At 68.5% G+C, this 53,274-nt stretch carries 61 protein-coding genes (2 of these 61 running past the window's edge); 28 read left to right on the top strand and 33 right to left on the bottom strand.

The genetic code is table 11. The features are described 5' to 3' along the window. Positions 1 to 179, bottom strand: the beginning of a protein-coding gene (locus tag I8E28_RS14570; RefSeq protein WP_200788764.1) for a DUF2938 domain-containing protein. Its footprint begins 316 nt before the window's first position; only the first 179 of its 495 coding nucleotides appear in the window; the start codon lies at positions 177 to 179; its stop codon lies off the left edge, out of view. An 81-nt stretch (positions 180 to 260) separates the two neighbouring features. On the opposite strand from I8E28_RS14570, the gene I8E28_RS14565 reads away from it, so the two are divergent. Then, complete coding sequence (locus tag I8E28_RS14565; RefSeq protein WP_200788763.1) at positions 261 to 695, top strand: helix-turn-helix domain-containing protein; 435 nt, start codon at positions 261 to 263, stop codon at positions 693 to 695. A 101-nt stretch (positions 696 to 796) separates the two neighbouring features. Here I8E28_RS14565 and I8E28_RS14560 read toward each other — a convergent pair whose 3' ends face one another. From I8E28_RS14560 to I8E28_RS14540, 5 genes are all read right to left on the bottom strand, one after another. Then, positions 797 to 1,975 carry an MFS transporter gene (locus I8E28_RS14560; protein ID WP_200790413.1) on the bottom strand — a complete coding sequence of 393 codons (1,179 nt, stop codon included), beginning with the start codon at positions 1,973 to 1,975 and terminating at the stop codon, positions 797 to 799. Between the two features lie 39 nt (positions 1,976 to 2,014). Further along, positions 2,015 to 2,467, bottom strand: coding sequence for a PleD family two-component system response regulator (locus I8E28_RS14555; RefSeq protein WP_200788762.1), 453 nt, complete (start codon positions 2,465 to 2,467; stop codon positions 2,015 to 2,017). A 222-nt stretch (positions 2,468 to 2,689) separates the two neighbouring features. Then, a complete protein-coding gene (locus tag I8E28_RS14550; protein WP_200788761.1) occupies positions 2,690 to 2,830 on the bottom strand; it encodes a GIY-YIG nuclease family protein in 141 nt (46 codons plus the stop codon). Positions 2,831 to 2,887: 57 nt separating this feature from the next. Next, positions 2,888 to 3,868 (bottom strand): YihY/virulence factor BrkB family protein, encoded by a 981-nt coding sequence (locus tag I8E28_RS14545; protein WP_200788760.1) that lies wholly within the window; start codon positions 3,866 to 3,868, stop codon positions 2,888 to 2,890. Positions 3,869 to 4,079: 211 nt separating this feature from the next. Then, positions 4,080 to 4,817 (bottom strand): dienelactone hydrolase family protein, encoded by a 738-nt coding sequence (locus tag I8E28_RS14540; RefSeq protein WP_200788759.1) that lies wholly within the window; start codon positions 4,815 to 4,817, stop codon positions 4,080 to 4,082. A gap of 126 nt (positions 4,818 to 4,943) precedes the next feature. On the opposite strand from I8E28_RS14540, the gene I8E28_RS14535 reads away from it, so the two are divergent. The 3 genes from I8E28_RS14535 to I8E28_RS14525 all read left to right on the top strand — a co-directional run bounded on the left by I8E28_RS14535 (position 4,944) and on the right by I8E28_RS14525 (position 7,156). Continuing rightward, on the top strand, positions 4,944 to 5,399 hold the full coding sequence (locus I8E28_RS14535; RefSeq protein WP_200788758.1) for a YsnF/AvaK domain-containing protein: 456 nt from the start codon (positions 4,944 to 4,946) through the stop codon (positions 5,397 to 5,399). A gap of 2 nt (positions 5,400 to 5,401) precedes the next feature. After that, the gene (locus I8E28_RS14530) at positions 5,402 to 6,352 is read left to right on the top strand and encodes a YsnF/AvaK domain-containing protein (RefSeq protein ID WP_200788757.1); all 951 of its coding nucleotides are present in this window, start codon (positions 5,402 to 5,404) and stop codon (positions 6,350 to 6,352) included. A 114-nt stretch (positions 6,353 to 6,466) separates the two neighbouring features. Next, entirely contained in the window at positions 6,467 to 7,156 is a 690-nt protein-coding gene (locus I8E28_RS14525; protein ID WP_200788756.1) for a hypothetical protein, read from the top strand. Between the two features lie 193 nt (positions 7,157 to 7,349). Here the strand turns inward: I8E28_RS14525 and I8E28_RS14520 are convergent, their stop codons facing one another. Continuing rightward, complete coding sequence (locus I8E28_RS14520; protein ID WP_200788755.1) at positions 7,350 to 8,450, bottom strand: extracellular catalytic domain type 1 short-chain-length polyhydroxyalkanoate depolymerase; 1,101 nt, start codon at positions 8,448 to 8,450, stop codon at positions 7,350 to 7,352. Between the two features lie 139 nt (positions 8,451 to 8,589). Between I8E28_RS14520 and I8E28_RS14515 the strand changes: the two genes are divergently transcribed. Both I8E28_RS14515 and I8E28_RS14510 read left to right on the top strand, forming a co-directional pair. Then, positions 8,590 to 9,783: an aminotransferase-like domain-containing protein gene (locus I8E28_RS14515; protein WP_200790412.1), complete on the top strand. Its 1,194-nt coding sequence runs from the start codon at positions 8,590 to 8,592 to the stop codon at positions 9,781 to 9,783. 24 nt (positions 9,784 to 9,807) lie between these two features. Continuing rightward, positions 9,808 to 12,153 carry a P-loop ATPase, Sll1717 family gene (locus I8E28_RS14510; RefSeq protein ID WP_200788754.1) on the top strand — a complete coding sequence of 782 codons (2,346 nt, stop codon included), beginning with the start codon at positions 9,808 to 9,810 and terminating at the stop codon, positions 12,151 to 12,153. Positions 12,154 to 12,172: 19 nt separating this feature from the next. On the opposite strand, the gene I8E28_RS14505 is transcribed toward I8E28_RS14510, so the two are convergent. Further along, entirely contained in the window at positions 12,173 to 12,901 is a 729-nt protein-coding gene (locus I8E28_RS14505) for a hypothetical protein (RefSeq protein WP_200788753.1), read from the bottom strand. A 198-nt stretch (positions 12,902 to 13,099) separates the two neighbouring features. Here I8E28_RS14505 and I8E28_RS14500 point away from each other — a divergent pair, with 198 nt between their 5' ends. The 7 genes from I8E28_RS14500 to I8E28_RS14470 all read left to right on the top strand — a co-directional run bounded on the left by I8E28_RS14500 (position 13,100) and on the right by I8E28_RS14470 (position 20,006). Then, positions 13,100 to 14,362: an ABC transporter substrate-binding protein gene (locus I8E28_RS14500; protein ID WP_200788752.1), complete on the top strand. Its 1,263-nt coding sequence runs from the start codon at positions 13,100 to 13,102 to the stop codon at positions 14,360 to 14,362. Positions 14,363 to 14,369: 7 nt separating this feature from the next. Continuing rightward, positions 14,370 to 15,224, top strand: a complete 855-nt coding sequence (locus I8E28_RS14495; RefSeq protein WP_200788751.1) for a branched-chain amino acid ABC transporter permease — start codon at positions 14,370 to 14,372, stop codon at positions 15,222 to 15,224. 7 nt (positions 15,225 to 15,231) lie between these two features. Continuing rightward, the gene (locus tag I8E28_RS14490) at positions 15,232 to 16,233 is read left to right on the top strand and encodes a branched-chain amino acid ABC transporter permease (protein ID WP_200788750.1); all 1,002 of its coding nucleotides are present in this window, start codon (positions 15,232 to 15,234) and stop codon (positions 16,231 to 16,233) included. Next, the gene (locus I8E28_RS14485; RefSeq protein WP_200788749.1) at positions 16,230 to 16,985 is read left to right on the top strand and encodes an ABC transporter ATP-binding protein; all 756 of its coding nucleotides are present in this window, start codon (positions 16,230 to 16,232) and stop codon (positions 16,983 to 16,985) included. Before I8E28_RS14490 ends, I8E28_RS14485 begins: the two co-directional genes overlap by 4 nt. Continuing rightward, a complete protein-coding gene (locus I8E28_RS14480; protein ID WP_200788748.1) occupies positions 16,975 to 17,682 on the top strand; it encodes an ABC transporter ATP-binding protein in 708 nt (235 codons plus the stop codon). Before I8E28_RS14485 ends, I8E28_RS14480 begins: the two co-directional genes overlap by 11 nt. 415 nt (positions 17,683 to 18,097) lie before the next feature. After that, entirely contained in the window at positions 18,098 to 19,213 is a 1,116-nt protein-coding gene (locus I8E28_RS14475) for an NADH:flavin oxidoreductase/NADH oxidase (RefSeq protein ID WP_200788747.1), read from the top strand. A gap of 400 nt (positions 19,214 to 19,613) precedes the next feature. Next, entirely contained in the window at positions 19,614 to 20,006 is a 393-nt protein-coding gene (locus I8E28_RS14470; RefSeq protein WP_200788746.1) for a VOC family protein, read from the top strand. A gap of 54 nt (positions 20,007 to 20,060) precedes the next feature. On the opposite strand, the gene I8E28_RS14465 is transcribed toward I8E28_RS14470, so the two are convergent. After that, positions 20,061 to 20,759: an SDR family oxidoreductase gene (locus I8E28_RS14465; protein WP_200788745.1), complete on the bottom strand. Its 699-nt coding sequence runs from the start codon at positions 20,757 to 20,759 to the stop codon at positions 20,061 to 20,063. Continuing rightward, the gene (locus I8E28_RS14460; RefSeq protein ID WP_200788744.1) at positions 20,749 to 22,170 is read right to left on the bottom strand and encodes an MATE family efflux transporter; all 1,422 of its coding nucleotides are present in this window, start codon (positions 22,168 to 22,170) and stop codon (positions 20,749 to 20,751) included. The genes I8E28_RS14465 and I8E28_RS14460 overlap by 11 nt, the downstream gene beginning before the upstream one ends. Before the next feature lie 109 nt (positions 22,171 to 22,279). Here I8E28_RS14460 and I8E28_RS14455 point away from each other — a divergent pair, with 109 nt between their 5' ends. The 6 genes from I8E28_RS14455 to I8E28_RS14430 all read left to right on the top strand — a co-directional run bounded on the left by I8E28_RS14455 (position 22,280) and on the right by I8E28_RS14430 (position 26,151). Then, on the top strand, positions 22,280 to 22,753 hold the full coding sequence (locus tag I8E28_RS14455; protein ID WP_200788743.1) for a MarR family winged helix-turn-helix transcriptional regulator: 474 nt from the start codon (positions 22,280 to 22,282) through the stop codon (positions 22,751 to 22,753). Between the two features lie 201 nt (positions 22,754 to 22,954). Continuing rightward, a complete protein-coding gene (locus I8E28_RS14450; RefSeq protein ID WP_200788742.1) occupies positions 22,955 to 23,461 on the top strand; it encodes a hemerythrin domain-containing protein in 507 nt (168 codons plus the stop codon). Continuing rightward, entirely contained in the window at positions 23,458 to 24,597 is a 1,140-nt protein-coding gene (locus I8E28_RS14445) for a glutathione-independent formaldehyde dehydrogenase (RefSeq protein WP_200788741.1), read from the top strand. Before I8E28_RS14450 ends, I8E28_RS14445 begins: the two co-directional genes overlap by 4 nt. A 333-nt stretch (positions 24,598 to 24,930) precedes the next feature. Continuing rightward, positions 24,931 to 25,146 carry a cold-shock protein gene (locus I8E28_RS14440; protein WP_200788740.1) on the top strand — a complete coding sequence of 72 codons (216 nt, stop codon included), beginning with the start codon at positions 24,931 to 24,933 and terminating at the stop codon, positions 25,144 to 25,146. Then, positions 25,143 to 25,403, top strand: coding sequence for a hypothetical protein (locus I8E28_RS14435; protein WP_200788739.1), 261 nt, complete (start codon positions 25,143 to 25,145; stop codon positions 25,401 to 25,403). The genes I8E28_RS14440 and I8E28_RS14435 overlap by 4 nt, the downstream gene beginning before the upstream one ends. A 25-nt stretch (positions 25,404 to 25,428) precedes the next feature. Further along, complete coding sequence (locus I8E28_RS14430; protein WP_338050788.1) at positions 25,429 to 26,151, top strand: S1 family peptidase; 723 nt, start codon at positions 25,429 to 25,431, stop codon at positions 26,149 to 26,151. Between the two features lie 34 nt (positions 26,152 to 26,185). Here the strand turns inward: I8E28_RS14430 and I8E28_RS14425 are convergent, their stop codons facing one another. The 7 genes from I8E28_RS14425 to I8E28_RS14395 all read right to left on the bottom strand — a co-directional run bounded on the left by I8E28_RS14425 (position 26,186) and on the right by I8E28_RS14395 (position 32,017). Further along, on the bottom strand, positions 26,186 to 26,623 hold the full coding sequence (locus I8E28_RS14425) for a VOC family protein (RefSeq protein WP_200788737.1): 438 nt from the start codon (positions 26,621 to 26,623) through the stop codon (positions 26,186 to 26,188). A 26-nt stretch (positions 26,624 to 26,649) separates the two neighbouring features. Further along, entirely contained in the window at positions 26,650 to 27,447 is a 798-nt protein-coding gene (locus tag I8E28_RS14420; protein WP_338050787.1) for an ABC transporter ATP-binding protein, read from the bottom strand. Continuing rightward, the gene (locus I8E28_RS14415) at positions 27,444 to 28,511 is read right to left on the bottom strand and encodes a dihydrodipicolinate synthase family protein (RefSeq protein ID WP_200788736.1); all 1,068 of its coding nucleotides are present in this window, start codon (positions 28,509 to 28,511) and stop codon (positions 27,444 to 27,446) included. Before I8E28_RS14415 ends, I8E28_RS14420 begins: the two co-directional genes overlap by 4 nt. An 8-nt stretch (positions 28,512 to 28,519) precedes the next feature. Beyond that, positions 28,520 to 29,386, bottom strand: a complete 867-nt coding sequence (locus I8E28_RS14410) for a GNAT family N-acetyltransferase (protein WP_200788735.1) — start codon at positions 29,384 to 29,386, stop codon at positions 28,520 to 28,522. Continuing rightward, positions 29,373 to 30,437, bottom strand: coding sequence for an NAD-dependent epimerase/dehydratase family protein (locus tag I8E28_RS14405; RefSeq protein WP_200788734.1), 1,065 nt, complete (start codon positions 30,435 to 30,437; stop codon positions 29,373 to 29,375). The genes I8E28_RS14410 and I8E28_RS14405 overlap by 14 nt, the downstream gene beginning before the upstream one ends. Further along, positions 30,434 to 31,243: an ABC transporter permease gene (locus tag I8E28_RS14400; protein WP_200788733.1), complete on the bottom strand. Its 810-nt coding sequence runs from the start codon at positions 31,241 to 31,243 to the stop codon at positions 30,434 to 30,436. Before I8E28_RS14400 ends, I8E28_RS14405 begins: the two co-directional genes overlap by 4 nt. Before the next feature lie 72 nt (positions 31,244 to 31,315). Continuing rightward, positions 31,316 to 32,017: a TetR family transcriptional regulator gene (locus I8E28_RS14395; RefSeq protein WP_200788732.1), complete on the bottom strand. Its 702-nt coding sequence runs from the start codon at positions 32,015 to 32,017 to the stop codon at positions 31,316 to 31,318. A gap of 119 nt (positions 32,018 to 32,136) precedes the next feature. Here I8E28_RS14395 and I8E28_RS14390 point away from each other — a divergent pair, with 119 nt between their 5' ends. Next, positions 32,137 to 33,096 (top strand): ABC transporter substrate-binding protein, encoded by a 960-nt coding sequence (locus I8E28_RS14390; RefSeq protein WP_200788731.1) that lies wholly within the window; start codon positions 32,137 to 32,139, stop codon positions 33,094 to 33,096. A gap of 582 nt (positions 33,097 to 33,678) precedes the next feature. Then, a complete protein-coding gene (locus tag I8E28_RS14385; RefSeq protein WP_200788730.1) occupies positions 33,679 to 34,509 on the top strand; it encodes a class I SAM-dependent methyltransferase in 831 nt (276 codons plus the stop codon). A gap of 31 nt (positions 34,510 to 34,540) precedes the next feature. On the opposite strand, the gene I8E28_RS14380 is transcribed toward I8E28_RS14385, so the two are convergent. The 3 genes from I8E28_RS14380 to I8E28_RS14370 form a co-directional block, all read right to left on the bottom strand. Further along, positions 34,541 to 35,632, bottom strand: coding sequence for an extracellular catalytic domain type 2 short-chain-length polyhydroxyalkanoate depolymerase (locus tag I8E28_RS14380; protein ID WP_200788729.1), 1,092 nt, complete (start codon positions 35,630 to 35,632; stop codon positions 34,541 to 34,543). A gap of 133 nt (positions 35,633 to 35,765) precedes the next feature. Beyond that, complete coding sequence (locus I8E28_RS14375) at positions 35,766 to 35,984, bottom strand: hypothetical protein (RefSeq protein ID WP_200788728.1); 219 nt, start codon at positions 35,982 to 35,984, stop codon at positions 35,766 to 35,768. A gap of 58 nt (positions 35,985 to 36,042) precedes the next feature. Continuing rightward, on the bottom strand, positions 36,043 to 36,210 hold the full coding sequence (locus I8E28_RS14370) for a hypothetical protein (protein ID WP_200788727.1): 168 nt from the start codon (positions 36,208 to 36,210) through the stop codon (positions 36,043 to 36,045). Positions 36,211 to 36,419: 209 nt separating this feature from the next. Between I8E28_RS14370 and I8E28_RS14365 the strand changes: the two genes are divergently transcribed. Next, complete coding sequence (locus I8E28_RS14365) at positions 36,420 to 36,686, top strand: hypothetical protein (protein WP_200788726.1); 267 nt, start codon at positions 36,420 to 36,422, stop codon at positions 36,684 to 36,686. Between the two features lie 50 nt (positions 36,687 to 36,736). On the opposite strand, the gene I8E28_RS14360 is transcribed toward I8E28_RS14365, so the two are convergent. The 4 genes from I8E28_RS14360 to I8E28_RS14345 are packed head-to-tail and all read right to left on the bottom strand — an operon-like array spanning position 36,737 to position 37,603. Continuing rightward, on the bottom strand, positions 36,737 to 36,952 hold the full coding sequence (locus I8E28_RS14360) for a BON domain-containing protein (protein WP_200788725.1): 216 nt from the start codon (positions 36,950 to 36,952) through the stop codon (positions 36,737 to 36,739). Next, the gene (locus I8E28_RS14355) at positions 36,949 to 37,179 is read right to left on the bottom strand and encodes a hypothetical protein (protein WP_200788724.1); all 231 of its coding nucleotides are present in this window, start codon (positions 37,177 to 37,179) and stop codon (positions 36,949 to 36,951) included. The genes I8E28_RS14360 and I8E28_RS14355 overlap by 4 nt, the downstream gene beginning before the upstream one ends. Beyond that, positions 37,176 to 37,376 carry a hypothetical protein gene (locus I8E28_RS14350; RefSeq protein WP_200788723.1) on the bottom strand — a complete coding sequence of 67 codons (201 nt, stop codon included), beginning with the start codon at positions 37,374 to 37,376 and terminating at the stop codon, positions 37,176 to 37,178. Before I8E28_RS14350 ends, I8E28_RS14355 begins: the two co-directional genes overlap by 4 nt. Then, positions 37,373 to 37,603: a hypothetical protein gene (locus I8E28_RS14345; RefSeq protein ID WP_200788722.1), complete on the bottom strand. Its 231-nt coding sequence runs from the start codon at positions 37,601 to 37,603 to the stop codon at positions 37,373 to 37,375. Before I8E28_RS14345 ends, I8E28_RS14350 begins: the two co-directional genes overlap by 4 nt. A 150-nt stretch (positions 37,604 to 37,753) precedes the next feature. On the opposite strand from I8E28_RS14345, the gene I8E28_RS14340 reads away from it, so the two are divergent. Further along, the gene (locus tag I8E28_RS14340) at positions 37,754 to 38,926 is read left to right on the top strand and encodes a sensor histidine kinase (protein ID WP_200788721.1); all 1,173 of its coding nucleotides are present in this window, start codon (positions 37,754 to 37,756) and stop codon (positions 38,924 to 38,926) included. Positions 38,927 to 38,956: 30 nt separating this feature from the next. On the opposite strand, the gene I8E28_RS14335 is transcribed toward I8E28_RS14340, so the two are convergent. After that, positions 38,957 to 40,780: a S8 family serine peptidase gene (locus I8E28_RS14335; protein WP_200788720.1), complete on the bottom strand. Its 1,824-nt coding sequence runs from the start codon at positions 40,778 to 40,780 to the stop codon at positions 38,957 to 38,959. Between the two features lie 110 nt (positions 40,781 to 40,890). Between I8E28_RS14335 and I8E28_RS14330 the strand changes: the two genes are divergently transcribed. Further along, a complete protein-coding gene (locus tag I8E28_RS14330; RefSeq protein ID WP_200788719.1) occupies positions 40,891 to 41,376 on the top strand; it encodes an RDD family protein in 486 nt (161 codons plus the stop codon). A 47-nt stretch (positions 41,377 to 41,423) separates the two neighbouring features. Here I8E28_RS14330 and otsB read toward each other — a convergent pair whose 3' ends face one another. From otsB to I8E28_RS14315, 3 genes are all read right to left on the bottom strand, one after another. Further along, a complete protein-coding gene (gene otsB / locus I8E28_RS14325) occupies positions 41,424 to 42,176 on the bottom strand; it encodes a trehalose-phosphatase (RefSeq protein WP_200788718.1) in 753 nt (250 codons plus the stop codon). Positions 42,177 to 42,332: 156 nt separating this feature from the next. Then, complete coding sequence (locus tag I8E28_RS14320; protein ID WP_200788717.1) at positions 42,333 to 42,908, bottom strand: YdeI/OmpD-associated family protein; 576 nt, start codon at positions 42,906 to 42,908, stop codon at positions 42,333 to 42,335. Continuing rightward, a complete protein-coding gene (locus I8E28_RS14315; protein WP_200788716.1) occupies positions 42,905 to 43,873 on the bottom strand; it encodes a LysR family transcriptional regulator in 969 nt (322 codons plus the stop codon). Before I8E28_RS14315 ends, I8E28_RS14320 begins: the two co-directional genes overlap by 4 nt. Positions 43,874 to 43,966: 93 nt before the next feature. Here I8E28_RS14315 and I8E28_RS14310 point away from each other — a divergent pair, with 93 nt between their 5' ends. From I8E28_RS14310 to I8E28_RS14300, 3 genes are read left to right on the top strand one after another with little or no spacing between them, the layout of a single operon-like run. Beyond that, positions 43,967 to 45,175 carry a CoA transferase gene (locus I8E28_RS14310; RefSeq protein WP_200788715.1) on the top strand — a complete coding sequence of 403 codons (1,209 nt, stop codon included), beginning with the start codon at positions 43,967 to 43,969 and terminating at the stop codon, positions 45,173 to 45,175. A gap of 5 nt (positions 45,176 to 45,180) precedes the next feature. Then, entirely contained in the window at positions 45,181 to 46,455 is a 1,275-nt protein-coding gene (locus I8E28_RS14305; RefSeq protein WP_200788714.1) for a DUF1254 domain-containing protein, read from the top strand. A 31-nt stretch (positions 46,456 to 46,486) separates the two neighbouring features. Continuing rightward, positions 46,487 to 47,455, top strand: a complete 969-nt coding sequence (locus I8E28_RS14300; protein WP_200788713.1) for a Bug family tripartite tricarboxylate transporter substrate binding protein — start codon at positions 46,487 to 46,489, stop codon at positions 47,453 to 47,455. 125 nt (positions 47,456 to 47,580) lie between these two features. On the opposite strand, the gene I8E28_RS14295 is transcribed toward I8E28_RS14300, so the two are convergent. The 5 genes from I8E28_RS14295 to I8E28_RS14275 all read right to left on the bottom strand — a co-directional run bounded on the left by I8E28_RS14295 (position 47,581) and on the right by I8E28_RS14275 (position 52,945). Beyond that, the gene (locus I8E28_RS14295) at positions 47,581 to 48,345 is read right to left on the bottom strand and encodes an SDR family oxidoreductase (RefSeq protein WP_200788712.1); all 765 of its coding nucleotides are present in this window, start codon (positions 48,343 to 48,345) and stop codon (positions 47,581 to 47,583) included. Positions 48,346 to 48,352: 7 nt separating this feature from the next. Next, positions 48,353 to 49,258, bottom strand: a complete 906-nt coding sequence (locus tag I8E28_RS14290; protein WP_200788711.1) for a tripartite tricarboxylate transporter substrate binding protein — start codon at positions 49,256 to 49,258, stop codon at positions 48,353 to 48,355. A gap of 113 nt (positions 49,259 to 49,371) precedes the next feature. Beyond that, complete coding sequence (locus I8E28_RS14285; RefSeq protein ID WP_239027246.1) at positions 49,372 to 50,352, bottom strand: Bug family tripartite tricarboxylate transporter substrate binding protein; 981 nt, start codon at positions 50,350 to 50,352, stop codon at positions 49,372 to 49,374. A gap of 26 nt (positions 50,353 to 50,378) precedes the next feature. Further along, complete coding sequence (locus I8E28_RS14280) at positions 50,379 to 51,164, bottom strand: SDR family oxidoreductase (protein ID WP_200788710.1); 786 nt, start codon at positions 51,162 to 51,164, stop codon at positions 50,379 to 50,381. Next, complete coding sequence (locus I8E28_RS14275; RefSeq protein ID WP_200788709.1) at positions 51,161 to 52,945, bottom strand: acetolactate synthase catalytic subunit; 1,785 nt, start codon at positions 52,943 to 52,945, stop codon at positions 51,161 to 51,163. Before I8E28_RS14275 ends, I8E28_RS14280 begins: the two co-directional genes overlap by 4 nt. 104 nt (positions 52,946 to 53,049) lie before the next feature. Here I8E28_RS14275 and I8E28_RS14270 point away from each other — a divergent pair, with 104 nt between their 5' ends. Continuing rightward, a protein-coding gene (locus I8E28_RS14270) for a LysR family transcriptional regulator (protein ID WP_239027245.1) crosses the window boundary here: on the top strand, positions 53,050 to 53,274 show its 5' portion. The gene runs 678 nt beyond the window's last position; only the first 225 of its 903 coding nucleotides appear in the window; the start codon lies at positions 53,050 to 53,052; the stop codon falls past the right edge of the window.

Below are 53,274 nucleotides of genomic sequence, written 5' to 3'. Positions count from 1 at the left end.
CGCGCAATCTTGTCGTGGCGCACCTGGCCTTTCGCCAGGTGGCCGGCCCAGCGGCCGATGAGCGCGAAGTCCATCGTCGGCACGCCCAGGCGGCGCAGCAGCACCAGCCAGAGGTCCATGACCGCGGTCGCGCCGACACCGATGGCGGCGGCGCGCAAGAGGGTGAGTGAGAGGTCCATCCGAATGCCCTTTCCATTGACGCGAGAGGCGATGGAAGGCACTCTAGAAACTCAAGTCGACTTCAAGTCAAGGGGTGCCGCATGGACATCGTCGAGGTCTCCCGCCGCTCGGGGCTGCCGGCTTCGGCGCTGCGTTACTACGAGCAGAAGGGGCTGATCGCGTCAGTGGGTCGCGACGGGCTGCGGCGCCGCTTCGCGCCGACGGTGCTGGACCGGCTGGCGCTGGTCGCGTTGGGACAGGCGGCGGGGTTCTCGCTGGACGAGATCGCGGGCATGTTCGGCGGGGATGGCAGGCCGTCGATCGATCGCGCGTTGCTGGCCGCGAAGGCGGATGACATCGATCGCACGGTGAAGCGCCTGCGTGCCATGAGCCGCGGACTGCGGCATGCCGCCGTGTGTCCCGCGAAGAACCACATGGAGTGCCCGACGTTCCAGAAGCTGGTGCGGGCGGCGGGGGAGGGGGCGTTGAAGCGGGCGCCCGGTGGCGTGGCCAAGAGGAAGAAGGAGAGGGCCTGAACCCGTCATTCCCGCGAAGGCGGGAATCCATCGCTGTCGTCTCTGCAGCCTCCGTAGGGAAGCGATGGGTCCCCGCCTTTGCGGGGACGACGAATCGGTTGTCAGCTGCCAGCCGTCGCGCGCTGCTCGCGCGCCTGCGTCGGCTTCAACGCCAGCAACGCCACCAGCGCCGCGATGCTCATCCCCGCCGACACTACCAGCGCGCCGGCGCCCCAGCGGTCGATGCAGACGCCGAACAGCCAGGGTGCGAACGCCTGCGCAATGCGCGCGGGCACCGTGAGCAACCCCTGCCGGTGCCCATAGCCCGCCGGCCCGAACAGCGCCAGCGGCAACGTGCCCTTGGCGATGGTCAGGATGCCGTTGCCGGCGCCGTGCAGGATGCCGAACACCATGGCCGCAGGCGCGCCGAACAGCGCCAGAACCGCAACACCGAGCGGATGCAATCCCGCCGCGAGCCGCCCCGACAGCAGCGGATGGATGCGGCTCAGGAACCCGAATTCCAGCAGGCGGGCTGCCACCTGCGACGGACCGATCATGGCGCCGACCGCGACGGCGGTGGCCAGCGTCGCGCCGGCCGCCATCACCAGGCGCGGCAGGTGCGCGGCCATCGCGGTGCTGACGAACCAGGTGGCGGCGAACACGAACGACAGCAGCACCACCGACCGCATCGGCACTTCCGGCGCGTCGTCGACGACCGCGCCCGGCTCCGCCGGCTTCGGCGGCTCTGCCTGCGGCAATGACAGGTTCAGCGGCAGCCCCAGCACGAGATGCAGCGCCGCCCACGCGAAGCACGCCTCGCGCCAGCCGTACGTGGTGGACATCCACGCGCTCAGCGGCCATCCGACCGTGCTGGCGAAACCGGCGATCAGCGTGATGCCGGTGATGGCGCTGCGCGAATCCTTGCCGTACAGCCGCACCAGGGTCGCGAAGCCGCCTTCGTAGAGGCCGGCGCCCATGCCCACGCCGAGCAGCGTCCAGGCGATGAACATCACCGCCGTCGACTGTGCGAAGCCGAGCAACGCCAGCCCGGCCGCGAACACGATGCTGGTGACGCTCAGCACCGGTCGCCCGCCCCAGTGGTCGATCGCGCGGCCGGAGTGCGGACCGAGCAGTGCCGACACGATCAGCGCCAGCGAGAACGCGCCGAACACGGTCGGCACCGACGTCCCCAGGTCGCGCGCGATCGGCACGGCCAGGATGGCGGGAAGGTAGTAGGTGGACGCCCAGGCGAGGGTCTGGGCGGTGCCGAGGACGGCGACGGTGCGGGCGCGGGGCGGCAGCGGGCTCACGACCTCAAGTGTCGCCGCAAACCGCGGCGGTCAGACCGAGTCGCCTGCGTCCTCGCCATGGAGCAATGCGTCGACACGCCGGGCGAGCCGTCCGCCGGCGGCCTGCTCGCCGTAGCGAAGCTGCCAGCGGTACAAGTCGATGAAGCCGTCGCCGCCGACCGCGTCGATGGCGATCTTCACGCTCTCGTACATGGCGTCATCGAGCTGGCCCTCGAGCAGCCGCACCGCGAGGAAGGGGACGTGCTTGAGGGGCGGCGACGCGCGCATCCAGCGCAGCAGGTCGTACATGCGCCCGTCGTCGAAGTGGCAGCCGCACAGCACGAGGGGCGTCTCCGCCTTCACGAGCGCCCTGGCGGCGTCGAACGTGGGTGCATGGGCGAGCCCGAAGCCGGCCGGCAGGTGCTGCCGCAGCAGCGGCATCGCAGCATGGTCGTCCGCCACCACGATGGGTGGGAGGCCCTCCGGATGCTTGGGTGTGGACATGCGAAGAACAGTGTAATGTCCTTGCAACATTCGGCCAACAACATGCCAGTGCGGTGTTGTCATTCCGGCGAAAGGCCGTGCGGCGCTGCCGCGCCTTCCCGGTTGTCATTCCGGCGAAAGCCGGAATCCATGCGGGGCGTTGCCCCTTCGTGTGGATTGCGGGTCAGGCCCGCAATGACAAGGGGAGGGGGTCGTCATTCCGGCGAAAGCCGGAATCCATGCTCAAAGAAGCCCCGGATACAGGTCTTCCCAGCGAGGGTTGCGCTCCTCGATCAGCGCCACCTTCCGTGCCCGTTTCCAGTCCTTGAGCTGCTTCTCGCGCGTCATCGCCGCTTCGATCGACGTGGTCAGGTCGAACCACACCCCTCGTTGTCATTCCGGCGAATGCCGGAATCCATGCCGGATCGAGCATGGCTTCGTTCAGTGCCCGACGATCCACGGCTTCTCCACGGACTTGCCTGGCTCCTTCTTCGACTTCCCCGGCTTCTCCCCCGTCAGCTTCTCCGCCGACTTCTTCGGGTTCTCCTGCACGGGCACTTCGGGCTCCTTCTGCGCGGGCGGCCGGTCGGAGTCGGCGTACGCCTTCGTGAACTCCGCCCCCAGCAGGAAGATCTGCGCGGCGTAGTACACCCACGCGAGCAGGATGACGATCGAGCCGGCGGCCTGGAAGGACTCGGTCATGCCGCTCTTGCCGATGTACAGGCCGATCACCGTCTTGCCGACCTCGAACAGCACCGCGGTGACGAACGCGCCCACCCACACCTCGCGCCAGCGCACGGGCGTCGACGGCATGAAGCGGTAGATCAGCGCGAACAGCACGGTGAAGATGGCCAGCGACACGACGGTGTTCAGCACGTGCAGCAGCGTCTCCCAGCCCGGCATCAGCCCGCCGGCCCAGCCGCCGATCGCGGCCAGCCCCGCGCTCACGGCCAACGACACCATCAGCAGGAAGCCCACGCCCAGGATCAGCCCGAACGACAGCAGCCGCGCGCGCAGCAGGCCCCAGATGCCCGACGGCTTCTTCGATGCCGGCACCTTCCAGATGCGATCGAGCGCGCTCTGCAGTTCGGCGAATACGGTCGTCGCGCCGAAGATGAGCACGGCCACGCTGATCAAGCCGGCGATCAGGCCCTTGTCGGTGTCGCTCGCGCTGGCGATCAGGCCTTCGACCATCTCCGCGCCCGATGCGCCGACCAGGCCGGTGAGCTGCGCCGAGATCATCCCCTGCACCGCCTCCCGGCCGAACACCGCGCCGGCGATCGCGATCACGATGATCAGCAGCGGCGCCAGCGAGAACACGGTGTAGTACGAGATCGCCGCGCCCATGCTCGGCGCGTAGTCGTTGGACCAGGACTTGACCGCCGTGATGGCGAGCCGGAAGAGTTGCTTGGGGGACTTCATCTCGCCCGCAGATTGCGGCACGGCGAGGCAGCGCAACGTCGGACGGAGGCTGAGGTTGAGGGGCGCGGGGGCTGATGAGCTCCCGGTTGTCATTCCGGCGAAGGCCGGAATCCCATGCTCATGCGGCGCTGCCGCGCCTTCGTGTGGATTGCGGGTCAAGCCCGCAATGGCAACGCCCGGGGTCAAGCCCGCAATGACAACGCCGGCTGGCTCAACGCCTCTTCAAATTCCTCTCGAACATCGCAAACAAGCGCTCCCAATGCCGCTCCGCCGAGGATTTGTCGTAAACGCCCTGCCGCAGCGGGAACGTGAACCCGTGTTCCGCGCCCAAGTACCACTCGAGCCGGTAGTTCATCCCCGCGTTCTTCATCGCCAGTTCCAGCGCCGCGGCGTCGGCGGGCGGGCACCACTTGTCGATCTCGGCGCAGCCGACGTAGGTCTCGCACCGGATCTTCGGGCACAGGCGGTGCGGCGAATCGTCCGCGCTCGTCACCATGTTCGCCGGATGCAGTGCGGCGATGCAGGCGATGCGCTCGGGCAGGTCGGCGGCGGCGGCGAACACGAACGGGCCGCTCATGCAGTAGCCCACCGCGCCGACGCGGCTCGCGTCGGCCGCCGGATGCTCGTCGACGTAGCGCAGCATCGCATGCGTGTCGCGCACCACCATTCCGTTGCCCAGCGAGTGCATCAGCTCGAACATCGGCTTCATGCCCTCGGGCGTGCGCTCGCGCAGCTGGAAGTCGCGGCTGCGGCGGTAGTACAGGTTGGGCAGCACGACGAAGTAGCCGACCGACGCGATGCGCCGGGCCATGTCGTGCAGTTCCTCGCGCTTGCCAGGGGCGTCCATGTAGAACAGCACCACCGGGTGCGGCCCGCCTTCGTCCGGATGCACGACGAAGGAGTTCATGTCGCCATCCACGGTGGGCAGGTCGATGTGGTGTTCGATCATGCAAACAGCTTGCCAGACGGCCGTCGCGGCAGGCACGCGGGCAAACACGGAGGGTAGTCCCGGGCCTACCGGCCGCGACAGGGCCAGACGACAGACAAGGCGAATGGCGCGAACAGGATGGCCCCCTTGCGTCGCCCCACCTCCATGCCCTTGCAGAACCCCGCCACCGTCGTTCCCGTCACCGAGGAACGGCTGGAGGTCGGGCGCGAGGTCGTGCAGACGGGGGCCGTGCGCCTGCGCAAGGAAGTCGACGAGGTGACCGCCCAGCTGCGCGAACCCATGGCGGCCGACGTCGTGGACGTGCAGCGCGTGTCCGTGAACCGCGTGGTGGACCAGCCACCGGCGGTGCGGCACGAGGGTGACGTGATGGTGGTGCCTGTCATCGAGGAGCGCTTGGTGACACGCAAGGAGCTCGTGCTCGTCGAGGAAGTCCGGCTGACCCGCCGCCGCCAGACGGCGGTGGTGCAGCAGGACGTGCCCTTGCGGCGCGAGCGCGTGGTGGTCGAACGCCTCGACCCCGGCACCGGACGATGGCGCGCCGACGACGGCGCGGACCCGCAACCCAACCCCCAGGAGCAGTAACCATGCAGACAGTGATCGGCGCATTCGAAGACAGGCAGCAGGCGGAACAGGCCGTGCAGCGGCTGGTGCAGATGGGCATCGACCGCCAGGACGTGCACGTGGAGCAGAAGGACCAGCCCGCGGGCACGCAGCAAACCAAGACGTCGAAGACGGACATCAGCGCCGGCGGCGGCGGCGAGGAGCACCGCGGCTTCTTCGCCCGCCTGTTCGGCATGGACGACGACGATGCCGACGGTGGCTACCGCGAGCATGTCGACACCTTCGGCGAGGCCGTGCATCGCGGCACGTCCATCGTGGTGGTCGACGCCGTCGACGACGAGCAGGCCGAGAAGGCGGCGACTTGCCTGCAGGAGGCGGGCGCGATCGACATCGACGAGCGCGCCAACCAGTGGCGCCAGGAAGGCTGGACCGGCGGCGGGCAGGTGCGCGCGCCCCAGCAGCAGCAAGCCAGCCTCCAGGAGGGGGCCAGGCCGCCGCAGCAGCAGCAAGGCGACATGCGCGAGGGCCAGAAGCTCGACGTCGTGCAGGAGGAACTGCAGGTCGGCAAGCGGGCGATCGAAAAGGGCGGCGTGCGCGTGTTCCAGCGCATCACCGAAAAGCCGGTGCGTGAAGTCGTGCGGCTGCGCGAGGAGCGCGCGTTCGTGGACCGCCAGCCGGTGAACCGCGAGCTGCGAGGCGGCGAGATGGAGGCCTTCAAGGAAGGCTCCGTCGAGGTGCGCGAAATGGCCGAGGAGCCCGTCGTGGCCAAGACGGCGCGGGTCGTCGAGGAAGTGCGCGTGGGCAAGCAGGTGCAGGAGCGCGAGGCCACGGTCGAGGATAAGGTGCGGCGCAAGGACGTCGAGGTCGAGCGCCTGGGCGGCAGCCGCACCGAGCGCGCCGTGGCGTCCGACCGCGACGAGGCGATCCGCAGCGACCGCGACCCGGACACGGGGCTGCCGCGCAACAAGCCTTGACGTTGGTGCGAGGGTAGGCGACCGCCTACAGCCGCTGCCTCGGCGGGACGACTGTCCGCCGGGGCAGCGGCGCTTTCAATGGGGCAAAGCGACGATCGTTCGCAAGGAGCCCCCATGCAAACCGCCATCTGCACCTTCTCCGACCACGCCGCCGCCGAGCGCGCCCGCGACCGCCTGCTGGCCGCCGGCTTCGACCGCTCCGACGTGCACATCGAGCACACCGGCCGCCACATGGAGACCTCGCGCGATGACGACCTGCGCCGGCATGGCGGCGTCGAGCATGAGATCGCGCTGTCCGAGGACGTCGTCGAGCGCGTCACCGGTTTCTTCGGCCGCATGTTCGGTGCCGACCATCCGCACACCGGGACGTACTCGAGCCACGTCGAAGGCGGCCGCTGCGTGCTGCTCATCGACGCCCACCGGACCGGCGACGTCGAGCGCGCCCGCACCGTGCTCGAGGGCGAGCGGGCGGCGCATTACGACGTGATCGATCGCACCGGCGGCCAGCGCATGAGCGACATCCTCCGCGCGGACTCGACGGATATGGAGCCGGCGAGCATGCAGACCAGCAAGGGTATGCCCGGGCACGACGGGTCGTGGACGCATGCCGGCGAGGTGCGCCGCGAGCACGCGGTCGCGACCGGGGATGGAGATCTGGACAACGTCACGCTGAAATCCGACCGGCCTGCGGCGACGCAGGGCGAGGGGATGGATCCGGTCGGATTGCGCTACGCGGACAAGGGCGACGCCGACAAGCCCGCGGTGCCGCGCGATGGGATGGGGCGGACGCGGAAGGACGACTGAGCAACAAGTCCTTTCGTCATTCCCGCGAAGGCGGGAATCCACCGCTTCCGCTGCCTGCGCCTCGATGAACGCGGTGGGTCCCCGCCTCCGCGGGGACGACGGATCGGTTGTCATTCCGGCGAAAGTCGGAATCCATGCGGGGCGTCACCCCTTCGCGTGGATTGCGGGTCAAGCCCGCAATGACAAAGGGCTGTCACCCCCGCGCATGCTCCCGAAAGAAGCGCAGCATCTCCGCACTCGCATCCGGCCCGATCGCGTCGGCGTAGCTTCCTCTTGCACTCCCGCCCGACCAGGCATGCCCTGCGCCATGCACCACCCAGTGCTCGGCGCGCACGCGACCGCCATCCCGATCCGCATGCAGGCGACGCGTGAACCGCCGTCCTTTCGTCGTCCCCGTCTCCGTCGCCACCAGCGCGTCGCTGCCTGACGCGGCTTTGATCACCGCATCGCCATTCGCCGGATGCACGACGTTGTCGGCATCGCCATGGAACACGATCGCCGGCACGGCGAGCACGGTCCCTGCGTTCCTCGGCCCTTGCTTCATCGCAGCCAACCCCGACTGCAGATCCTGCGCCGCCCCGGCCGGCAAGCCGGAATGCACCCCCACTGCTGCGAACAACTCGGGGAACGCAGCGACGAGATTCGCCGCCATCGCACCGCCAGCCGACAGCCCCGCCACATAGACGCGTGACGCATCGATGGCATGCGAGGCGATCACGTCGCGCACCATGTCGGCCAGCAACTGCACCTCGCCGCGGCCGCGCGCCTGGTGGCTGTGCTTGAACCAGTTCCAGCAGCGCTGCGCATTCGCCCGCTGCGCCTGCGCGGGGTAGAGCACGAACGCACCTTCCTCGCGCGCGAGCTCGTTCATGCGGGTGCCGCGGGCGAAGTCGTCGGGGTCCTGCGTGCACCCGTGCAGCATCAGCACCAACGGGCGAGGCTGGTGCGCGGCATCGGGCGGGATGTAGAGCTTGTAGTCCCGGCCGAGCAGGTCGGGGCCGCCGAACCGGCCCGCGATGAAGGCCTCGGGGGTGGGCGGCCGCGCGGTCGCGTCATTCGCGCCTTCTCCGTCGTTCCCGCCCCTTTCGTCATTCCCGCGAAGGCGGGAATCCACCGCGTCCCTCCCCGGAAGCGCCAGGTCGCGCACCTCCCGGGCCTCGACGTCGATCACGTCGTTGGCCGGCGTGGCGCCGTTTCCGAGCGCTTGCTGAATGGCGCGTGTGGCGCCGGTGAGATCACCAACGCGGGTGAGGCGCGTGGCTTCGCGAATGAGGTGGTGGAGGTTCGGCGGCATCAGGTCCTTGCAAGCAATGATCGGGCCGCCCCATGTGCGAAGGCGGCGACAGGGAGGGCAGGTGGGGGTGCCCCGCTGGAAGGGCAACCCGGCGTGCGGCCACAATGGCACCCAAACGTATCCAGACCCTGTCATGCCCCTGACCTTCGCCCCCCGCCTCGACAACGTCGAAACCAGTGCCATCCGTGAGCTGTTCAAGCTGCTGGGCAAGCCCGGCATCATCAGCTTCGCCGGCGGCTTCCCCGACAGCGCGATGTTCGACGTCGAAGGGCTGCGCGAAGCGAGCCAGAAGGCGCTGGCCGAGGAGCCCGGCGGCGCGCTGCAGTACGGCGCCACCGAAGGCTACGAGCCGCTGCGCACGCAACTGGCCGCGTTCGAGCGCAGCAAGGGCGTCGACGGCCTGGAGCCGCAGCAGCTGATCGTCACCACCGGCAGCCAGCAGGCGCTGGACCTGCTGGGCAAGACACTGGTGGGCGAGGGCGACAAGGTGATCGTCGAAGGCCCGACCTTCCTGGCCACGATCCAGTGCTTCCGCCTGTACGGCGCCGACGTGCAGTCGTGCCCGATCGACGCGCACGGCGTGGACGTGGACCGGCTCGAGGCCATGATCCGCGAGCACAAGCCCAGGTTCGTCTACCTGATCCCCACCTTCGGCAACCCGAGCGGCGCGCTGCTGTCGCTGGAGCGGCGCAAGCGCGTGCTGGAACTGGCCGTGAAGTACCAGACCTTGATCGTCGAGGACGATCCCTATGGCGACCTGTACTTCACCCAGGAGCCGCCGCCGCCATCGCTGCTGGCGCTGTCGAAGGACGTGCCCGGCTCGCGCGAGTACCTGGCGCACTGCGGCAGCCTGAGCAAGGTGCTGTCGCCCGGCCTGCGCGTGGGCTGGCTGGTGGCGCCGCCCGAGTTGCTGGCCAAGGCGACGATGTGCAAGCAGTTCAGCGACGCGCACACCAGCACGTTCGCGCAGGCGACGGCGGCGCAGTATTTGAAGTCGGGGCGGATGCCTTCGACGTTGGCCAATGTCCGCAAGGTCTATGCGGAGCGGGCTGCGGCGATGGGCGAGGCGTTGTCTCGCGAACTGGGCGACGCGGTCACCTTCACGCAGCCGCAGGGCGGGTTGTTCTTCTGGGCGCGCCTGAGAGGGGTCGGCGGGAAGATCTCGGATGCGGGGGAGTTCGCCAAACGGGCGATCGAGAACGGGGTGGCGTTTGTGCCGGGGGCGCCGTTTTTTGCCAAGGATCCGGATCGATCAGCCTTTCGGCTGTCGTTTGCGACGGCGGATGTTGGGAAGATTGAGGAAGGAATCGTGCGACTAGCGCGTGCGATCTGAGCTCGCCAATCAGGGGAGGTAGCTATGCGGAAGTTTTTCTTCGCTTACACAGGGCGGCCCGTGCAAATAGGCGATGTGATCGTAGCTGCGAGCGCAAGACTACGCTCTGCCTCGCTCAAAGTCACACCGTGGCAAGAGCTAGAAGTCGCAGGGAACTTCATTCGCAATCAGGTACTAAACTCTATTGAGGACAGCGACCTGTTTATTGCGGACATTTCGATCGCAAACTTCAATGTGAGTTTCGAGATCGGATATGCGATTGGATGCGGCAAGCCAATCTTGCTAGTCAAGAACCGCGCTATCGACGAGGGGCCACTGAAGCTGCAGGAGATCGGACTCTTCGACACGATCGGTTTCACTGAGTACGAAAATGCTGAGACCCTGCAGAAGACGATCCAGGCGAATTCCGAGGTAGCCCGTCCGCTCCTCATCGCGCCCGCGCTGAACCTCAGTGCTCCGATCTATGCCATCGAGCCTAAGCACAAGACGGATTACATCATTGGGATTCGCTCGCGGCTCGAACGGGCAAGGATGTCCACACGTACCTTCGATCCGCAGGAGCGGCCGCGGCTGTCGTCCTGGGAGGCGATCGAGCAAGTCGCTCAGTCGTATGGGGTCCTTGTTCCGTTGCTGAGTAGGACGTTAGCGGATCACTCGCTCCACAACATGCGAGCGGCATTTGTGGCCGGCCTAGCTTCTGGCATGAAGAAGCCTCTTGCAATCCTGCAAGATGCCATCGAACAACCAGTCCCACTCGACTATCGAGACATCGTGCAACCGTGTCCGAACAGCGACGAGCTTCGGAAGGCCGTTGCAGCCTTTGTTTCCAATGTCATGGCTGCGATACAAGCCACAAGGCAGAAGGAGCCCTCGCACACTAAAAACTTCCTCGCATCCCTGTCCTTGGGAGCAAATGCTGCGGAAAACGAGGCATCTGCGTTAACGGAGTACTACCTCCCAATCGATGCCTTCAACCAGGCTCTTCGCGGCGAGGCGCATGTTGTCGTCGGTCGAAAGGGCTCGGGGAAGTCCGCACTATTTTTTCAGCTGATCGAGGTGCTGGCGAAGAGGAAGAACGACATCGTCATCGACCTTAAGCCTGAGACCTCCCAGCTGATCAAGCTCAAGCAAGCGGTGCTGTCATCTCTCACTGAGGGCGCGCGTGAGCACACCATTATGGCGTTCTGGGAGTACGTTCTTCTCGTAGAGATAGCGGCACACGTTCTGAGTACGGACAGAGATCGTCATCTCCGAGACCATCATCTCTTCGAACCGTATCGCGAGCTGGAAGCTCTGATATCGGAGGCCGGGATTTCGTTGGCTGGAAGCTTCGCGGATCGTGTGGCCTCCCTGGTGAATAGGCTCGTTGATGCGTACAACCCTCGTCTGGAGGGCAAGGTCGACGTCACACTAAGTGAAGAAGAAGTAACGGAGACGATCTATCGCAGCGCTGTGGGGAAGTTGGCCGCGAAGATTCTTGAGTACCTTCAGCACAAAGAAGAAGTTTGGGTCCTCTTCGATAATCTGGACAAAGGATGGAGTACAGACGGGCTGGACAAGACTGATCTGACGATCGTTCGATGTCTTGTTGATGCTTGCAGAAAGCTGCAGCAGCGCTTGTCCCGACAGCAGGTGCACGCGCACTCGATATTGTTCTTGAGGAACGATGTGTACGAACTCTTGGTCCGGTCGACGTCCGACAAGGGCAAAGAGGCGGCTGTTAAGGTGGACTGGACTGACGCTGACCTACTTCGCGAGTTGCTGCGGCTTCGTATCGTTGCTGCGGGCAAGCTTAATGAGAACAGTTCCTTTGACGAGGTTTGGTCAAGGATCGCGGTAAGTCACTATCGTGGCGAGGAAACCTCTCAATACCTGATCGAGCGCTGCCTAATGCGGCCTCGATTCCTGATTGACTTGGTTTCGTACTGCAAGAGTTCCGCGTGCAACTTGGGCCATGAGCGCATCCAAGAGAGCGACCTTGAAAAGGGCCTCAAGAACTACTCCAATGACCTGATCTCGGACTTGCAATATGAGATGCATGACATCGATCCACAGGCGGAGAATGTCATCTACTCTTTCATTGGATATCCGAGTCTCTTTGGGGAGTCAGATCTACTCGGCGCATTGAATGACGCGGGAATCGCTGAAGCTTCGCGCGAGCGAGTGATCGAAATGTTGCTCTGGTATGGATTTCTTGGAATTCTCCAAGACGCCGACAAGTCGACTTACATCTACGACGTGAACTATGAGATGAAAATCCTGGCTGGTGTGCGCAGGAGGAAGGGGGCGGACATTCAGTACTGCATTAATCCAGCGTTTGTGCCCGCCCTAGGAATCCAAACGAAGAATCCGTCGCGCTCTCTGTTCTGACTTCTACCGTTAGAGCTGGTCAGTGTGCGTGTTCTGCTGCGAAGCGCAGGCGTTCAGCTCGGAATCGCTCATGTAGCGTTCCGGACTGCGCGAGCAACTGTACCGGGGCCTCTCTGAGTAGTTCATAGAGCTGCCAAATCGCTTGCCTCTTTGCAGAGTCCAGCCGTTTGTCGAGCAGCAACGATCCTGCATTTCGGGCGATATTTCTGTAGCTTTCTACGTCCAGATCGATTCGCGCACAGCGTTGTACGAGATCCTGGAATTCAGCTTTCACTTGGTTTTGTCGATGCTTTTCGAGGGCAGAACGAGCGTCTATCAAGCTGAATGACTCACGAATGCTCCATCGCCTGTGCCCTTCAGCGACAGATTTCAAGATGTCTTCGAAGTCACGTCCGACGCCGCAGGTTTGGCCGTAGTGCTGGTAGATGGTGAGGATCGACTGTAGGTCTGATGATCTCTGCGTTGCTTCAAGCTGGGCGCGCTGGAAGTACAGGACCAGAGCAACTGACAACAGTCCGGAAAATGCTGCCGTGTGCCCGCCAAAGAAGTCTCCCATCTGGCCGAGAACCACGGGCTCCGCATATGCGCGCATATCGAGAGTAAGGCTGTTCCACGCAAGCACAGAAAAATTTAGAAGGGGGAGCAGAGCTATTGCGCCGAATGCTGCGATCAGCATTTTCATCCCGCCCGAGCTGATGCGCACGGCCGGCGGGGAGGCCTCGGTCGTCACGGTGCCGTGCGGGTTCATGGACCTCTCGCGCTAGGCATCGAAGCGGGCGGGCGCCAGGGCCAGTGACGGCAATGCTCATTGTCGCGTTGAAGAATTCATCCCGGCCAAACCCTGATCGCCCGCCCCGCCGATCGACTCCTCGGGCAATCCCTGTGCCATGGCCGTGACGGTCGCCTTTAAAAAGGCGGCTCCAGCACCCCACCAGGAGACAAGGCCATGAAGTTGGACAGCACTGGAACCGGAGCGGCCCGCCGCGTGCGACGCCCGCTGTTGGTCCTGGCCGCGGCGTGTGCCGCTTTCGCACTCTCGGCGCCGCCGGCGCTGGCCCAGGGCAAGCCGATCCGCATCGGCGTGCCGACCGCGATGCAGTTGCAGGTCGGGCGCGACACGCAGGATGCGGTGCAGATGGCGATCGACGACATCAACGCCAAGGGCGGCGTGCTCGGTCGCAAGCTCGAGATGGTGGTTGCCGACGAGACCGAGAATCCCGAGACCGGCATCAGCGCCATCAAGAAGCTCACCGCCGACGAGAAGGTGGATGTGCTGGTGGGCGGCTACACCAGCGGCGTCACGCTGGCGCAGCTGCCGCACATCTCCAGCGCCAAGACGATCTACCTGGGCGTGGGAGCCGCTTCGCCGGCGATCACGGCGAAGGTCAAGGCTGACTACGACAACTACAAGTACGTCTTCCGCGTCGGCCCGATCAACGCGGCGCACCAGGCGCGCCAGCTCACCGGCTTCATCTCCACCTTCGTCAAGGGCGAGCTGGGCATCACGAAGATCGCCATCGTCGGCGAGAACGCCAAGTGGGTGCAGGACCTCGTTCCGATCCTCAAGAAGGGCGCCACTGACGCCGGCGCCGACGTCCGCGTCACCGAGTTCTTCGACACCCAGACGTCCGACTTCTCGCCGCTGTTCTCCAAAGTCAAGGACTCGGGAGCGCAGTACCTGGTGGTGGTGCTGTCGCATGCCTCCAGCGACATCTTCGCCAAGCAGTGGTACGACTCGCGCTTTCCCATGCCCTATGGCGGCATCGACGTGAAGAGCATGGACGGCGACTTCTGCCAGCGCATCGGCGGCAAGTCGATCGGCCAGCTGGCGGCCAACTTCGCGGTGCGCGCGCCGCTCACGCCCAGGACCATTCCCTTCTTCGACGAGTTCCAGAAGCGCACCTCGCGCGCGCCGGTGTACACCGCGTTCGGCGCCAACGACGCCGTCTACATTTACGCCGACGCGGTGAAGCGCGCCAACAGCACGGATGCGAATGCGGTGATCAAGGAGCTGGAGAAGACCAACTACGTCGGCATCCCCGGCATCATCCAGTTCGACGACACGCACGACGTCAAGGTGGGCACCGCCGACTTCAAGGGCCCGTCGTTCCTGATGGCCCAGTGGCGCGACGGCTGCAAGCGCGAAGTGATCTATCCGAAGCCGATGCGGACCGCCGACTTCACCCCCCCGGCGTGGCTGAAGAAGTAAGCGCGCCTTGCTCGAGATCCTGATCGTCGGCGCTGTCAGCAGCGCCATCTACGCGATGCTGGCCGTGGGCTTCACGCTGATCTTCGGCGTGGCCCGCGTGCTGAACCTGGCGCACGGCTCGTTCTATGCGCTGGGCGCGTACGGCACCTACTTCCTGAGCTCCACGCTCAAGTGGCCGCTGCTGGTGGCCGCGCTGACGTCGGTCGCGGTGGTGGCGCTGTTCGGTGTGGCGGTCGAACGCGTGCTGGTGCGGCCGATGCGCCATTCGCAGTTGGCCGTGCTGATGATCACGCTGGCGGTGGCGCTGGTGGTCGAGCAGGCGCTGTTTCTCACCTTCGGCTCGGAGTACCGCAACGTGCCGGCCTTCGTCGACACCAAGTTCACCATCGGCGGCGTCGACGTCGGCGGCGCTCGGCTGCTGGCGCTGGGCGTCTGCATGGTGCTGATCGGGGCGCTGTGGCTGTTCATCCAGCACACGCGGCTCGGCTCGGCGATCCTCGCGATCTCGCAGGACGCGCAGGCGGCGCAGTACATGGGCATCCCGAGCGACCGGATCTTCTCGCTCGTGATGGCGATCTCGGCGGCCCTGGCTGCCGCGGCGGGCATCCTGGCCGGGCCGTTCCTGACGGTGCAGCCGACGATGTGGCTGCTGCCGATCGTCAAGGCGTTCGCCATCGTGGTGGTCGGCGGCCTCGGATCGATCCCGGGCAGCATCGTCGCCGCGCTGATGCTCGGCTACGCGGAGACCATCGTGGCCTACGGCATCTCCACCTCGTGGACCGAGATCGTGTCGGTGCTGGCCACCCTGCTGATGCTGGTGGTGCGGCCGGCGGGCATCTTCGGCCGGCGTGCTGCCTTCTGATCGCGCCATGCTGCCCCACCGGCTCGACTTCGCCGCCGCCGCCGCCTTCTTCGGGCTGATGGCGCTGCTGCCGCTCGTCTTCGGCAGCAACTACCTGATCGGCGTGCTCACGGTCAGCGCCATCTACGGCATCTGGGCCGTGAGCTGGGACTTCATGTCCGGCCTGACCGGGCGCGAGAACTTCGGCCACAGCCTGTTCATCGGCGTCGGTGCCTACACGGCCGGCTTCCTCAACACCAGCCTGGGCGCCAGCGGCTGGTGGAGCCTGCCGGCAGCCATGGTCGTGGCAGTGCTGTTCGCCTTGGTGATCGGGCTGCCGACGCTGCGCCTGAAGGGGCCTTACTTCGCGCTCGCCATGCTGTCCGGCGCCGTGATCATGCAGCGGCTGATGCTGATCTTCTGGGAGTACACGGGGGGCGAGGAGGGCATCAACGGCCTCACGCCGCTGATCCGCTCGCAGCTGGGCTTCTACTACTTCGCGCTGGCCGTGCTGGCCGCCATGACGCTGCTGCTGGTGGTGCTGGCGCGCTCGCACTGGGGGCTGATCCTGCGCGCCATCCGCGGCGACGAGGCCACCTGCCAGGCCGCCGGCATCAACGTGACCTTCTACAAGATCGCCTCACTGGTGATCAGTGCCGCGTTCGCCGGCGCCGGCGGCGCGATGTACGCGCACTACCAGTTGCAGGTGAGCCCGCAACTGTTCGCCGTCGTCACCTCGATCACGATCATCACCATGGTCTACGTCGGCGGCATGGGCACGATCTACGGGCCGGTGGGCGGCGCGATCCTGCTGGTGCTGTTGATGGAGCTGCTGCGCGACTTCGGCGAGTGGCGGCTGATGATCTACAGCTGCACGCTGATCCTGATCCTGTTCTTCCTGCCGGAGGGACTGGTCGCGCCCATGTGGCGGCGCCTTCGGGCTGCGCTCACATCGCGCAAACCTGCGGGCACCGGGCGCACCGCGGCCGGATTGAGCCAGCTCGAGCCGGGCCGGGAGCCGCGCCCATGACGGTGCTGCTCGACGTCGCCAACCTGAACAAGCATTTCGGCGGGCTGCATGCTGTGCGCAACGTCTCGTTCCAGGTGCGGGCCGGCGAGATCGTCGGCATCCTGGGTCCCAACGGCGCCGGCAAGACCACGCTGTACAACCTGCTCACCGGGTTCATCCCGCCCGACCCGGGGGCGCGCGTCCTGTTCGACGGCCACGACGTGCTGGGACGGCCACCACACCGCATCGCCGCACTCGGTATCTCGCGCACCTTCCAGCTGTGCCGGCCGTTCCTGGGCCTCACGGTGCTGGAGAACGTGGTGGTGGGCGGCCTCGGGACCGGACGCCGCGACGACGCCGAGCTGGAGAAGCGGGCGCTGCGCTTGCTGGAGCGGGTCGGCCTGGCCGGCCGCGAGCAACTGCGAGTCGACGCGCTGTCCTATGGCGACCAGCGCCGCCTGGAGATCGCGCGGGCGCTCGCGGCGCGGCCGCGGCTGCTGCTGCTCGATGAACCTTTCGCCGGTCTCGGCAGCGCGGAGATGGCGGACCTGTCGGCCCTGATCCGGCAGGTGCATGCCGACGAGGGGCTCACGGTGCTGCTGATCGAGCACAAGCTGCGCGAGTTCATGAGCCTGGTGGAGCGTGTGATCGCGCTCGACTTCGGCGAGATCATCGCCGAGGGGCCGCCGGCGGAGATCGTGCGCAATCCCGCCGTCATCGAGGCGTACATCGGCCGCGATGCGGAGGAAGCTGGAGCGCTCGATGCTGCTTGAAGTGCGCGATCTCTCGGTCTCGTACGGCAAGGCCGTCGCCCTGGAGCGCGTGTCGCTCGAGGTCGCGCGCGGCGAGTTCGTCGCGGTGCTCGGGCCCAACGGCGCGGGCAAGAGCACGCTGCTCAAGGCGATCTCGCGTGCCTGCCCGTCCACCGGCACCTTGCGTTTCGCGGACGAATCGCTGCAGGCGTTGCCGGCCCATGCGGTCGTCGGCAAGGGCATCTGCCACTGCCCCGAGGGCCGGCGGCTGTTCCCGGAACTCTCGGTGCTGAAGAACCTGATGCTCGGCGCCTACCTGCGCAAGGACCGGGCCGGCATCGAGGCCGACCTCGCCGCGGTGTACGAGCTGTTTCCGGTGCTGCGCGAACGCGCTCCCCAGGTGGTGAGCACGCTGTCTGGTGGACAGCAGCAGATGGTGGCGATCGGCCGCGCGCTGATGGGACGGCCGTCGCTGCTGCTGCTGGACGAGCCGTCGGTGGGGATCGCCCACCGTCTCAAGCTGGAGATCTTCGACGCCATCAAGCGCATCCAGCGCCGCGGCACCGCCATCCTGATGGCCGAGCAGGATGCGCAGTCGGCGCTGCGGGTGGCCGACCGGGTCTATGTGCTGGAGCACGGGCAGGTGGGCCGCTCGGGCACAAGCGCCGCGCTGCGCGCCGACGACTCCATCCGGCAGGCTTACCTGGGCGTGGATTGAAGCGATGGGGCTCATCGCATCCACCGGGAGACGCGTGCGTTCGAAGAAAGACCCAAGTACGGCGAACAGTACGGGACCGAACCGCGATCCGGCAGCCTCGCGCTCATCTTCCTGATCCGCCGCGCCCTCGAGCTTCCAGCACCAGCCTGTCGCGTTGAGCCGGGACGCCCGAACGGGCAGATGCTGCATGCGGATGTCGAAGCATGCATGGGGCCGAAGAACCAGGGACAGTTCGTCTCCTGCATGACGAAGGTGACGGACACAGCCGCCGGGGCCGGCCTGCTCTGTGCCAGCCAGAGGGGCGCCGTGATGAGCTGTGTCGCGCGCGGTCGCTGATCGCACGACATGAAAGTGAAGGTGGCGCCCTGGGCACCACTTTTCATTTGCATGCCGCGTTTTGCTCTAATCCGCGCCCATGACCAAGTTGTTCGATCCGCTCCAACTGGGCACGCTGCGCCTTCCAAACCGCATCGTCGTCGCCCCCATGTGCCAATACTCGGCCGAGGAGGGCAGCGCCACCGATTGGCACCTGATCCACCTCGGCCACCTGGCGCTGTCCGGCGCCGGGCTGCTGATCACCGAGGCGACCGCCGTCTCGGACGTCGGCCGCATCTCGCCGCAGGACCTGGGGCTGTACTCGGATGCGAACGAGGCGGCGCTCGCCCGCGTGCTGGCGGGGATCCGCGCGCACTCGCCGATCCCGGTCGCGATCCAGTTGAGCCACGCGGGTCGCAAGGGATCGAGCCGCGCGCCGTGGGACGGTGGCGCCCAGATCGCGCCGGACGAACCGCAAGGCTGGCTGACCGAAGCACCGTCCGCCGTGCCGCATGCGGAGGGCGAACACGCGCCCATCGCCCTCGACGCCGCTGGCCTCGCACGGGTGCGCGACGCCTTCGTGCAAGCCACCCAGCGCGCCGCGCGCCTGGGCGTCGACGGCATCGAGCTGCACTGCGCGCACGGCTACCTGATGCACCAGTTCCTTTCCCCGGTGGCCAACCAGCGCACCGACGCGTATGGCGGCAGCCTGCAGAACCGCATGCGGTTCCCGCTGGAGGTGTTCGAGGCCGTGCGTGCCGCGTTCCCGGCCGGCAAGCCGGTGTGGGTGCGCGTCTCCGCCACCGACTGGGTGCCGGGCGGCTGGGACGTCGAGAGCACGATCGCCCTCGGCCGCGAACTCAAGGCGCGCGGCTGCGCGGCGATGCACGTGTCCAGCGGCGGCGTGTCACCGCACCAGAAGATCGCGCTCGGGCCTGGGTACCAGGTCGGCTTCGCCAGGCAGGTGAAGGAGGCCGTGGGCCTGCCGACCGTGGCCGTCGGCCTGATCACCGAGGCCGAGCAGGCGCAGGAGATCCTGCAGCGTGGCGACGCCGACGCGATCGCGATGGCGCGCGCGATGCTCTATGACCCGCGCTGGCCCTGGCATGCCGCCGCCAAGCTGGGCGCGCACGTCACCGCGCCGAAGCAGTACTGGCGATGCCAGCCGCGGGAGTTGAAGGATTTGTTCGAGGGGGCGCACTACGGGCAGCGGTAGGGCGCCTGACGGCGCTCAATCCGCCGTGATGCCCTGGGGCGCCACAGATCGGCCTGCGCGAACGCGAGCATGGGGGCGCAGGGCCGCGGAAGCGGCCAGCACTCCGCGGTGCCGCTCACGACGAGCGCGGCACGTTCGACTTGCGACCCGAGCCACCGAGGGGGCCGGAGGGAAGGTTCCGCCGCGCCGACATCCTCTTGCCTTCCCCGGGGAGCTTGTGGATCGCGGTCCGTGCGCGCGCATCGGGCTCGGGGCGGCCCGGGCCCTTGGACGCGCCGCTTTCGTCGAAGGACGTTGAACGCGCCGGCCCTGGCTCTGCACGTTCCTCCCGTCACGCCAGCGTAGACTCCCGCGGCCCGCACCCCGCTGGCGATCGGATCCAACGAAGAAAGAGCGAGACATGTTGAACCACGTGATGGTCGGCACCAACGACATCGAGCGGGCCAAGCGCTTCTACGACGCCGTGCTCGGCGTGCTGGGCGCCGGAGAACCCGTGCGCAACGTGAACGGGACCGGCCAGGCGCGGCTGTTCTACCGCCACGAGGGCAGCACGTTCGGCGTGACCCAGCCGATCGACGGCCAGCCGGCGACCCATGCCAACGGCGGCACCATCGGCTTCAAGTGCAAGTCGGCCGAGCAGTTGCAGCAGTTCCACGACACGGCGGTCGCGCAAGGCGGTACGTCGATCGAAGGCGCGCCCGGCCCGCGCGACAGCAAGCCCGGCGCCGCGCACATGGCCTACGTGCGCGATCCGGACGGCAACAAGCTCTGCGCGGTCTACCGGCCGGGGTGAGCCTGCCCGGGCGATCGGGCTCCCCAGCGACGCGCCGCCACGTCGGTCAGCCGATCAGGCTTTCATGTAGACGCCCGGGTCGGCCGAGAGCCCGCGCTTGACCTGCAGGGTGATCTCGTCGGCCAGGGCCTCTTCGGCGCCGGCTTCCAGGGCATCGAGCACGCGGGCGGCAATCGCGTCCGGCGTGGACTTGGGCGCGTCGATGCCGCGCGTGAGGTCGGTGTCGACGAACCCGAAATGCGCGCCCAGCACCTGGGTGCCGTGCTCGCGCAGCTCGTGGCGCAGGGAGTTGGTCAGGCCCCAGGCCGCCGACTTGGTCGAGCCGTACACACCAAGCGTGGGCCGGTTGATCCAGCTGGCGACGGACAGCACGTTCACGAGCGCGCCGCCGCCGTTGCGGGCCAGCACGGGCGCGAAGGCCTGGCTCATGCGCAGCAGCCCGAAGTAGTTCACTTCCATCTGCTCGCGCGCGGATTGCAGACTGCCGTCCACCATGACGCCGCCGAACGTGGCGATGCCGGCGTTGTTGACGACGATCGACACGTCGCCGCAGGCGGCCACGGCCGCGGCCACGTCGGTGTCGCTGGTGACGTCCAGCCGAATCGGCTGGACGCCGGGAACGTCGACTCGCGACGGGTCGCGCACACCAGCATAGACCTTGCGCGCACCGCGGGCGAGCGCCGCGCGGGCGAAGGCGAGGCCGATGCCGCGATTGGCACCGGTGACGAGGACGACGGCATCTTCAAGCTTCATGGAGCACTCCTGGTGAACGAACGGGGGCGGGACGGCGCCACACCGGCTGGCCGAACCAGGCCCCGGCGGCGATGGACCCGGCATTGATGGCGCCGTAGACGACCAGCGCAGCGGCCTGGGCAGCGAACACGCCGACGAGGCCCCAGCCCGCGCGAAGGGCCAGCCAGCCGCCGGCGGCAGCGACGACAAGCCGCGCGATGTTCCCCAGCACCGGCCAGAGCAGGCGTCCCGCGCCCTGCGAGGCGAAGTACAGCAGCAAGGCGATGCCGAAGAAGCCGTAGGTCGGCGCGACGATGTGCAGGTAGTCCGTGCCGGCAGCAACGGCGCCGGCGTCGTTCGTGAACAGGCGCATCCACGGTTCGGGAAAGAGCGTGGCCAGCACGCCGATGGTTTCCGCGAGCGCGCCCGCGATGGCGGCGCCGATCCAGGTCGCGCGCAGTGCGCGATCGCGCTGGCCGGCGCCGATGCAGGTGCCGACCAGCACGACCAGCGGGGCGCCGAGCCCGAACACCAGCGGCACCAGCAGGTACTCGAGCCGCGACGCGGTGCCGTAGCCCGCGATGGCGGCCGTGCCCACCTGGCCCGCCAGGCCGGTCGCGACCGCGATGCTCACGTTCGTGGCGACCGTCGAGATCGCGCCCGCGAGGCCGATCTTCAGGATGCCGGCGAGCGGGGCACGGCGCAGCCGGAACCCGCGCCAGCGCGGCCGCACGACGTTGCGGCCGCTGGCCACGGCCCACACCAGCCATGCGACGCCGGCGGCGTAGTAAATGAGCAGGGCGATCGCGCCACCGGCCACGCCCAGCGCGGGCAGGGGACCGAAGCCGAAGATCAACGCCGGCGACAGCGGCACCAGCGCGAGGGTGCCTACCAGCGTGACGGTAGCGGGGAGCGCCATGTTGCCCGTGCCGCGCAGCACGGACGCCAATGCATTGAAGACCCACACCAGCGTCGCGCCGCCGAACACCCAGCCCGAGTAGGTGAGCGCCACGCGCAGCGACTCGCCGCTGCCGCCCATGCGCGCATACAGGGCAGCGCCGCCGAGCCAGGCAACTGCCGTCGACAACAGCCCGAAGGTGACTGCGATCGCGATCGCATGCAGCGCGAGGTCGTCCGCCTCGTCGTTGCGCCGGCCGCCGAGCGCGCGGGCGATCGACGCCGAAATGCCGCCGCCGATGGCGCCGCCGGAGAGCATCTGCATCAGCATCACGACCGGGAACACGAGCGCCACGCCGCCCAGGGCATCGACGCCGAGCCGGCCGATGAAGTAGGTCTCGATCAGGCCGGCGGCCGACTGAGCGACCAGCACCAGAACGTTGGGCGCCGCCATGCGCAGCAGCAGCGGGACGATGGGGGCTTCGAGCAAGCGCCGCGTGCGCGGGTCGACGGTCGGGGTGCCGGGCTGGGACATCGGGATCTCCGGGGATCTGGTGCGTGCATATGCACGTTTCGGTTTGGGCGCGATAATACGTGCATGTGCACATGTCTGCAGGACACCCTGATGCGCGAAGGGGAGCGCCATGGCTGAGCGCGACGTGGAACGGGCGCCACACCCGTGCTATTCACTGGCCGTGCGGCAGGCCGGGCGCTGGATCACGCAGCTGTACGACCAGCACCTGGCCGAGGTCGGGCTCACCTCCAGCCAGTTCGGCGTGCTGTCGCACCTGGATCGGCTCGGTCCGGTGGGGCTGGCCGCGCTGGCGCAGGCCATGGTGATGGACCGGACGACCCTCACGCGCAACCTGGTGCCGCTGGAGCGTGACGGGCTCGTCGAGATCGTGCCGGGCCAGGACGACCGCCGCCGCAAGGACCTCACACTGACGCCTGCCGGGCGCGACAAGCTCAAGGCCGCGCGCCCGCACTGGCGAAGCGCCCAAGCCTCCTTCGAGAAGCACTTCGGCGCCGAGGACGCGACCGCCTTGCGGTCGCTGCTGCATGCGGTGCCGCGCGGCCGCGACCGCACGAAAAAGGGAGCCGGCGGCGCGTCCGGCTAGCGGTGGCGACCCACCTCGCGCCGGGCTGAGCGCAGCGAACACGCCGCCATCGGCTTGCCCGACGGCGTTGCGGCCGGCAGCCTTCCGCCCGGCCGCGCCCCGTCCTCGTCGCAGGCGCGGTCGCACGGCCGCACGTCGTCGTCGCTGTAGTCCGCGCGCCTCGCCCGATCGCAGACTGCACGTTCCACCTTAGGAGCGTGTATGAGTGCAACCCTGTCCTACCCGGACGCCGTCGACTTGCTGGACGCCGACCACAAGCTCGCGCAGAAGATGTTCCTCGACTACAAGGCCATGAGCCAGGACGGTGCGCCGTCGGAGGCCAAACGGACGCTGGCGGCCAAGATCTGCCAGGACCTGAGCGTGCACACGCAGATCGAAGAGGAGATCTTCTACCCGGCCGTGCGCGAGGCCATCGGCGACGACGCCCTGATGGACGAGGCGCTGCTCGAGCACGCCGAGGCCAAGGAGCTCATTGCGCGTATCCGGCGCATGGCGCCGAACGACGCCGCCTACGACGACATGGTCCAGCAGCTGTTCATGTCGATCATGGACCACGTGATGGAAGAGCGCGAGCAGATCTTCCTGAAGGCGCGCTACTCCACGGCCGACTTGCGCGGCATGGTGCCGCAGCTCTACGCGCGCAAGAAGGAACTGCAAACCGGAGCGCCTGCGCCTGCGCCGGCGGGGAAGAAGAAGGTGCCGGCATGAAAGCCCTCGTCTACAAGGGCCCGCGCGAGGTCAGCGTGGACAACGTGCCCGACGCGCGCATCGAGCGCGCGACCGATGCGCTGGTGCGCATCACCCGCACCAACATCTGCGGCTCGGACCTGCACATGTACGAAGGCCGCACGGACATGAAGCCGGGCCGCATCCTTGGGCACGAGAACGTGGGCGAGGTGATCGAGGTCGGAAAGGCCGTGGACCGCGTGAAGGTCGGCGACATGGTGTCGCTGCCGTTCAACATCGGCTGTGGCTTTTGCGAGAACTGCGAGCGCGGGCTGAGCAACTACTGCCTGACATGCAACCCGGGGCTCGCCGGCGCCGCCTACGGCTTCGCCGACATGGGGCCCTACGCCGGGGGCCAGGCGGAACTGCTGCGCGTGCCTTACGCCGACTACAACGCGCTCATCCTGCCGCGCGATGCCGTGGACAAGCAGAACGATTACGTGATGCTGTCCGACATCTTCCCGACCGGCTACCACGCCACCGAAATGGCGCAGGTGCAGCCCGGCCGCTCGGTGGTGATCTACGGCGCCGGCCCTGTCGGGCTGATGGCCGCGCTGTCCGCACAGGTCAAGGGCGCGAGCCTCGTGATGGTGGTGGACACGCACAAGGACCGGCTGGCGCTGGCCGAGAAGATCGGCGCGGTGGCCATCGACGACACCGAGGGCGGCGGCATCGAGCGCGTGATGGAACTCACCGGCGGCCGCGGCGCGGACTGCGGCTGCGAGTGCGTGGGCTACCAGTGCTGCAACAAGCACCAGGAGGAAGTGCCCAACCTCACCATGAACAACCTGGTGCATGCGGTGAAGTTCACCGGCCACATTGGGTGCGTGGGGGTGTTCGTGCCGATGGATCCGAACGGCAAGGAGAAGCTGCAGCAGCGCGGGCAGATGGCGTTCGACTTCGGCATGTTCTGGTTCAAGGGCCAGAAGCTGGGCACCGGCCAGTGCCCCGTGAAGGCCTACAACCGCTATCTCAGCCGCCTGATCGAGCAGGACAAGGTCAAGCCCTCGTGGATCGTGTCGCACGAGCTGCCGCTGGAGCAGGCGCCCGACGCGTACAAGAACTTCGACGCGCGCAACGACGGCTGGACCAAGGTCACGCTGGCACCGAACGGGTGATGCTGCGACGGCGGTGGTCGTCGGCGCCGAGAGGCCGGCGGCCATGCCCTTCCCAGGCAGCGCACGGCCGCGCCGTGTAGGACGCCGGCTCGACGCGGGAGCCGAGGGAGGCTCGCCAGCAGGTTCATTCACGGACGGGCCGGCGCGCTGCAGCCATGTGGGTTAACATGGCTGCGCCGACGCTCCCCAAGTCCGCATCCAGGTTTTTCTCTTCCCCTGTCTCCCGCCCCGCGGCGACGACCGTAGTCGATTCTTCCCTCCGATGGTTTCTTGGCGTCGCACCACGCGGCGCAGCGCTGCGTGCCAACAACCTTCGACAGAAAGTGATCGACCATGACGACAGCACAGACCGGAACCGTGAAGTGGTTCAACGACAGCAAGGGCTACGGGTTCATCGCACCCGATGGCGGCGGCGAGGACCTCTTCGCGCATTTCCGTGAGATCCAGGGCGACGGCTTCAGGTCGCTCGCCGAGAACGCCCGCGTCCAGTTCGACGTGACCCCGGGTCCCCGCGGGCCGCAGGCTTCCAACATCCGGGCGGTGCAATGAACGGCACGCTCCTCGCGAACGCCACCCCGCAGCAGGTGGGCAAGTACCTGGTGTCGCCGCTGGTGAAGTGCCTGGGCAACGGCTGGTTCGCCAGCTCGGTCTCCATCCGCTCCGGCTCGGGCAGCGGCACATCCGACCGTGTCCTGCGCCTCACGCGCATGTTCCTGTCGGTGCCCGAAGCCGTGGCCTACGCCCGCGCCGAAGGCCTGCGCTGGATCCAGGGTGTCACCGATGCACACCGCAGGGTCGCCGCCTAGCGCGCCAAGCGCTGCGACGGCACCCGTGGGTGCCGAGCCACTGCTGCTCACGACGACCAGGCTGTCGACCTTCCAGGGCCAGCAGCTGCTGACCGGCGCGACGGGGTTCTTCTTCCGGCGCGACGGCCGGCTGTTCGTCGTCACCAGCAGCCACGTGCTGCGCGACGAGGTCAGCGGCCACCATCCCGATCGCATCGAGCTGGTCCTGCACGTCGACCGCACGAACCTCACCCGCGTGGTGAACTACTCCGTGCTGCTCTACCAGTCAGGGCAGCCCGTGTGGCGGCAAGGCGAGGACTCCGCCGGCCCGGTGGACATCGCCGTGCTGGAGCTGGACGCCGCCAACCTGCCCGCCGACCTGGCCGTGAGCGCGTTCGAACCGCGCCACCTGGCCTCGGCATCGGACGGGGTGGAAGTGGGGCAGTCGCTGCGCGTGACGGGCTTCCCGCTCGGCTTCTTCGACACCGTGCACCACCTGCCGGTCGTGCGCCACGCCATCGTCGCGTCGTCGTTCGGGGTCCGCTTCCAGGGCCTGGGCTACTTCCTCACCGACGGCCGCATGCACCGCGGCTCCAGCGGTGCGCCGGTCGTCATGCGCTGCGACCAGCTCGGTGCCGCGCTGCCGTGGCGCCTGCTGGGTGTGCACTCGTCACGCATGGACATGGGTAACCGCGATCGCGTCGAGGACGACATGCTCGGCCTGAACTGCGCCTGGTATGCCGACATGCTGATGACGTTGACGCGCTGAAGCGGCGCGCCGCGCCGGTCGCGACCCTGTCCGCCTACTTGGCGAACAGCGACTCGAGGTTGGCGAACGCCTTGAGCTCGATCGCGTTGCCCGACGGATCGCGGAAGAACATCGTGGCCTGCTCGCCGACCTCGCCCTTGAAGCGGATGTAGGGTTCGATCACGAACTCGGTGCCCGCGGAGCGCAGCTTGTCGGCCATCTCGTGCCACTGGGCCATCGACAGCACGACACCGAAGTGGCGCACGGGCACGCCGTGGCCGTCCACCGCGCTCACCGCGCTGAAGTTGCACTCGTCGGGCGCGAGGTGCGCCACGATCTGGTGGCCGTGGAAGTTGAAGTCGATCCAGTCCGGCGAGCTGCGGCCCTCGGGGCAGCCCAGGAGTCCGCCGTAGAACCGGCGCGCCTCGGCGAGATCGTGCACGGGGAAGGCGAGGTGGAACGGCGGCATGGCCGCGGCTTGGGGGGTGGTCATCGCAGGGATTGTCATGGAGGGCGGCTCTATTCGACGCCGAGCAGCTCGTAAATGCGCCCGACGTACTCGCCGAACTTCGGCGTCGTCTTCACGTGCAGGCGGCGCGGTTCCTCGAGCTCGATGGGGAAGAAGTCGGCCATGCGTGCCGGCCCCGCGGTGAGCACCGCGCAATGCGAGCCCAGGAACACGGCCTCCTGGATGCTGTGGGTCACGACCACGAAGGTCTTGTGGCTCTGCTCCCAGATGCGCAGCATCTCCAGGTTCATCTTCTCGCGCGTGAGCGCATCGAGGGCGCCGAACGGCTCGTCCATCAGCACCAGCTTGGGATCGTGCACGAGGGCGCGCGCGATCGAGGCGCGCTGCTGCATGCCGCCGGACAGCTCGTACGGCATCTTGTCCGCATAGCCGTGCAGGCCCACCATCTGCAGCAGGTCCTGCGCGCGCTCGCGGGCCGCCTTGCGCGGCAGCCCGAGGATGTCCGCCGGCAGCAGCACGTTGTCGAGGATGGTGCGCCACTTCAGCAGCAACGGCTGCTGGAACACCATGCCGACGTCGCGACCCGGGTTGAAGTCGCCGCCGCCGATCTCCAGCGTCCCGCCGTCGTGCCCATGCAGCCCCGAGAGGATCTTCAGCAGCGTCGACTTGCCGCAGCCCGAAGGTCCGACCAGCGACACCATGTCGCCCTCGTAGATGTCCATCGTGACGTCGGACACCGCCAGGAATTCCTCGTCGCGCTTGCGGTACACCTTCCGCAGCTGCTGCATGCGGATCAGCGGCGTGCGCGTGGCGGCGCGGGCGTCTGCTGCGGACAGGGACGGGGTCACGCCAGCCACCGCTGCAGGTTGTCACGCACGAAGGCATCGTCGGCCAGGTCGCCGTGCTGCCGGTACACGCGGTCGATCTCCTGCGCCTGGCCGGCACCCAGCCCTTCGTCCGGATCGAGGCACCAGATGCCTTCGAGCAGTCCCTGCCGCCGCAGCACCTCATGGCAGCCCGCGATGCAGCCGTGGAAGTTGTTGGCGACGTCGAAGAAGGCGGCGTTGCAGTCCGTCACCCGCGAGTCCAGCGACAGCAGCTCGGGCGGCAGGCTGCCGCCATGCGCAGCCAGCGTCGCCTTCACCTGCTGCAACTGCCGGACCGCGCTGGAGGTCCACACCGACCAGTGTCCCAGCAGGCCGCCACGGAAGCGCACCGTGACCGGCTGGCCCTGGCGCATGGCGGTGAACGGCAGCGCGAGGTCGAGGATGATGTGGTCGTCGTTGCCCGTGTACAGGAAGACGCGCTCCTCGGCGCCGGCATCGACCAGCCCGCGCACGACGTCCAGCGTGCGGTAGCGGTTGAACGGTGCCACCTTGATCGCCAGCGCATTCGGGATCTGCGCGAAGCGGCGCCAGAAGTCGCTCGAGAGCACGGGGCCGCCGACCACCGTCTGCAGGTAGAAGCCGACCAGGGGGATGACCTCGGCCACCGCCTGGCAGTGCGCGACCAGCTCGTCCTCGGACGCCGACGCCATGGCCGCCAGGCTCAGCAGCCCGGCGTGATAGCCCAAGCCGACGGCGATGTCGGCTTCCTTGAGCGCCTGCTGGGTGCCGCCGCACAGGCCGGCAACCATGGCCATGGGTCGCTCGCTCCACGCGAGGCGGTCTTCCATCGCGCTGCGCAGCACCGTCTCGTACAGCCCGTGCTGGCGGATCGCGAACTGCGTCGTGTGGACGCCCACCGCAAGCCCGCCTGCGCCGGCATCCACGTAGTAGCGGGTCAGCGCACGCTGGCGGCGCCGGTCGAACTTGCGCTGGCTGTCCAGCGCCAGCGGATGGGCGGGGATCACGGCGCCCTGGGCCAGCAGGGCGAGAACGTCCTGGGGCAGGTCGGACCGGTTCAATGGCATGGAAACTCCTAGGCGAATTCGGGGCCGGCGATGGCGTGGAGGAACGCGGCCTGGCCCGAAGGGGGCACCTTGCCGGCAGGGGCCAGTGCCATTCGTGCGAAGCCGCGTTGCGGCTGGAAGCCGGCAGCCTGCAGCGTGGCGCGCATCAGCGGCCGGTCATCCGGGACATCGATGTAGATCGGGCCGGCGATGGCGTCGGCCACCTGGGCCAGTGCTCGCGCCGCAGCGTCCTCCGTGGCGGCCAGCAGCGGCCCGACCTGGTGGGCCGTGCGGCCGGCACGCACGACCGCCCACGCGTCGCCGGTGCGCAAGCAGCGCGTGGACGGCCGCCGTGCGATCTGGCCGATGACGGACGATCGCTGGAAGCCCAGCGCCTGGCCGTCGAGTTCCACAAGTGTCTCGATGGCGGCGGCCTCGTCGCCCACGGCCCGATCCGTCGCTGCGGCACGTGCCTCGCGACGCCAGCGCGTGAGCCGCCACAGCGACTCGAAGCCGAACTGCCGGTACAGCGCTTCGCCCGCCGGCGTCGCATCGAGCATGGCCACCCGGCCATCGGCCTGCACCTCACGCAAGCAGTGGCTGAAGACGGCGCGGCCCAGGCCCTGGCCGCGCACGGAAGGAAGCACCAGGATCATGCTGATCCACGCCACCTGGCCGGGCGCGCCCATGGGCAGCACGGCGCCACTGGCGACGATGCGGCCGGTGTCGTCGCGCACCACATGGATGCTGCCCGCCTGGTGGAACAGCGCCCAGTCGTCGGCAACCTGGTTCCAGTTGCTGGCGGCCACCAGGGCTTCGAGCATGCCCAGCGACCCGGCATCGAGCTGCGCGAGCCGCTCCACGCCGCCGACCGGGGCCGACTCAGTACTTGCCATCCCGCTGCTCGAACTTGGTGGGCTTGCCCAGCAGGCGCCCTTCATTCGCGATCCAGTCGGCGACCCACGCCACCAGCTGCTTGAGCGGCACGCGCGGATAGCCGAACAGGCGCTCGGCCTCGCCGGTGTTCATCAGCCACGCGGTGGGCGCCTCCTGGCCGGTGATTGTGACCGGCTTGCCGAAGCGGCGGCCGAACTCCTCGGCCAGCCACCGGATGGACGTCGTCTCCGGGCCGCTGACGTTCAGCGGCGAGGTCGGCACGGTGGCCACGGCCAGGCAGCGCAGCGCCTGGGCGTTGGCGTCGCCTTGCCAGATCACGTTGACGTGGCCCATCGTGACGTCCACGGGCTGCCCCGCCCAGACCTTCTGGGCGACGTCGGCCAGCACGCCGTAGCGCATGTCGATCGCATAGCTCAGTCGGAACAGGCGCCCGGGCGTGCCGTGGAGCTGCGAGAAGTGCTGGAACAGGCGTTCGCGGCCGACGCAGGAATTCGCGTACTCGCCCGGGGGCGTCGGCAGCTCGTCCTCGCTGGCGCCCTGGCTGGTGACCGGCACGAACGGGTACACGCAGGCGGTGGAGAACGCCACGATGCGCGACCGGGTGAACGTCTCGGCGACCAGTCCCGGCACGTACGTGTTCATGGCCCACGTCAGCGGCAGGTTGCCGCCCGCGCCGAACTTGTGGCCGGCCATGAAGACGATGTTGGGGCACTGGGGCAGCTTCGCGAGCGCGGCCCGGTCCTGCAGGTCGCAGGCGATGGTCTCGATGCCGTGCTGGCCCAGCGACTCGCGCACTGCGGGGTCGCTGAAGCGCGCGACGGCGATGACGCGGCGCGACGCCGGCAGCGCGTTGCGCGCCAGGCGGGCCAGCGTCGGGCCCATCTTGCCGCCCACGCCGAGGATCATCAGGTCGCCCTCGGTGCGGGCCAGGTCGCGCACCAGGTCGCGGGACGGCGTGGCCAGGTAGTCTTCCAGGGCCGCTTCGGAAGCGAAGCGTTCGGGGAAGGGCAGGTCGTCCAGCAGCGGACGCCCCGAATGGGTGTCGTTCATTGAAGTCTCGCGTCTTGGGTGATGAAGAGCCGCTCCAGCAGCAGGACCAGCCCGTAGAGAAGCACGCCGAGGCCGGTGATGAGCAGCACGGCCATGAACACCGCGGGCGTGTCGAGCGAGGCCTGCACCTGGATCATCAGGTAGCCCAGGCCCTTGTCGGACGCGATGAACTCGCCGACCACCGCACCGGCGACGGCCAGCACGGTGGCGACCTTCATGCCGGAGAACAGGTACGGCAGCGAGCCGGGGAGCTGGATGTAGCGAAACAGCTGCCAGCGCGAGCCCTTGAGCGCACGCACCAGGTCGAGCAGCTCCGGCTCGGTCTCGTTCAGCCCGCGGATGGTCGTGAGCAGGATCGGGAAGAAGCACAGGCTGAAGGTGATCAGGATGTTCGGCCCGATGCCGTACTTGAACCACACGATGATCAGCGGCCCCATGGCCACCTTCGGGACCATGTTCAGGGTGACCAGCAGCGGGAACAGCACCAGCGTCAGCCGCTTGCTCGTGATGAACAGGAGAGCGCCCAGCACGCCCAGCACCAGCCCGAGGGCGTAGCCGCCGAACACCTCGATGGCCGTCACCCCGGTGTTGGCCAGCCACGAGTAGCTGGGGCTGGCGAGGGTGGCCAGGATGTCCGAGGGCGCGGGCAGCACGAACTTGCGGATGCCGAACGCGCGCACGGAGGCTTCCCACAGCACGAGCATCGCGACGTGCACCGCGACGATGGTGGCCCAGCGGCGCCAGGCCGGCAGGTCGGGCAGCGTGGCGGATGCGGTGGGGGCGAGCACGGCGCCGGGAGAGCTCATCTCGGTCCTTCTGGGGGCGTCATGGGCGGGCATGGTAGGAGGGCGGTCGCCCGGAGTCAACCAACTGGTTGATCAGGTGGAGAGCTTTCGAGGCTTGGCCCGCTTGGCGGGAGACGCCGCGTCGGGTCGAAGCGCATTGAGGGTGAACGCGATGACGTGCCGGCGCCGCTGGGCCAGGGCCGGGCGCGAGCCCAGCTGGCGGCCGAAGATCGCGGACAGCGTGTAGTTGTTCGAGAAGAAGAAGTACGAGATCCCCGCGATCGAGATGTAGAGGTCGATGGCGTCGTAGTCGTCGCGGAACACCCCCGCCGCCACGCCACGGGCCAGCGTGGCCTGCAGCATCTCGACGAACGGCATGTGCATCTCCTGCAGCGGCCCGGATTCGCGCAGGTGCTCGCCCTTGTTGCGGTTCTCGTCCGCGAGCATCGCGATGAACTCCGGGTGCTCCGCCAGGTAGTCGAAGGAAAAGCCCACGAGGACTTCCATCGCCTGGATGGGGCCCAGCTCGGCCATCGACAGCTGCCGCTCCTTCTCGCGGATCCTGGCGTAGACCGACGCCAAGGCCACCTGGTACAGGCCCTGCTTGCTGCCCCAGTAGTGGTAGACCAGCTGCTTGTTGACGCCTGCACGGGCTGCGATCTCGTCCACGCGGGCGCCCGCGAAGCCCGCGCGCGCGAACTCCGCGACGGCAGCGGCCAGCAGCGAATCCTGGGTGGCGGCAGGGTCGCGCTCTCGCCGCGCGGGGCCTGCTGGGGCGGGGTTCCTGGTGGGCACGGTGTTCTTCCTCGATTGATTATCAACCAAACAGTTGGTATAAGAACGCCATCGTCGCCATGCGACATCGACCTGGAGCGCCCTCGATGAGATCCGTGCTGTCGGCACTCGCTGCCGCAATGTTGTTCAGTGTTGGCGCGGCGTCGCACGCCGCCGAGAACGTCAGCCTGATGTTGAACTGGACGCCCACCGCCGACCATTCGCCGATCTACTACGCCAAGTCCAAGGGCTGGTACAAGGACGCGGGCATCGACCTGAGCATCGAAAGCGGCAAGGGGTCGGCGGTGTCCGCGCAGCGCGTCGGCTCCGGCGGCACCCCCATCGGCATCTCGGACCTGCCGACGGCCATGCAGGCGCGCGGCAAGGGCGCGGACCTGACCGCGGTCATGGTGATCTACGCCAACAGCCCCCAGGGGTTCTACTGGCTGAAGTCGTCGGGCATCACCGGGCCGAAGGACTTCGCGGGCAAGAAGATCGGCAACCCGCCCGGCGACGCTGCCCGCCTGATGTGGCCGGCCTTCGCCAAGAAGACCGGCATCGACCCGAACGCCGTGACGTTCGTCAACGTGAGCCCGCCGGCCAAGGTCGCTGCCCTCAAGTCGAAGTCGGTGGACATCATCAGCGACTTCTACAACGAGCACGACCTGAAGGCGCGCGAGTTCGGGGCCGACCTGGGCTTCGCGCCGTGGCGCGAGAACGGCGTCAACGTCTACGGCAACTCGCTGCTTGTCAACAGCGCCTACCTGGCGAAGAACAAGGATCTCGTGCGCAAGTTCGTCGAGATCACGCAGCGTGCGTACGACAGCTGCGTCAAGACCTTCGACCCGTGCCTGCAGGCGTTGATGGCGGACGTCAGCGGCCTGAACGCCGACAACCAGCGCGACCAGTGGGAGCGCATCAAGCAGCTGATGCGCGACGACACCACCACGAAGGTGGCGCTCGGCGCGTTCGACGCCAACCGCGTGAAGGCCGACTACGCCCTCGTGCAGTCGCTGATCGGCATCGACAAGGCCTTCGAGCCGACCACGATGTTCACCAACGACTTCCTGGACACCAAGGTGCGCATGACGGCCAAGTAGCCGTCAGGGTCCAAGAGCCCGATGCAAGAAGCGGCCCACTGGGCCGCTTTTTTTGTTCGACCCCGTGAGATCACCCCAGACTGCGTTTGGAAGTTTGCTGCTCTCCGGCTTGGTCGAACACACCGCTTGCCAAGTCCCTGGTGAATCGGCTTGTCCACGCTTGCAGTGGATAGCACCGACTGCTGGAACCGGTCGAGATCTCAACGCCTCGATCGCTGATGCTTGCGATGAAGACTTCCGGGTCTCTCCCGCCCAGGACGACAAGATTGCGAACGAGCCTGTGGAGTCCTCGTGCCAGTGAGCGCATGTTTCGATTCCCGCCACGCGAGTTGTCATCATCGCCCTCGCACCCCAGCCCACGTCAGTGACGGACGTCCTGTTCTTGTTGCAGACCTCTCCATCGGCGCGCGTGACAAGAGTCCCATTGCGAGCGGGATGGCGAGAGCGTAGAAGTGGGTCGGCCGGTCGAGGATGTGACCGTCCCAGGCACCGCGTCTGCGACTTCCTGGCCGAGCCCTTTCGCGAACACCGCGCCGAAGGCGCCTGCCTTGGCACGATGCCCCAACCACCAGGAGACGAACGATGGAACAGCAAAGCGCCATTGCCGGGCACTGGGCCAAGGGTGACGTGTATGCGCAGGTGATAGCCACGCTCGAGAAGATGGGCAAGCCCCTGCGCGGACTCACCGTCGAGGACCTGGCGCCCGTGGATCACTTCCATGCGCGCGGCTTTCCCGCGACCGTGGATCTCGCCGACCGCCTCACGATCGATGCTGGCGACCAGGTGCTCGACATTGGCTGCGGGATTGGCGGGCCGGCCAGGTACATCGCAACGCGGTTCGGCTGCCACGTGACCGGGATCGACCTCACGCCGACATTCGTCGCCGCGGGCCGCAAGCTCACGGCCTTGCTGGAGCTCGAGGACCGGGTCGCGATGGAGGAGGGCGATGCCCAGCATCTCCCCTACGCCGATGGAAGGTTCGACGGTGCGCTCGCGCAGCACGTCACGATGAACATCCCGGACCGAAGCCGGTTCTTCGCAGAAGCCGCGCGCGTCCTGAAGCCGGGCGCCTTTTTTGCGCTGACCGAACACGGCCTGGGGCCCGCCGGCACGCCGCATTACCCGCTGCCATGGTCGGAAGACGGCAGCGGTGCCTACCTGGTGACGCCCGCTGAGACGCGCAGCTTGCTCCAGCAAGCGGGGTTCGAGGACGTCGAGGTCGAGGACACGGGCGACAAGTACCTTGCCGCCTACAAGAAGGTCATGGCGCTCGCGGAGCAAGATTTGCTGCCGCCCCTGGGGGTCCACATCCTGCTGGGGGCGAATGCGCGCGACAAGACGCGCAATGCCGCACGCAACATCGAAGAAGGCCGGACGCATCCCATCCAGGTGATCTGCCGCAAGCGCGCGTGAGGGCCCGGTCCGTGATCACGGGCCGGCCCGATCACTGCACCCCGGCCACCCGCTGCACCATCGAATACAGCACCTGCATCTGCGCCCCGCTCTTGAGCGCGTAGTCGGGGTCGAGCTGGTTCGAGTAGCCCCACCAATCGAAGCACGCATTCGGGTTGGTGGGGTCGGGCGCCGAGGTGGCGACCGTGTCGGGGTACAGCACGACCAGGCCGTTGGTGTCGGCCCACTCGTTGATGCCCGCCTGGGTCACCCACTTGTCGCCGACCAGCGCAGCCTGCTGCTTGCAGCCGTGCAGCGCGAGCACCATCCCGCAGGTCTTGCCCATCGCGCAGGACTTGGGCACGAACACCGAGCCGGTGGGCGCCAGCGACACGTTCGGCCCCGCGCCGAACTCCGTCTGGTCGAACGCCATCAGGCTGCCCTGCAGCTTGCCGTTGTTGCGCGGCGAGAGCGAGCCCAGGAACATCGTCAGCCACGTCTTGACCGAGTCGTAAGGGCTGCCGTCCTGCTGCAGGCAGCGGACCATGAACGGGCTGCCCGCCGTGCCGCAGGCGAGCTCGCCGTCCGGTGACTCCCAGCCGTGCGCGGCGGGGAAGGTGTTGTCGAAGCGCACCTTGGCGCCGTAGCGCAGGTACTCCGCATTCAGGTCCGCCATCTCGAGCGGATGGACGGTCGCGTCCTGGGTGCCGGACCACAGGTAGACGGGCTGCCCGCGCAGGTTCGACATCGGATCGATCGTGCCGAGGGCCGACTGCGTCTCCAGGTAGGTCTGCGATTGCGCCAGCGTGCTGACGTACGAGGCCTGGCCCGTCGGCAAGGTCTGCCCCCCGCAGTTGGTGAGCGCGGTGGCCACGCCGCCGGCGCCTGCGCACCAGTAGACACCACCCGCATAGACGGCCGCGCCCTTGAACGTGGACGAGTGCGCGACGTGCATCTGCACCGCCGCGAACCCTCCGGACGAAATGCCGGCCACGAAGATCTTCGCGGGATCGATCTGGTACCGCTGCAGCCTCACCACCGGCGCCGGCCCCGGTTCGGGCGGTGCTGCGGCGGCCGTCATCGGCGCGGTGATGGTGGCCAGGACGGCGACCAGAAGGATGGAGAGCTTGCGCTGGGATGGCATCGCGTTGGCTCCTTCGAGACAAGCCCATCCTCTAGGCAAGCAGCCATTGCCCTTTGTAGGACGCGCCCGCTGGCAGGCCTGCTGAAAAACCGCGACCTTCGGGCGCGCAATCGGCCCGGCTTGGCGCGCGCGGCTACGCGCGGTCGGCTTGACGCGCGATGCGCAGGCACTCGGCCAGCGCCTGCGTCGCGCGCCGTTCCAGCGCGGTCACATCCGTCGCACCCGGCCGGGTGGGCGGCGTGCACCGCTCTTCATCACTCACGCGGAACGTGTGCTTCGCACGCGCGACCGCGTTCTGGGCAATGCGCCATTGGAGTGCCGCGTCGGCAAGTTGGGGGTTCCGCCAGGTCATGGCGGCGAGAGTCCCACAGCTCAACAGACGCGGGTGTAGGACGGCACCGACTCTTCCGTCAGTGCGGCGTGCTCTTCTTCTCGCCGTGCTTGTTCGGGCCCGTGGGGCCCTTCGAACGCGAGGCCTTCTTGGCGACGGCCTTGTCGGACACGGCACCGCTGGAGCGGTCCTTGCTCTTGCCGGCGTGCGTCTTGCCGCCCTTGGAGTCCTTGGTCGATTGGGGCATGGTGTCTCCTTCATCGGCCGGTGATCGGCCTGTCGTCATCTTGGTCCGCCTGCGAGCAGTGCGTGTCGGGTGTGGGGACGCATCACGGTAGGACGCCGCTGCGACGGCGCGCCGCGCTGCTCGGCCGTCCCGGCGACGTGCGTTGGCGCGCGGCCTACACCTCGCCTCGCCTGGCGTGCATAGACTGGCCCGAACCGAGGTCCACCACCATGCAGACGAGTCCCGCCACGCCGATCCCCGTGCCCGAAGTCGAGGCCGACGAGCCCGTCGCCGTCATTCCCGTCGCCAGCGTGGCGCCGCTGGATGGCGCGCCCGACGGCGAGCGGATCAACACGTTCGCCATTGCGCCGGTCCGCGAAGGCGGGAGTTGGGGCCGTTGGGGCGACGACCTGCGCGAGCGCGTGCTCGGCAAGCCGCTCACCGCGGTCGCTGCCGCGTTTGCCCTTGGAGTGATCTTCGCGCGCGTCCTGCGCTGAGACGCAGGAAGGCGCCAGCGCCGCCCCAGCTCGGCGTGGGGCAGGGGCCGCTAGTGGGTCGCCAGCACGCGCAGCTGGGCCGTCGTGCCGACGACGCCGGCGACACGGGACACGGCTTCTTCCACTTTCCACCGGTCGACGGCGCGCGTGACGGCGCCGCGCAGCGCCACCCACCCCTGGTCCACCTGGATCTGCACGGCCCCGTGCGGTACCAGTCGGTCGACCACCTGCTGGCAGTCGCGCCGCAGTTGCGCATCCTGTGTCATTCGCGTCCCCGGCCGGACAGCCGTGCCTCGTCGACGGCGTCGGCGAGCAGCTCGTGGCGGTAGCCGGCGAAGCGGAACCCGCAGCCGTCGAACTGGATGCCGTGCGCGGCCATGACGGCGCGCTCTTCGCCCGTCGGATTCGCTAGGGGCGGTTCGTGCTCGCCGGCCGGGCTGGTCTCCCCGCCGTTCGTGCGCACCAGGCGCAGCCAGGGCGACTGCCTGTTCACGGTGAGCCCCTTGCGTCCGGGTCCAGGCGCGGATGCGCGGCCAGCCGCAAGCGGGCCAGCTGGAGTTCGAGGGCTTCCACGAGGAAGTACGACTCGAGGTATTGCTCGCTCGTGCCCGCGCGCTGGAGCATCGCGGTGGCCTTCGTGGCGCGCTGCAGTCGGTCCTGAACGGCCGTGATCGTCTCGGGGGCGGTCATGCTGCGCTCCACGACGAGCTGGCCCACGCGTGGCGGATCGCGCGCGATGGCGACACGTATCGCGACGGGCCGCTGGTCTGTCCGACGTCGGACAGCAGCCGCTGCCGCAGGCTGCACAGGCCCTCGCCAGGTCGTTCGCCCGTTCGGCCGGCACATTGGTCCAGCGTCTCGTGCTCTGCGCGCGGGGCGGCTTGCAGCGTGAAGTGGGTGTAGGCGTGCGGTGTCATGGGCAGTTCCTCGTTGCCCCATCGTGCGCGTCGCGACGGGCGCGCGCGGCCGGCAGATGCAACTCTTTGTCCTGTGCGAGCCGCGACCGGTCCGCGGCGCGGCGCGGTGGTGCAAGATGCCCCTTTCCCGTCGAGCTGGAGCAGCTGCGCATGACGATTGCCGATTTCACCGAACAGCAGCTAGGCCCCATCGTCGATGAGTGGGTGGAATTCGCCCGCACGCGGGTCCCGCCGTCCCACGACTTCACCCGCGAGGAACTGGCCGACCACGCGAAGGTGCTGCTGCTGGCCATCGCCGCGGACATGCGGCAGGCGCAGGGGGCGGAGGCCAGGCACGACAAGGCGCAAGGCAACCAGGCCGGCAACGCCCCCGCCCTGACCCGCATCGCGCGCGAGCATGCCGCGCAACGCTTCGAGCAGGGCTTTTCCTTCGACCACCTGGTGTCCGAGTTCCGCGCCTTGCGCGCCTCGGTGATCCGGCGCTGGGTGGCCCGGCCGCAGCAGCCCGACCGCTCCGACCTGGAGGAGATGACGCGTTTCGGCGAAGCGATGGACCAGGCGCTGTACGAGTCGGCGTCGCTCTATGCGCGCAAGGTCGAGGACTCGCGCAACCTCCTGCTGGGCGTGCTCGGGCACGACCTGCGCACGCCCATCGGCGTCGTCCAGATGAGCGCGCGGTACCTCCTGCAGTCGGACACGCTCGACGGCCCGCAGACCAAGGCCGTCGCGCGGATCCTGACGTCGTCGGAGCGGATGACGTCGATGGTCAAGGACATCCTCGACTTCACGCAGACCGCCTTCGGCGTCACGCTGCCCATCTCGCCCGCCCCGGCGGACATGGAGGCGATCGCGAGGTCCATCGTCGGCGAGGTGACCACGCTGCGCCCGGACTGCCACGTCGATCTCTCCGTCGCGGGGGACCTGCATGGCCGCTGGGACGGCGACCGCATCTCGCAGATGCTCGCCAACCTGCTGGCCAATGCCGCCCAGCATGGCGATGCCTCGGAGCCGATCATCGTCCGTGTGCGCGGCGAAGGCGACAAGGTGACCTTCAGCGTCACCAACAAGGGAACGCCGATCCCGGCGAATGCGCAGAAGACGCTGTTCCTTCCGTTGCGCCAGGCGCCGGCCAGCGAGGGGGAGCGCAAGGCCGGGTCGTCCGGCCTGGGGCTGGGGCTGTACATCACGCGGGAGATCGCCATGGCGCACGGCGGAAGCATCGAGGTGGCCTCGGACGACAAGTCGACGAGCTTCCTGGTCAGGCTGCCGCGGGTGCCGCCTGCGGGCAGGGATCGGCGGGCGCATGGCGACGGGAATCGATGACGACCATCCCGTGCAATTCCTGCTGCCGTTTCAGGGCTCGTAGCCCACCGCCTCCAGCGCCTTCTTCGGGTTCACCAGCGTCCGCCGGCCATCCTCGCTGCGGTCCGCCGTCTTGCGCATGATCTCGACGACTTCCGTCGGCTTCAACGCCGGCTTCACCGCGAGGATCTTGGCGGCCAGGTTCGCGACCTGCGGCGACGCCATCGACGTGCCGGACAGCGCCACGCGCTTGCCACCCGGCAGGTAGCTCTCCACCTGGTAGCCGTTGGCGTGCAGCAGCACGGTGGGGCCGTAGCTGGTGAAGGCGGCTTCGTCGCCCGCCTTGTCGACGGCGCCCACGGCCACCATGTTGGGCAGGCCCATGCTGGCGGGGTAGTCGTCGTTGAACGTCGCGTCGCTGTCGCTGTTGCCGGCCGCGGTGACGAACAGCACGTCGGGCAGCGACTGGAACATCTTCTTCAGCGCGGCGTAGTGCACGTCGAAGTACTTGCGAGCGATGGCCTTGCGTTCGGCCTGGTCCTTGCCGATGCCGCACTGCTCCAGTTCCACTTCGTACGAGCGCAGGTCGCCGCCCCAGCTCATGTTGACCACGCGCGCCTTGGCGTCGCGGATGAACGCGCCGTACTGCGCGAAGGTGTCGGCGGCGCGCTGTTGCAGTTCGGGCGTGGGGCAGGGATCGGGCAGCAGCGTGTGGCCGAACTCGATGCGGGCATTGGCGATGCGCGCGTACGGGTTGCCCGCCATCGCGATGCCCGCGACGTGCGTGCCGTGCTCGTAGTTGCCCATCAGCCGCAGTTCCTCGATCGTGGACTTGTACTGGTCCTGCGTCAGTTCCGACAGCAGCTTCTTCACCTGGCTGGCCTCGGGGCTGTCGATGTCGGACTGCAGGTCCGAGAAGCCCTTGCTGTAAGCCAGCAGCTGGTCCAGGCGGGCCCGGGTCGACGCGGGCAGCGGCTCCAGCGGCGACGCCGACGGCTGGTAGTACTTGTCGAAGGCGATCACCGCCGGCTTGCCGCCTTGCAGCACCTGGCGGCCCGGGAACAGGGGCATGTCCACGCCGCTGTCCCAGACCACCATCGGCACGATCGCGTACGGCCGGCCCTCGACCAGCGTGACGTCACGCGCCGCCCAGATGTCGGGCTTGTCGACCTTGTTGGCGGCCAGGTAGGTCGTGTACGCCTGCAGCAGCGGCTGCTTGAGCGGCAGCACGAACTGCAGCGTGTAGCGCGCGCGAACCAGGCCCGGCGCCAGGTCCGAACTCAGCGCGCCCGTCTGCTTGGCCACTGGCTGCAGCATGTTGCGCACGCGGCCCAGCGCCAGCGTCTCGCCCGTCGTTTCCAGGGCGGCCTTGGTCGCCTGCACCTCGTTGCGCACGACCAGGAACGGCATGCCCGCCAGATGCCCGGACAGCGCCTTCGTCAGTTCGGCCGGGAACTGCGGCGATTGCAGGCTGCCGGTCTTCTTCACCGCCGCGACGACGGCACGCGGGATCATGGACGAGACCAGCTTGTCGGCCGGCTTTTCTTCCAGCTTGCGGATCTCGTCGGCGACCTTCAGCGCGTTGTCCCAGCGGCCGTCCAGCATGTCCAGCCGCAGCAGCGTGCCGAGCAGCTCGCGCTTCTTGGACGCGTCGGCAATGTCGTAGGCCTTCAGCGTTTGCTCGATGTCGCGGCGCACGGGGGCGGCAAAGACGGCAAAGCGCTGCGGGTCGCGCACGATGGCCTCCAGCTCGCCCTGCACGGGATAGCTGAAGCGGGGCAGGTCGTCCGCGCGCTCGGCGCGCTTGGGGGTTTGGGCGAACGCGCCGCTGGCGAGCAGGGCGGCCAGCAGGGTGGAAAGCAGGAAGCGGTTCATGGCGGCTCCGGGAAAGTGGCGCGAGGATAGCGGATGCCCCCGTCGTCCCCGCGGAGTCATTGGACCCGCGCCTCCGTTGGACAATGCTCGCCTCGGAGGAGGGAGCTCACATGCATGAAGAGTGGGAATACGTCGGCTTCTGGGCGCGCACGGTCGCCGCCATCATCGACCTGATCCTGCAGGTGATCATCTGCGCGCCATTGACCATGGCGGTCTACGGCACGTGGACGTCCCCGGACGGCCGCTACTTCCAGGGGCCCTTCGATGTCGTGATCAATGCCGTGCTTCCCGCGGTGGCCGTCATCGCGTTCTGGCTGTGGAAGGGCGCAACGCCCGGCAAGCTCGCGATGTCCGCCAGGGTGGTCGACGCAGACACCGGCCATCCGATGACGACCGGCCAGGCCGTGCTGCGCTATGTCTCGTACATCGTGTCGGCGCTGCCGTTGTTCGTCGGCTTCTTCTGGGCCGGGCTGGACCGCAGGAAGCAAGCCTGGCACGACAAGATCGCGGGCACGGTCGTGATCCGGCCCGCCGGCAACGAGCGCGTGCGCTTCCCGTCCGAGCCGGCCTTCAAGCAGACCGAGCCTCGCTTCTAAGTTGCGATGCGGCTCCTTTGCGGGAGCCGCGGGGAAGCAGCAGGCGCTCAGGCGCCGAGATGCAGCAGCATGCGGTCCAGCACCAGCGCCACTTCGGCGGTGCTGTCGACGAAGAAAGCGGCGCGTGAACTGGCATCCTCGCGGCCGACGCGGATGGTCAGCCAGTGGGGCGGCGCGGAGGCGAACACGGGCTCGTCGTTGACGTCGTCGCCGACGAAGATCGCGCAGTCGGTGCCGCACACGTCCACCAGGTGGTGCACGGCCCGGCTCTTGTCCGGCGCGTCGGGCAGGACCACGTTCTCGACCATCTTGCCGCCGAAGGTGCGATACCGGCCTTCCAGCGGCTGCAGCACGCCGCGAATGGTCGCGAGCGCCTGCTCGGGCCGGCGTGCCAGCCGGTAGTGCAGGGCGATCGACAGCCCCTTGTCCTCCACGCTCACGCCCGCCGCGGCCAGGGCCTGCGCTTGTGATGCGAGCAGCTGGCGGGCCGCATCGAGTTCGGGGCCGTGGGTCGCGAGCGCGTCCTCCTCCATCTCGCAGCCGTGGTTGCCCACCACGAAGTGCGGCTGGAAGTCCAGCCGGCCGCTGACGTCGGCGCGGCTCCGGCCGCTGATGACCGCGACCGGCAGGTGGCGGCACAGGCGCGCGAGCTTGCCGGACACGGAGCGCGAGACCCTGGCCTTCTCCGGCGTCGTCGCGATGGGCGCCAGGGTGCCGTCGAAATCGAAGGCCAGCAGCGGCACGCGCCGCAGCGCGCCCGCGAGTGCCGTTTCGCCCCGCCCTTGCAGGAGGTGCGGCATGCGGGAAGAGGTGGTGGAGCCGAGGGTCGCCAAATCGTCGATCGGGGTGCGTGCCGCCCGCATCGATGCGGAGGCGGGATGCCGCAGCGCGGCTTGCGGGACTATGTTGCCACAAATGCATCGGAGGGGTCCGCGCCGGGCCGGCGCCGCACGGCGTCAGCCGTGAATCTTCTCGCCCCGCGCCAGCATTGCCACCAGCGTCCCGATCCGTCTCGCCCGCGTCTCCGGCCGCTTGGCCGTCTGCACGCGCCACAGCACGGCGTAGCGATTCGTGCCATCCAACTGCGCGAAGAGCCTACGCGCCTTCGGCGCGGCGTCGAGAGCGGCTTGCAGGTCAGGCGGCACGGCGGCCGTGCTCGCGCTGTCGTAAGCGGCGTCCCAGCGTCCGTCTGCCTTGGCGCGTTCGATCTCCGCCAGCCCGCTCGGCTGCATGCGGTCCGAGGCGACCAAGGCCTCGGCCTTCTCGCGATTGACTTTCGACCACAGGCTGCGCGCGCGCCGGGGCGTGAAACGCTGCAGCCAGTGCTGGTCGTCCAACGCCTTCTTCTGCCCGTCGATCCAGCCGTAGCAAAGCGCGATGTCGACGGCTTGCGCGTACGTGACGGTCGGCCGCTCCGCGCCCGCCTTCGCGATCAGCAGCCAGGTGCCGTCGGACGATGCGTGGTTCTTGCGCAGCCAGGCCTCGAACGCTCTGGCGGTCGCGAAGCGAAGGGGATCCGGGTGGGTCGTCATTTCTTCGACGCGTCGCCGCCCCGCGCCGGCTTCCCGAACTTCCGCAGCGCCTCCGCCAGCCCTCGAACCAGCGGCGGCGCTTCCCCCGCGGACCGCCGCGTGTACAGCCCGATCGAGGGCAGCGGCACCGCGGGCGCGACGGGCAGGCGGCGCATCCCGCCGCGCGCCACTTCATCCTGCGCATGTTCCAGCCGCGCCGCGCCGAGCAACTGCAGGTCCAGCCGCAACAGGCTCCCGACGGTGACGGAGGAGAGGACTTCGACGGCCGGCTCCGGCGGCGGCAATCCCTGGTTCAGGAAGGCCGTCATCAGCGCCTGCCGCACCAGCGTGTCCTTGGGCGGCGCGACCCATGCCAGGCCGGACAGGTCGTCCCACGCCAGCTTGCGGCGGCGGGCGAGGGGATGGCCGTCGGCGCATAGCACGCACAGTTCGTCGGCCAGCAGCAGTTCGGGCCGCAACAGGGGCAGCAGGTCGCTCGCGAGCAGTTCCGGCGTGATGGCGCCGAACACGGCGTCGAGCTCGCCGTCCAGCAGGCGCTGCACGAGGTCGCGCACGCGCCCCTCCTGCACCTGCACGCGCGCGCCGGGCACCTGGTGCCGCAGGTGCGCGATCGCACGCGGCACCGACGCCGTGACCGACAGAGTGCCTAGCCGCAGCACGCCACTGGCGCCGGCACGCAGGGCGTCCACCTCCTCGCGACCGCGTTCCAGCTCGCCGAGCATGACGCGCGCGCGGTAGACCGCCGCCTGGCCCAGCGCGTTCGCCAGCACGCCCTGCGGCGTGCGCTCGAATAGGCGCGTGCCGAAGCTGCCCTCGACCTCCACCAGCATCTTGCTCAACGCTGGCTGGCTCAGGTGCAGCCGCGTCGCGGCGGCGCGCATGGTGCCGGCCTCGGCCAGCGCCACCAGCAACTCGAGGTGCCGCAGGCGCAGGCGCCGGACGAGGAAATCGGGTGGGTGGGGCATCGCGGTGGGCCTCGGCGGCCGATCACCGGAAGTTATCACGCCATCAGGAATCTCGATTTTCCAGCGATCAGGCGCGCGGCTATCGTGGGTCCCGTGCAAAGCAGTCCTTCCCAAGCACGCCGTCCGGCCGCACCGCTCGCCGGCGTGCGCGTCATCGACCTGGGCCAGTACATCGCCGGCCCCGGTGCGGCCATGGCGCTCGCCGAACTCGGCGCCACCGTCACCAAGGTCGAACCGCTCGGCGGCGACCAGGCGCGCCACATCGGGCGCTACGGCGAATCCATGATCCGGGCCTACAACCGCGGCAAGCGCTCGATCGCGCTGGACCTCAAGAGCGATGCGGGCCGCGACGTCGCGCTACGGCTCATGGGCGAGAGCGACGTCGTGATCCAGAACCTGCGTCCTGGCGCCGTGGACAAGCTGGGCTTGGGTCCGGCCGCCGTGCGCGAGCGCTTCCCGCGCGTGATCTACCTGTCGATCACCGGCTTTCCGCGTGGCGGCCCGTCCCACGGCCGGCCGGGCTACGACATCGCGGCGCAGGCCGAGAGCGGCCTCATGGCCGTCACCGGCGAGCGCGATGGCCTGCCGCAGAAGGTCGGCGTGCCGATCGTCGATGCAGCCGCCGCGCAGCTGGGCGCGCAGGCCGTCTTGGCGGCGCTGTTCGGGCGCGAGCGCAGCGGCGTCGGCGAGACGCTGGAGGTGTCGCTGCTCGAAACCGCGTTGAACCTGCAGGCCGCCACCTGGTGCGAGTACCTCGCCGGCGGCCCCGAGCCCACGCGCATGGGCCACGGCCAGCCGCACAACGCGCCTGCCGCTGAACTCGTCGCGACACGCGACGGCCATGTCGTGCTGTCGGCCTATGCGCAGGAGCACTGGCAGCGCTTCTGCCGCGTCGTCGGCCGCGACGAGCTGGTCGACGATCCCCGTTTCGCCACCAACGAACTGCGCGTGCGGCACCGCGCCGACCTGCGCCAGGTGCTGCAGGAGTGCCTGTCCGGCTTCACGAGCCAGGAATGCGTCGACCGCCTCGGCGGGCAGCAGATCGTGGTCGGTGCCGTGCGTCCCTACCGCGACGTGCTGGCCAGTCCCGACGTGACCGGGGGCGAGCTGCTCGTGCAGGCGCGCGGGCCGGATGGCGAGAGCTATCGCGCGCTCGGCTTGCCTTACCGCCTGGGCGACGCGCCCCGTCCCGAACCCGCCGCCGCGCCCGGGATCGGCGCCGACGGCACCCTCGTGCTCTCGGAAGCCGGCTATGCGGCCACCGACATCGCGGCGTTGCGCCAGGCAGGCGTCGTCCTCTGAACACCATGGACCTTTCCACGCTTTCCACCCTCACCACGTTCGACGCAGCGCGAGCCGCGGTCATCCAGACCCTGCCGCTGTTCGAGATGATGCGCATGCGTGCCGCGACCACGGCGCGCCGGCACCCGAAGCACGGCTTCGCCGGTGCCGACGCCGCATCGCGCATGCGCTGGGTCAACCAGTTCACGCACACGCACCGCCGCCTCGGCCCCGACGACCGCGAGGTGGTCAGCCCGAACAACGACACCGTCTACAGCAACTCCTGGCTCGACCTCTCGGAAGGGCCGGTCGTGATCGAGACGCCCGACATGGGCGACCGCTACTGGACGCTCGGCCTGCTGGACGCGTGGACCAATCCGTTCGCCTACGTCGGCCGGCGCACCACGGGCAACCGCACGCAGCGCACGCTGGTGCACGGACCCGGCTGGCGTGGCGAGGTGCCCGCGGACATCTCGAACGTGATCGCCTGCCCGGGGCAGGACGTCTGGCTGATCGGCCGGGTGCTCGTCGACGACAAGCCCGGCGACGTGGACGAAGTGCGCGCGTTGCAGGTGCAGTTCTCGATGCGTCGCCTCGACGGCAGCGATGCGGCGATGCGCGTCGACACGCGGCTCGACGGCCGCACGGTCGACGTGCCGCTCGCGCCGCTGTACCGGCTCATCGTCGACGAAGCACTGGCGCGCAATCCCTATCCCGCGGGTGAGCGGCCGCTGTGGCCGGGCGCCGGTGACGAGTTGACCAATGCACTGCCCGCCGTGTTCGAGGAACTGCGCCACGCCGACCAGCCGCAGGGCCTCGGCGGTGGCTGGGCGCTGCCCGTGGCCGTGCGCACGCACTGGGGCGACGACCTGGTGACGCGTGCCCGCGTCGCGCGCAACCTCATCGGCGCGCTCGGCATCGAGGAAGCGATGTACCCGACGGCCGAAGTCGATGGCGAGGGCCAGGTGCTGCACGGCTCGAACGCGTACGAACTGCGCTTCCCGCCGGGCGCGGGGCCGCGCGTCGGCGCGTTCTGGTCACTGACCATGTACCGTCGCAGCGATTGCCTGTTCGTCGCCAATCCCATCCACCGCTATTCGATCGGCGACCGCACGCCGGGGCTGCGCGCGGAGCCGGACGGCAGCCTCGTCATCCGGGTGCAAGCCAACGACCCGGGCGCCGGGTTCAACTGGCTGCCCGCGCCGCCCGACGAGGCGTTCTACGTCGTGCTGCGCCTGTACCAGCCGCAGCGCGAGCACCTGGATTTCCACTACCGCTACCCCTCGCTGCGCCGCCTCTGACGCGGCATCCACCAGAACAAAGGAGACGACCATGACCCTGACCCGCCGCCACCTGCTGGCCGCTTCGGCCCTCGCGCCCTTCGCGCTGCCCGCCTTCGCCCAGGCCTGGCCCTCCCGGCCCGTGCGGCTGGTCTGCCCGTATGCCGCCGGTGGTTCCAGCGACATCCTCACGCGCGTGTTGGCCGACTTCCTCTCCACGCGCCTGGGCCAGGCGGTCGTGGTCGACAACAAGCCGGGCGCCGGCACGCGCATCGCGAACGACCAGGTGTCGAAGGCGGCGCCCGATGGCTACACGGTGCTGCACGCGGCGGCGCCGATCGCGATCGGCGAGTCGCTGTACCCGAACCTGCAATACGACATGCGCAAGAGCTTCGAGCCGGTCGTCAGCACCGCGATCGCGCCGCTGTTCCTGGTGGTCAACGCGAGCAAGCCGTACAAGACGCTGGCCGAATTCGTGCAGTGGGGCAAGGCCAACCCGAACGGCTTCACGTTCGGCTCGCCGGGCGCCGGTTCCGCACCGCACCTGACCGCCGAGATGTTCATCCGCGCCGCCGGCGGCAAGGGCCTGGTCGCGCAGTTCCAGGGCGACGCGCCCGCGTACACCGAACTGCTGGCCGGCCGCATCGACGCGACGCTGACAGCAGTGTCCACGGCCAAGCCGCACGTCGACTCGGGCAAGCTGCGCGTGCTGGCGGTCGCGAACGAGCAACGCACGCCGCTGCTACCGGACACGCCCACGTTCGCGGAAGGCGGCGTCCCGGGCGTGGTGGGGTACGGTTGGTACGGCGTGATGCTGCCCGCGGGCACGCCGGCCGCGATCGTGCAGCGCCTGAACACCGAGTTCAACGCGGCGATCGCCGACCCCGAGGTACGCCGCAAGGCGGAAGCCGCCGGCCTGCAACTGCGCGGTGGTTCCGCGGCGGACTTCCGCGCCTTCCTCGACGCCGAAGCGAAGAAGTGGGCGCAGGTGATCAAGACGGCCAACATCAAGGTCGAGTGATGCGGCGCGACCGCAGGCGTCTCCACACGGATCATGAGGAGCGATCGTAGAAAGAGAAAAGCCCCGGGCAGCACCGGGGCCTGCGAGAGTCGGCCCTCAGCGGGCCAACCGATCGCGCCATGGCGTCACGCCATGAAGAACCCGCCGTTGAGGTCGATCACCGCACCGTTCACGAACCCGGCATCCTCGGACGCCAGGTACACGATGGCAGCTGCGATCTCGTGCGCCTTGCCGATCCGGCCGACCGGAATCTGTGTCGCGTAGTCGGTGTTCTGGCCGGCACCGCCGGCGGCGCCCATCAGCGTGTCCACGCGGCCGGGAGCGACGCTGTTGCAGGTGATGCCGTCGAGCCCGAACTGTGACGCGATCGAGCGGCTCAGGCCGAGCAGCGCCGCCTTGGACGCCATGTAGGTGGCTCCTGCGACGATGGACTTGCTGCGACCTGCCAGCGAGGCCACGTTGACGATGCGGCCCCAGCCCATCTCGCGCATGCCGGGGATGAAGTGCTTGCACATGCGGAACGCGGCGTACAGGTTGACGTTCATCACCAGGTCCCACTCGGCCTGCTCGATCTGCAGCAGCCCGTTGGATCGGCCGTTCACCTTGGGCGAGATGCCCGCGTTGTTCACCAGCACCGACGGCGGGCTCCAGTGCTTGACGGCCTCGGCGATCGCCTGTGGCGCGTCTGGCGTGCCGATGTCGACGGTGACCGCGACGGCGCTCCCCGCCGGCAGCCCGGCGGCGCTGTCGCGCACCAGCGGATCGCGATCGACCAAGGCGACGCGGTAGCCCTCGCGCACGAGGCGCGTCGCAGTTTCCAGTCCGATGCCGCGGGCCGCGCCGGTGATCACCGCGGTGCGCGGGTGGGCCGGCGGTTGGGTGACGTCCATGCCCATGTCAGTTCGCGGCCTTGGCCATACCGGCGTCGCGCAGCGCCTTCGCCATGTCGCGGTAACCGGCCTCGAGGAAGGCGCGGTAGCTGCGTGCATCCATCGCTAGCGGATCGACGCCGAACTGCTTGACGCGCTGCTGGTACGCGGGCGACTGCACCGCCTTCAGGGCCGCCTGCTCCAGGGTGCGAAGCACTTCGGGCGGCAGTCCACGCGGCGCGGCGATGCCGGTCCACGAATCGATCTCCACGTTGTAGCCAGCTTCCTTCATGGTCGGCGTGTCGGGCAGTTCGCTCCAGCGTACCGGGCTCACCGAGGCCAGCAGTCGCATCTGCCCGGATTGCACGAAGGGCATGATGTCGCTGGGCGTCTGCACCACGGCATCCACGTGCGAGCCGAGCACGGCGTTCACGGAATCGGGGCCGGACTTCATCGGCACGAACGTGAAGCTGCCCCCGGTGAGGGTTCCCAACTTCAGCAAGGCCAGGTTGTTCGGAGCCCCGGTGGCGGTGAACGACACGCCCTTGCCGGACTTCGCCGCGTCCACCAGGTCCTTCACGGTGCGATAGGGCGAGTCGGCCCGCACGGCGACGCCGTAGCGGTAGCGCCCGATGCCGGCAACGACGTCGAAGTCATCGAGCTTGTACGCCACGTCCATCATGTGCGGCGCGATCGCGGCCGGAGCGAACGACAGGATGCCGAACGAGTAGCCGTCGGCGGGGCGCCGGGCGAAAAAGGCCGGGCCGAGCGTTCCCTGCGCGCCAGGCTTGTTCTGCACGATGACGGGCTGGCCGATGGCCTTCTCCATTTCGCCGGCCAGTGCGCGCGCCACCAGGTCGGTGGCGCTGCCAGGCCCGTAGTTGACGTACATGGTCAGCTCGTGCGTCGGCCAGGCGTCGGCGGCGGATGCCATGGGGCCGACGCAGAGGGCTGCCACGGCAACGCAGCCATGACGCAGGAAGGTTCGGACGTTCAAGGGTTGTCTCCCGTTGTTGTGATTCGTGATCCAGGTCGCTGCCGCCGTGCTCACTCCGGCACGTACTTGATCGTCTTCACGACGTCGGCCCACTTCGCGATCTCGGCGGCCTGGTAGCGCGCCAGCGAGTCCGGCGTGCCACCCACCGGGTCGAGGCCCGCCTTCTCGAACGTGGTCAGCAGCTTGGCGTTCTTCAGGCCCGCGTTCACGGCGTCGTTCAGTTGCTTGACGATCGCCGGCGGTGTGCCCGCGGGCGCGTAGAGCGCGATCCAGGAGAGCGACTCGAAGTTCGGCACGGCGGTCTCGGCCACCGTGGGGACGTCGGGTGCCAGCGCGGTGCGCTTGGTGCTCGTGACGGCCAGCGCACGTACCTTGCCGGCCGCGGCCAGCGGCGCCGCGGACGGGACGTTGTCGAACATCAGCTGGACGTGGCCGCCCATGAGATCGTTCAGCGCGGGAGCGCTGCCCTTGTAGACGACGTGCGTCAGCGACGTGCCCGTCTGCAGCGCGAACAGCTCGGTGGTCAGGTGCACGGAGCCGCCATTGCCGGTGCTGGCGTAGTTGACCTTGCCCGGGTTCGCCTTCACGTACTTCACCAGCTCGGGCAGCGTCTTCGCCGGCACCGAGGGATTCACGATGATCATCAGCGGCGCCGTCGCGAGCAGGGCCACCGGCGCGAAGTCGGTGTCGGGCTTGTAGCGAAGTTCCTTGAAGGTGCTCGGGTTGGTGCCGTTGGTGGCGCTCGTTCCGATGAACAGCGTGTAGCCATCGGCGGTCGCGCGCGCCGCTTCGGAGGCGCCGATCGTGCCGCCGGCACCCGCGCGGTTGTCCACCACGACCGGCTGGCGCAGCGTCTCGGACAGCCGCTCCGCGATCGAGCGGCCGACGATATCGGTGATGCCGCCCGGCGGGTAGGGGACGATGATCTTCAGCGGGCGCTCGGGCCAGCTCGCGGCAGCAGCCGGGAAGGCTGCGGTGGCGCAAGCGGCCATGGCGGCCGCCAGGACGGCGCGGCGGGGAAGGGACTTCATGTGGAATGGCTCCTGGTGGATGAATGTCAGAGGCCGCGTCCGCCGGACACGACCAGGCTTTCGCCGGTGATGAAGCTGGCCCGGTCCGACAGGAGGAACAGCGCCGCTTCGGCGATGTCCTCCGGCAGTCCGAGCCGGCGCAGGGGCGTGCTCTCGCGGATCGCTTCGTTGAACGATCCGCCCGCGACGGCGGCCATGCCGGTCTCGATGCGGCCGGGCGCGATGCAGTTGATGCGGATCCCGAACTCGGCCACCTCGCCCGCAGCCTGCCGGGTCAGCCCGATCACGGCATTCTTCGCCGTCGCGTAGGCCGCGCCGGCGATGGACGAGTAGCGCAGGCCGGCCAGCGACCCGATATTGACCACGGCGCCGCGCCGGCGTTCCATCATGCCCGGCAGCACCGCGCGCAGCGCGAGGAAGTAGCCGTTGAGATTCACGTCGACGACCTGGCGCCACTCCTGCGGCGACGTCTCCCACAGCATGCGTTTGCGGCCGTCGGGCTTCTTGGGCGAGATGCCGGCGTTGTTGACCAGCAGGTCGAACGCGCCGAAGCCGGCTGCAGCGGAGCCGATCGCGTCGACGACGGCATCGTGGCCCGTGTCGTGCACGACGACGGCGGCACGGCGGCCGAGCGCGCGAACGGCGGCGGCGGTTTCCTCAGCCGCTGAAGCGCCGACGTCGAGCACGCAGACGTCCGCGCCGCGCTCGGCCAGTCCGAGCGCAATGGCGCGACCGATGCCGCCGCCTCCGCCGGTGACGAGCGCATGGCGCCCAGCGAAGTCCTTCGGAGCAACGGATGCAGGCGTGCTCATGCTTGCAGCGGCTTGAACTGCGACTCGAACGCCGTGATCGGCGGGAACGCCGCCGGGTCGGTCTTGATGTCGATCACGAACGGCACCTTGCTTTGCGCGGAAGCCTCCAACGCCTTGCGCAACTCGGCCGCGGTGGCGACCCTGCGTCCGTCGCAACCGCAGGCGCGCGCGATCGCCACGTAGTCGATGTCACCGAAGTGGCACACGTCGGTGTGCGTGCCGAAGCGGCTTTCTTCCGCGTTGATCTGGAAGCCGAGCACGCCGTTGTTCAACACCGCGATCGTCACCGGGACGGCGTGGCGGCGCGCCGTTTCGAGTTCGGCCCAGCAGTGGGCGAAGCCGCCGTCGCCCGTCAGGCAGATCACGCGCGACTGCGGCCTGGCGATCTTGGCGCCGATCGCCATCGGCACGCCCCAGCCCAGGCCCGCAATGCCGCGCGGCGTGACGAAGCGCGTGCCCGGCCGGCTGCTGCGCAGGTACTGCACCAGCCAGATCGACGAGTAGCTCGCGTCCGCCACCCACGTGACGTCGCCTTCGCAGCGGGCCAGCTCGGCCATGATGCGCTCGGGCCGCATCGGCGTGGCGTCGCTGCGCGAGTAGGGCGCCAGTTCCTCCAGGTGATCCTGGCGCGCCTGTTCCACCATCGGTGCGAATTCGGCGATGCGCTCGCGGGTGACCGCGTCGCAGCGTCCTTCGAGCAATCCGCAAAGTGCCTCGAGCGTTGCGGCAGCATCACCGGCGAACCGCATCCCCGCATAGTTGCGCCCCAGCTCCTGGCTGTCGATGTCGATCTGCGCGAAGGTCGCCCCCTTGGGGAACAGCGACCACGACGCGGTGCCGTTTTCGTTGGTGCGCGTGCCGACGAACAGCACGAAGTCCGCGCTTTCCACGTAAGGCTGCAGGAACTTGGCGGGGCTGCGCGTTCCCATCGTGTTGCCGATGACGCCCAATGCGAGCGGGTGCGTCTCGTCGACGGCGCCCTTGCCCATGTTGGTGCTGGCCATCGGCAGGCCGGCGAGTGCCTGCAGGCGCGCCAGCGCCTCGGCGGCACCCGAGAGGTGCACGCCGCCGCCGGCCACCACCAGCGGTCGCTTGGCCGCGAGCAGCGCGTCGGCCAGCTTCTGCAGGCGGGCCTGCACGGGGACCGTGCGGTCCAGCGGGAAACGGCCGAGCGGCTCGTCGCTGTCCTGCGTGATGGGCGCCGCCTTTTCGCAGGTCTGCGTCAGCACGTCGGGCGACACCAGCAGCACGACGGGGCCGGGCCGTCCCGACGTCGCGATCCGGATGGCCCGCTCCACGTATTCGGCGGCGCGTTCGGCCACGTCGATGCGGCGCACCCACTTGGCGCAGGCGCCGAACAGCGCGTGGTGGTCCAGTTCCTGGAACGCGTTCTTGTCGGCGTTGCTGCGGGGCACTTCCTGCACGATGGCCAGGATCGGCACCGAGGCCTTGGTCGCCTCGGCGAAGCCTGCGACCAGCAGCGCGGCGGCCGGGCCGTTCTGCGCGGTGATGACGGAAATCTGGCGGCTCACGCGCGCGGCGCCGTCGGCCATCGCGGCACCGGCGTTCTCGGTGCGGTAGCCGATCTGCCGGATGCCCACCGCCTCGGCGGCGAGGAACAGGGCCGTCGGGCAGCTCTGGCCGAAGATCTCGCGCACGCCGGCGGCCTTCAGCACGTCGGCCATGGCGTTCGCGACGCGGTAGCCGGAGAGGTTCTGGCGCACCCAGCTGCCTGCACCGGCGCTCTGGGGGCTCGCGGCTGCACCGCTCGTGGACTGCATATAAGTTTCTTGGATAGGGTCGGTTCGAGGAGTGGAGTCGATGCTAAGGAGGAGGGCGGGCGCCGGTCCAATACCAATTCTGGAACGAGCCATAAAATCACTTGATGCCCACGTTGAAGCAACTCGAGGCCTTCGTGGCGATCGCCCGCACCGGCAGCTTCTCGGCGGCGGCGCGCATCGTGCACGTGTCGCAGCCCGCGCTGACGGCCGTCATCAAGAACCTGGAACAGCAGCTGGGGGTGTCGCTGTTCGAGCGCACCGCGCGCGGCGTCACGATGACGACGGCCGGTCGCGAACTGCTGCCGACCGTCGACCGGCTGCTGACCGAG

Source organism: Ramlibacter algicola (assembly GCF_016641735.1).
Classification (GTDB): Bacteria; Pseudomonadota; Gammaproteobacteria; order Burkholderiales; family Burkholderiaceae_C; genus Ramlibacter; species Ramlibacter algicola.
This window is presented reverse-complemented; position numbering and strand designations above follow the sequence as displayed.

Excerpts from the sequence above, each read along its gene's own strand:
- I8E28_RS14565 (WP_200788763.1), top strand. The coding sequence starts at position 261 with ATGGACATCGTCGAGGTCTCCCGCCGCTCGGGGCTGCCGGCTTCGGCG.
- I8E28_RS14555 (WP_200788762.1), bottom strand. The coding sequence starts at position 2,467 with ATGTCCACACCCAAGCATCCGGAGGGCCTCCCACCCATCGTGGTGGCG.
- I8E28_RS14545 (WP_200788760.1), bottom strand. The coding sequence starts at position 3,868 with ATGAAGTCCCCCAAGCAACTCTTCCGGCTCGCCATCACGGCGGTCAAG.
- I8E28_RS14540 (WP_200788759.1), bottom strand. The coding sequence starts at position 4,817 with ATGATCGAACACCACATCGACCTGCCCACCGTGGATGGCGACATGAAC.
- I8E28_RS14530 (WP_200788757.1), top strand. The coding sequence starts at position 5,402 with ATGCAGACAGTGATCGGCGCATTCGAAGACAGGCAGCAGGCGGAACAG.
- I8E28_RS14525 (WP_200788756.1), top strand. The coding sequence starts at position 6,467 with ATGCAAACCGCCATCTGCACCTTCTCCGACCACGCCGCCGCCGAGCGC.
- I8E28_RS14520 (WP_200788755.1), bottom strand. The coding sequence starts at position 8,450 with ATGCCGCCGAACCTCCACCACCTCATTCGCGAAGCCACGCGCCTCACC.
- I8E28_RS14510 (WP_200788754.1), top strand. The coding sequence starts at position 9,808 with ATGCGGAAGTTTTTCTTCGCTTACACAGGGCGGCCCGTGCAAATAGGC.
- I8E28_RS14505 (WP_200788753.1), bottom strand. The coding sequence starts at position 12,901 with ATGAACCCGCACGGCACCGTGACGACCGAGGCCTCCCCGCCGGCCGTG.
- I8E28_RS14500 (WP_200788752.1), top strand. The coding sequence starts at position 13,100 with ATGAAGTTGGACAGCACTGGAACCGGAGCGGCCCGCCGCGTGCGACGC.
- I8E28_RS14490 (WP_200788750.1), top strand. The coding sequence starts at position 15,232 with ATGCTGCCCCACCGGCTCGACTTCGCCGCCGCCGCCGCCTTCTTCGGG.
- I8E28_RS14485 (WP_200788749.1), top strand. The coding sequence starts at position 16,230 with ATGACGGTGCTGCTCGACGTCGCCAACCTGAACAAGCATTTCGGCGGG.
- I8E28_RS14480 (WP_200788748.1), top strand. The coding sequence starts at position 16,975 with ATGCTGCTTGAAGTGCGCGATCTCTCGGTCTCGTACGGCAAGGCCGTC.
- I8E28_RS14475 (WP_200788747.1), top strand. The coding sequence starts at position 18,098 with ATGACCAAGTTGTTCGATCCGCTCCAACTGGGCACGCTGCGCCTTCCA.
- I8E28_RS14470 (WP_200788746.1), top strand. The coding sequence starts at position 19,614 with ATGTTGAACCACGTGATGGTCGGCACCAACGACATCGAGCGGGCCAAG.
- I8E28_RS14465 (WP_200788745.1), bottom strand. The coding sequence starts at position 20,759 with ATGAAGCTTGAAGATGCCGTCGTCCTCGTCACCGGTGCCAATCGCGGC.
- I8E28_RS14460 (WP_200788744.1), bottom strand. The coding sequence starts at position 22,170 with ATGTCCCAGCCCGGCACCCCGACCGTCGACCCGCGCACGCGGCGCTTG.
- I8E28_RS14455 (WP_200788743.1), top strand. The coding sequence starts at position 22,280 with ATGGCTGAGCGCGACGTGGAACGGGCGCCACACCCGTGCTATTCACTG.
- I8E28_RS14450 (WP_200788742.1), top strand. The coding sequence starts at position 22,955 with ATGAGTGCAACCCTGTCCTACCCGGACGCCGTCGACTTGCTGGACGCC.
- I8E28_RS14445 (WP_200788741.1), top strand. The coding sequence starts at position 23,458 with ATGAAAGCCCTCGTCTACAAGGGCCCGCGCGAGGTCAGCGTGGACAAC.
- I8E28_RS14440 (WP_200788740.1), top strand. The coding sequence starts at position 24,931 with ATGACGACAGCACAGACCGGAACCGTGAAGTGGTTCAACGACAGCAAG.
- I8E28_RS14435 (WP_200788739.1), top strand. The coding sequence starts at position 25,143 with ATGAACGGCACGCTCCTCGCGAACGCCACCCCGCAGCAGGTGGGCAAG.
- I8E28_RS14425 (WP_200788737.1), bottom strand. The coding sequence starts at position 26,623 with ATGACCACCCCCCAAGCCGCGGCCATGCCGCCGTTCCACCTCGCCTTC.
- I8E28_RS14415 (WP_200788736.1), bottom strand. The coding sequence starts at position 28,511 with ATGCCATTGAACCGGTCCGACCTGCCCCAGGACGTTCTCGCCCTGCTG.
- I8E28_RS14410 (WP_200788735.1), bottom strand. The coding sequence starts at position 29,386 with ATGGCAAGTACTGAGTCGGCCCCGGTCGGCGGCGTGGAGCGGCTCGCG.
- I8E28_RS14405 (WP_200788734.1), bottom strand. The coding sequence starts at position 30,437 with ATGAACGACACCCATTCGGGGCGTCCGCTGCTGGACGACCTGCCCTTC.
- I8E28_RS14400 (WP_200788733.1), bottom strand. The coding sequence starts at position 31,243 with ATGAGCTCTCCCGGCGCCGTGCTCGCCCCCACCGCATCCGCCACGCTG.
- I8E28_RS14390 (WP_200788731.1), top strand. The coding sequence starts at position 32,137 with ATGTTGTTCAGTGTTGGCGCGGCGTCGCACGCCGCCGAGAACGTCAGC.
- I8E28_RS14385 (WP_200788730.1), top strand. The coding sequence starts at position 33,679 with ATGGAACAGCAAAGCGCCATTGCCGGGCACTGGGCCAAGGGTGACGTG.
- I8E28_RS14380 (WP_200788729.1), bottom strand. The coding sequence starts at position 35,632 with ATGCCATCCCAGCGCAAGCTCTCCATCCTTCTGGTCGCCGTCCTGGCC.
- I8E28_RS14375 (WP_200788728.1), bottom strand. The coding sequence starts at position 35,984 with ATGACCTGGCGGAACCCCCAACTTGCCGACGCGGCACTCCAATGGCGC.
- I8E28_RS14370 (WP_200788727.1), bottom strand. The coding sequence starts at position 36,210 with ATGCCCCAATCGACCAAGGACTCCAAGGGCGGCAAGACGCACGCCGGC.
- I8E28_RS14365 (WP_200788726.1), top strand. The coding sequence starts at position 36,420 with ATGCAGACGAGTCCCGCCACGCCGATCCCCGTGCCCGAAGTCGAGGCC.
- I8E28_RS14360 (WP_200788725.1), bottom strand. The coding sequence starts at position 36,952 with ATGACACAGGATGCGCAACTGCGGCGCGACTGCCAGCAGGTGGTCGAC.
- I8E28_RS14350 (WP_200788723.1), bottom strand. The coding sequence starts at position 37,376 with ATGACCGCCCCCGAGACGATCACGGCCGTTCAGGACCGACTGCAGCGC.
- I8E28_RS14345 (WP_200788722.1), bottom strand. The coding sequence starts at position 37,603 with ATGACACCGCACGCCTACACCCACTTCACGCTGCAAGCCGCCCCGCGC.
- I8E28_RS14340 (WP_200788721.1), top strand. The coding sequence starts at position 37,754 with ATGACGATTGCCGATTTCACCGAACAGCAGCTAGGCCCCATCGTCGAT.
- I8E28_RS14335 (WP_200788720.1), bottom strand. The coding sequence starts at position 40,780 with ATGAACCGCTTCCTGCTTTCCACCCTGCTGGCCGCCCTGCTCGCCAGC.
- I8E28_RS14330 (WP_200788719.1), top strand. The coding sequence starts at position 40,891 with ATGCATGAAGAGTGGGAATACGTCGGCTTCTGGGCGCGCACGGTCGCC.
- otsB (WP_200788718.1), bottom strand. The coding sequence starts at position 42,176 with ATGCCGCACCTCCTGCAAGGGCGGGGCGAAACGGCACTCGCGGGCGCG.
- I8E28_RS14320 (WP_200788717.1), bottom strand. The coding sequence starts at position 42,908 with ATGACGACCCACCCGGATCCCCTTCGCTTCGCGACCGCCAGAGCGTTC.
- I8E28_RS14315 (WP_200788716.1), bottom strand. The coding sequence starts at position 43,873 with ATGCCCCACCCACCCGATTTCCTCGTCCGGCGCCTGCGCCTGCGGCAC.
- I8E28_RS14305 (WP_200788714.1), top strand. The coding sequence starts at position 45,181 with ATGGACCTTTCCACGCTTTCCACCCTCACCACGTTCGACGCAGCGCGA.
- I8E28_RS14300 (WP_200788713.1), top strand. The coding sequence starts at position 46,487 with ATGACCCTGACCCGCCGCCACCTGCTGGCCGCTTCGGCCCTCGCGCCC.
- I8E28_RS14295 (WP_200788712.1), bottom strand. The coding sequence starts at position 48,345 with ATGGACGTCACCCAACCGCCGGCCCACCCGCGCACCGCGGTGATCACC.
- I8E28_RS14290 (WP_200788711.1), bottom strand. The coding sequence starts at position 49,258 with ATGGCATCCGCCGCCGACGCCTGGCCGACGCACGAGCTGACCATGTAC.
- I8E28_RS14285 (WP_239027246.1), bottom strand. The coding sequence starts at position 50,352 with ATGAAGTCCCTTCCCCGCCGCGCCGTCCTGGCGGCCGCCATGGCCGCT.
- I8E28_RS14280 (WP_200788710.1), bottom strand. The coding sequence starts at position 51,164 with ATGAGCACGCCTGCATCCGTTGCTCCGAAGGACTTCGCTGGGCGCCAT.
- I8E28_RS14275 (WP_200788709.1), bottom strand. The coding sequence starts at position 52,945 with ATGCAGTCCACGAGCGGTGCAGCCGCGAGCCCCCAGAGCGCCGGTGCA.